52 protein-coding genes and 1 tRNA gene (2 of these 53 cut by a window edge) are annotated in these 55,336 nt (G+C 72.5%); 30 read left to right on the top strand and 23 right to left on the bottom strand.

Going from position 1 to position 55,336, the window contains the following annotated elements; all coding sequences use genetic code 11:
- The 5 genes in view from JJI54_RS13200 to JJI54_RS13180 are tightly spaced (at most 56 nt apart) and all read left to right on the top strand, a layout consistent with a single transcriptional unit that may run on beyond the window.
- Positions 1-99, top strand: the final stretch of a protein-coding gene (locus tag JJI54_RS13200) for a muconate/chloromuconate family cycloisomerase (RefSeq protein WP_203073449.1). 1,059 nt of this gene lie to the left of the window's left edge; 99 of the gene's 1,158 nt are visible here — the last part of the coding sequence; the start codon falls outside the window, past its left edge; it ends in the stop codon at positions 97-99.
- A gap of 13 nt (positions 100-112) precedes the next feature.
- Positions 113-391, top strand: a complete 279-nt coding sequence (catC, locus tag JJI54_RS13195; RefSeq protein WP_203073448.1) for a muconolactone Delta-isomerase — start codon at positions 113-115, stop codon at positions 389-391.
- 46 nt (positions 392-437) lie between these two features.
- Positions 438-1,781 carry an MFS transporter gene (locus JJI54_RS13190; protein WP_203073447.1) on the top strand — a complete coding sequence of 448 codons (1,344 nt, stop codon included), beginning with the start codon at positions 438-440 and terminating at the stop codon, positions 1,779-1,781.
- Positions 1,782-1,837: 56 nt separating this feature from the next.
- The gene (locus JJI54_RS13185; RefSeq protein WP_203073446.1) at positions 1,838-2,686 is read left to right on the top strand and encodes a BKACE family enzyme; all 849 of its coding nucleotides are present in this window, start codon (positions 1,838-1,840) and stop codon (positions 2,684-2,686) included.
- Complete coding sequence (locus tag JJI54_RS13180) at positions 2,686-3,642, top strand: tripartite tricarboxylate transporter substrate-binding protein (RefSeq protein ID WP_203073445.1); 957 nt, start codon at positions 2,686-2,688, stop codon at positions 3,640-3,642. The genes JJI54_RS13185 and JJI54_RS13180 overlap by 1 nt, the downstream gene beginning before the upstream one ends.
- A gap of 45 nt (positions 3,643-3,687) precedes the next feature.
- Here the strand turns inward: JJI54_RS13180 and JJI54_RS13175 are convergent, their stop codons facing one another.
- Both JJI54_RS13175 and JJI54_RS13170 read right to left on the bottom strand, forming a co-directional pair.
- Positions 3,688-4,365: a GntR family transcriptional regulator gene (locus JJI54_RS13175; RefSeq protein WP_203073444.1), complete on the bottom strand. Its 678-nt coding sequence runs from the start codon at positions 4,363-4,365 to the stop codon at positions 3,688-3,690.
- A complete protein-coding gene (locus JJI54_RS13170) occupies positions 4,365-5,084 on the bottom strand; it encodes a GntR family transcriptional regulator (protein ID WP_226381694.1) in 720 nt (239 codons plus the stop codon). The genes JJI54_RS13175 and JJI54_RS13170 overlap by 1 nt, the downstream gene beginning before the upstream one ends.
- A 177-nt stretch (positions 5,085-5,261) precedes the next feature.
- On the opposite strand from JJI54_RS13170, the gene dctP reads away from it, so the two are divergent.
- The 6 genes from dctP to JJI54_RS13140 are packed head-to-tail and all read left to right on the top strand — an operon-like array spanning position 5,262 to position 11,008.
- Positions 5,262-6,251 carry a TRAP transporter substrate-binding protein DctP gene (dctP, locus tag JJI54_RS13165; protein ID WP_203073443.1) on the top strand — a complete coding sequence of 330 codons (990 nt, stop codon included), beginning with the start codon at positions 5,262-5,264 and terminating at the stop codon, positions 6,249-6,251.
- Positions 6,252-6,258: 7 nt separating this feature from the next.
- Positions 6,259-6,732, top strand: a complete 474-nt coding sequence (locus JJI54_RS13160; RefSeq protein ID WP_203073442.1) for a TRAP transporter small permease — start codon at positions 6,259-6,261, stop codon at positions 6,730-6,732.
- Between the two features lie 2 nt (positions 6,733-6,734).
- Entirely contained in the window at positions 6,735-8,030 is a 1,296-nt protein-coding gene (locus tag JJI54_RS13155) for a TRAP transporter large permease (protein WP_203073441.1), read from the top strand.
- Between the two features lie 5 nt (positions 8,031-8,035).
- Positions 8,036-8,482, top strand: a complete 447-nt coding sequence (locus JJI54_RS13150) for a type II 3-dehydroquinate dehydratase (RefSeq protein ID WP_203073440.1) — start codon at positions 8,036-8,038, stop codon at positions 8,480-8,482.
- Between the two features lie 16 nt (positions 8,483-8,498).
- Positions 8,499-9,575 (top strand): alpha/beta hydrolase, encoded by a 1,077-nt coding sequence (locus tag JJI54_RS13145; RefSeq protein WP_203073439.1) that lies wholly within the window; start codon positions 8,499-8,501, stop codon positions 9,573-9,575.
- A complete protein-coding gene (locus tag JJI54_RS13140) occupies positions 9,572-11,008 on the top strand; it encodes an alpha/beta hydrolase domain-containing protein (RefSeq protein ID WP_203073438.1) in 1,437 nt (478 codons plus the stop codon). Before JJI54_RS13145 ends, JJI54_RS13140 begins: the two co-directional genes overlap by 4 nt.
- Positions 11,009-11,060: 52 nt before the next feature.
- Here the strand turns inward: JJI54_RS13140 and JJI54_RS13135 are convergent, their stop codons facing one another.
- Complete coding sequence (locus JJI54_RS13135; RefSeq protein WP_203073437.1) at positions 11,061-12,032, bottom strand: LysR family transcriptional regulator; 972 nt, start codon at positions 12,030-12,032, stop codon at positions 11,061-11,063.
- Positions 12,033-12,100: 68 nt separating this feature from the next.
- On the opposite strand from JJI54_RS13135, the gene JJI54_RS13130 reads away from it, so the two are divergent.
- Positions 12,101-13,675 (top strand): ABC transporter substrate-binding protein, encoded by a 1,575-nt coding sequence (locus JJI54_RS13130; protein ID WP_203073436.1) that lies wholly within the window; start codon positions 12,101-12,103, stop codon positions 13,673-13,675.
- Positions 13,672-14,721 (top strand): serine hydrolase domain-containing protein, encoded by a 1,050-nt coding sequence (locus tag JJI54_RS13125; RefSeq protein WP_203073435.1) that lies wholly within the window; start codon positions 13,672-13,674, stop codon positions 14,719-14,721. The genes JJI54_RS13130 and JJI54_RS13125 overlap by 4 nt, the downstream gene beginning before the upstream one ends.
- A 154-nt stretch (positions 14,722-14,875) precedes the next feature.
- Here the strand turns inward: JJI54_RS13125 and JJI54_RS13120 are convergent.
- The 7 genes from JJI54_RS13120 to JJI54_RS13090 form a co-directional block, all read right to left on the bottom strand.
- Positions 14,876-14,952, bottom strand: a tRNA-Met gene (locus JJI54_RS13120).
- A 45-nt stretch (positions 14,953-14,997) separates the two neighbouring features.
- Positions 14,998-16,107, bottom strand: coding sequence for a tRNA 2-thiouridine(34) synthase MnmA (gene mnmA, locus JJI54_RS13115; RefSeq protein WP_203073434.1), 1,110 nt, complete (start codon positions 16,105-16,107; stop codon positions 14,998-15,000).
- Positions 16,107-16,817, bottom strand: coding sequence for a TenA family protein (locus tag JJI54_RS13110; protein WP_203073433.1), 711 nt, complete (start codon positions 16,815-16,817; stop codon positions 16,107-16,109). The genes mnmA and JJI54_RS13110 overlap by 1 nt, the downstream gene beginning before the upstream one ends.
- A 15-nt stretch (positions 16,818-16,832) precedes the next feature.
- Entirely contained in the window at positions 16,833-17,162 is a 330-nt protein-coding gene (locus JJI54_RS13105) for a ferredoxin family 2Fe-2S iron-sulfur cluster binding protein (RefSeq protein ID WP_203073432.1), read from the bottom strand.
- 9 nt (positions 17,163-17,171) lie between these two features.
- On the bottom strand, positions 17,172-18,413 hold the full coding sequence (locus JJI54_RS13100; RefSeq protein ID WP_203073431.1) for a cysteine desulfurase family protein: 1,242 nt from the start codon (positions 18,411-18,413) through the stop codon (positions 17,172-17,174).
- An 8-nt stretch (positions 18,414-18,421) separates the two neighbouring features.
- The gene (locus JJI54_RS13095) at positions 18,422-19,510 is read right to left on the bottom strand and encodes a cysteine desulfurase family protein (RefSeq protein ID WP_203073430.1); all 1,089 of its coding nucleotides are present in this window, start codon (positions 19,508-19,510) and stop codon (positions 18,422-18,424) included.
- A complete protein-coding gene (locus JJI54_RS13090; protein WP_203073429.1) occupies positions 19,494-20,081 on the bottom strand; it encodes an Rrf2 family transcriptional regulator in 588 nt (195 codons plus the stop codon). The genes JJI54_RS13095 and JJI54_RS13090 overlap by 17 nt, the downstream gene beginning before the upstream one ends.
- Positions 20,082-20,608: 527 nt before the next feature.
- Between JJI54_RS13090 and JJI54_RS13085 the strand changes: the two genes are divergently transcribed.
- A complete protein-coding gene (locus tag JJI54_RS13085) occupies positions 20,609-21,277 on the top strand; it encodes an alpha/beta hydrolase (RefSeq protein ID WP_164696495.1) in 669 nt (222 codons plus the stop codon).
- A gap of 67 nt (positions 21,278-21,344) precedes the next feature.
- On the opposite strand, the gene JJI54_RS13080 is transcribed toward JJI54_RS13085, so the two are convergent.
- Positions 21,345-22,301, bottom strand: coding sequence for a Bug family tripartite tricarboxylate transporter substrate binding protein (locus JJI54_RS13080; RefSeq protein ID WP_203073428.1), 957 nt, complete (start codon positions 22,299-22,301; stop codon positions 21,345-21,347).
- A 100-nt stretch (positions 22,302-22,401) separates the two neighbouring features.
- Entirely contained in the window at positions 22,402-23,496 is a 1,095-nt protein-coding gene (locus tag JJI54_RS13075) for an anhydro-N-acetylmuramic acid kinase (RefSeq protein ID WP_203073490.1), read from the bottom strand.
- Positions 23,497-23,561: 65 nt separating this feature from the next.
- On the opposite strand from JJI54_RS13075, the gene tyrS reads away from it, so the two are divergent.
- From tyrS to JJI54_RS13055, 4 genes are all read left to right on the top strand, one after another.
- Positions 23,562-24,803 (top strand): tyrosine--tRNA ligase, encoded by a 1,242-nt coding sequence (gene tyrS, locus JJI54_RS13070; RefSeq protein ID WP_203073427.1) that lies wholly within the window; start codon positions 23,562-23,564, stop codon positions 24,801-24,803.
- 465 nt (positions 24,804-25,268) lie between these two features.
- Positions 25,269-26,978: a DUF6311 domain-containing protein gene (locus JJI54_RS13065; RefSeq protein ID WP_203073426.1), complete on the top strand. Its 1,710-nt coding sequence runs from the start codon at positions 25,269-25,271 to the stop codon at positions 26,976-26,978.
- A 14-nt stretch (positions 26,979-26,992) separates the two neighbouring features.
- A complete protein-coding gene (locus JJI54_RS13060) occupies positions 26,993-27,709 on the top strand; it encodes an AzlC family ABC transporter permease (protein ID WP_203073425.1) in 717 nt (238 codons plus the stop codon).
- The gene (locus JJI54_RS13055) at positions 27,699-28,001 is read left to right on the top strand and encodes an AzlD domain-containing protein (protein WP_203073424.1); all 303 of its coding nucleotides are present in this window, start codon (positions 27,699-27,701) and stop codon (positions 27,999-28,001) included. The genes JJI54_RS13060 and JJI54_RS13055 overlap by 11 nt, the downstream gene beginning before the upstream one ends.
- Positions 28,002-28,116: 115 nt before the next feature.
- Here JJI54_RS13055 and JJI54_RS13050 read toward each other — a convergent pair whose 3' ends face one another.
- Entirely contained in the window at positions 28,117-31,317 is a 3,201-nt protein-coding gene (locus JJI54_RS13050) for an AsmA-like C-terminal region-containing protein (protein WP_203073423.1), read from the bottom strand.
- Between the two features lie 17 nt (positions 31,318-31,334).
- Here JJI54_RS13050 and JJI54_RS13045 point away from each other — a divergent pair, with 17 nt between their 5' ends.
- The 5 genes from JJI54_RS13045 to JJI54_RS13025 all read left to right on the top strand — a co-directional run bounded on the left by JJI54_RS13045 (position 31,335) and on the right by JJI54_RS13025 (position 37,727).
- Complete coding sequence (locus JJI54_RS13045) at positions 31,335-34,373, top strand: bifunctional [glutamine synthetase] adenylyltransferase/[glutamine synthetase]-adenylyl-L-tyrosine phosphorylase (RefSeq protein ID WP_226381693.1); 3,039 nt, start codon at positions 31,335-31,337, stop codon at positions 34,371-34,373.
- A gap of 12 nt (positions 34,374-34,385) precedes the next feature.
- On the top strand, positions 34,386-34,862 hold the full coding sequence (bcp, locus tag JJI54_RS13040) for a thioredoxin-dependent thiol peroxidase (protein ID WP_203073422.1): 477 nt from the start codon (positions 34,386-34,388) through the stop codon (positions 34,860-34,862).
- On the top strand, positions 34,862-35,971 hold the full coding sequence (locus JJI54_RS13035; protein ID WP_203073421.1) for an SAM-dependent methyltransferase: 1,110 nt from the start codon (positions 34,862-34,864) through the stop codon (positions 35,969-35,971). Before bcp ends, JJI54_RS13035 begins: the two co-directional genes overlap by 1 nt.
- Before the next feature lie 127 nt (positions 35,972-36,098).
- Positions 36,099-37,313, top strand: a complete 1,215-nt coding sequence (locus tag JJI54_RS13030) for an MFS transporter (protein ID WP_203073420.1) — start codon at positions 36,099-36,101, stop codon at positions 37,311-37,313.
- A gap of 210 nt (positions 37,314-37,523) precedes the next feature.
- The gene (locus tag JJI54_RS13025) at positions 37,524-37,727 is read left to right on the top strand and encodes a hypothetical protein (RefSeq protein WP_203073419.1); all 204 of its coding nucleotides are present in this window, start codon (positions 37,524-37,526) and stop codon (positions 37,725-37,727) included.
- A gap of 6 nt (positions 37,728-37,733) precedes the next feature.
- Here the strand turns inward: JJI54_RS13025 and JJI54_RS13020 are convergent, their stop codons facing one another.
- Positions 37,734-39,080: an ATP-binding protein gene (locus tag JJI54_RS13020; protein ID WP_318987497.1), complete on the bottom strand. Its 1,347-nt coding sequence runs from the start codon at positions 39,078-39,080 to the stop codon at positions 37,734-37,736.
- A 2-nt stretch (positions 39,081-39,082) separates the two neighbouring features.
- Positions 39,083-39,811 (bottom strand): response regulator, encoded by a 729-nt coding sequence (locus tag JJI54_RS13015; RefSeq protein WP_203073418.1) that lies wholly within the window; start codon positions 39,809-39,811, stop codon positions 39,083-39,085.
- Positions 39,812-40,063: 252 nt separating this feature from the next.
- Between JJI54_RS13015 and JJI54_RS13010 the strand changes: the two genes are divergently transcribed.
- From JJI54_RS13010 to JJI54_RS12990, 5 genes are all read left to right on the top strand, one after another.
- Entirely contained in the window at positions 40,064-40,774 is a 711-nt protein-coding gene (locus JJI54_RS13010) for a DNA-3-methyladenine glycosylase family protein (protein WP_203073417.1), read from the top strand.
- On the top strand, positions 40,771-41,934 hold the full coding sequence (locus tag JJI54_RS13005) for an aminotransferase (RefSeq protein ID WP_203073416.1): 1,164 nt from the start codon (positions 40,771-40,773) through the stop codon (positions 41,932-41,934). The genes JJI54_RS13010 and JJI54_RS13005 overlap by 4 nt, the downstream gene beginning before the upstream one ends.
- An 11-nt stretch (positions 41,935-41,945) precedes the next feature.
- Positions 41,946-42,683 carry a DsbA family oxidoreductase gene (locus tag JJI54_RS13000; RefSeq protein ID WP_203073415.1) on the top strand — a complete coding sequence of 246 codons (738 nt, stop codon included), beginning with the start codon at positions 41,946-41,948 and terminating at the stop codon, positions 42,681-42,683.
- An 86-nt stretch (positions 42,684-42,769) separates the two neighbouring features.
- The gene (locus tag JJI54_RS12995; protein ID WP_203073414.1) at positions 42,770-43,327 is read left to right on the top strand and encodes a LemA family protein; all 558 of its coding nucleotides are present in this window, start codon (positions 42,770-42,772) and stop codon (positions 43,325-43,327) included.
- A 4-nt stretch (positions 43,328-43,331) separates the two neighbouring features.
- A complete protein-coding gene (locus JJI54_RS12990) occupies positions 43,332-44,654 on the top strand; it encodes a M48 family metallopeptidase (protein ID WP_203073413.1) in 1,323 nt (440 codons plus the stop codon).
- 6 nt (positions 44,655-44,660) lie between these two features.
- On the opposite strand, the gene JJI54_RS32710 is transcribed toward JJI54_RS12990, so the two are convergent.
- Positions 44,661-45,299, bottom strand: coding sequence for an aspartate/glutamate racemase family protein (locus JJI54_RS32710; RefSeq protein ID WP_203073412.1), 639 nt, complete (start codon positions 45,297-45,299; stop codon positions 44,661-44,663).
- 5 nt (positions 45,300-45,304) lie between these two features.
- Positions 45,305-45,751: a hypothetical protein gene (locus JJI54_RS12980; RefSeq protein WP_203073411.1), complete on the bottom strand. Its 447-nt coding sequence runs from the start codon at positions 45,749-45,751 to the stop codon at positions 45,305-45,307.
- Positions 45,752-45,962: 211 nt separating this feature from the next.
- Between JJI54_RS12980 and JJI54_RS12975 the strand changes: the two genes are divergently transcribed.
- Positions 45,963-46,691, top strand: coding sequence for a hypothetical protein (locus tag JJI54_RS12975; RefSeq protein WP_203073410.1), 729 nt, complete (start codon positions 45,963-45,965; stop codon positions 46,689-46,691).
- 65 nt (positions 46,692-46,756) lie between these two features.
- Here JJI54_RS12975 and JJI54_RS12970 read toward each other — a convergent pair whose 3' ends face one another.
- Genes JJI54_RS12970 through JJI54_RS12945 form a run of 6 tightly spaced genes read right to left on the bottom strand, consistent with a single transcriptional unit; the run spans position 46,757 to position 54,219 of the window.
- On the bottom strand, positions 46,757-48,628 hold the full coding sequence (locus JJI54_RS12970; protein WP_203073409.1) for a methyltransferase domain-containing protein: 1,872 nt from the start codon (positions 48,626-48,628) through the stop codon (positions 46,757-46,759).
- 60 nt (positions 48,629-48,688) lie between these two features.
- Positions 48,689-49,735 carry an ABC transporter ATP-binding protein gene (locus JJI54_RS12965; RefSeq protein WP_203073408.1) on the bottom strand — a complete coding sequence of 349 codons (1,047 nt, stop codon included), beginning with the start codon at positions 49,733-49,735 and terminating at the stop codon, positions 48,689-48,691.
- Entirely contained in the window at positions 49,732-50,715 is a 984-nt protein-coding gene (locus JJI54_RS12960) for an ABC transporter ATP-binding protein (protein WP_203073407.1), read from the bottom strand. The genes JJI54_RS12965 and JJI54_RS12960 overlap by 4 nt, the downstream gene beginning before the upstream one ends.
- A complete protein-coding gene (locus JJI54_RS12955) occupies positions 50,712-51,635 on the bottom strand; it encodes an ABC transporter permease (RefSeq protein WP_203073406.1) in 924 nt (307 codons plus the stop codon). The genes JJI54_RS12960 and JJI54_RS12955 overlap by 4 nt, the downstream gene beginning before the upstream one ends.
- Before the next feature lies 1 nt (position 51,636).
- Positions 51,637-52,608 carry an ABC transporter permease gene (locus JJI54_RS12950; protein WP_203073405.1) on the bottom strand — a complete coding sequence of 324 codons (972 nt, stop codon included), beginning with the start codon at positions 52,606-52,608 and terminating at the stop codon, positions 51,637-51,639.
- Between the two features lie 12 nt (positions 52,609-52,620).
- Complete coding sequence (locus JJI54_RS12945) at positions 52,621-54,219, bottom strand: ABC transporter substrate-binding protein (protein WP_203073404.1); 1,599 nt, start codon at positions 54,217-54,219, stop codon at positions 52,621-52,623.
- A gap of 102 nt (positions 54,220-54,321) precedes the next feature.
- Between JJI54_RS12945 and JJI54_RS12940 the strand changes: the two genes are divergently transcribed.
- Positions 54,322-55,336, top strand: the 5' portion of a protein-coding gene (locus JJI54_RS12940; protein ID WP_203073403.1) for an ABC transporter substrate-binding protein. It continues 569 nt past the right edge of the window; 1,015 of the gene's 1,584 nt are visible here — the first part of the coding sequence; the start codon lies at positions 54,322-54,324; its stop codon lies beyond the right edge, outside the window.

Raw genomic sequence — 55,336 nt, 5'->3', positions numbered from 1 at the left:
CCGCTGCGCTTCGAGGATTGCCGCGTGCACCTGCCGGCCGGCCCCGGCCTCGGCGTCACGCTCGACCACGACAAGCTCCGCCACTACGCGCGCGGCTGAGGGAGACACGCCGATGCTCTACCACGTCCGCATGGACGTCCACGTCCCCCGCGACATGGGCGCCGCCGAGTTCGATGCGCTGAAGGCCGCGGAGAAGACGCGGGCGGAGGCGCTGCAGCGCGAGGGCAAGTGGCGCCACCTGTGGCGCATCGCCGGCGCCTACGCGAACTACAGCGTCTTCGACGTGACCGGCCATGACGAGCTGCACGCGATCCTGTCCTCGCTGCCGCTCTTCCCCTTCATGGACATCAGCGTGACGCCGCTCGCCCGCCACCCCTCGGCGATCGACTGACCCCCGCCGCCTTCACCGACAACGACAACAGGAGAGGAACTTCAGGATGACAGCCACCCGCATGACGGACGTCCAGGACGTCATCGACGCCAATCCCCTATCGGCCTTCCAGAAGCGCGTCATCGCGCTGTGCTTCCTGGTGGTCGCGATCGATGGCTTCGACACCGCCGCCATCGGCTTCATCGCCCCCGCGCTGCGCGCGCAATGGGGCGTGACGCCGGCGCAGCTCGCGCCGCTCTTCGGCGCCGGGCTCTTCGGGCTGATGGTCGGCGCCTTCGTCTTCGGCCCGCTGGCGGACCGATGGGGCCGCAAGCCCGTCCTCGTCGCCACCACGGTCTTCTTCGGCCTGGCCACCCTCGCCTCCGCCTTCGCCACCTCGGTCGAGATGCTGACGGTGCTGCGCTTCGTGACGGGCATCGGGCTTGGCGGCGCCATGCCGGCGGCCATCACCCTCACCTCCGAATTCTGCCCGGCGCGGAAGCGGTCCTCGCTCGTCACGCTGATGTTCTGCGGCTTCACCATCGGCTCCGCCGCCGCGGGGCTCGCGGCGTCCCACATCGTGGGCGCCTTCGGCTGGCAGGGGCTGCTGGTGCTGGGCGGCGTGCTGCCGCTGGTGCTGGTGCCCGTGCTGGCGGCGGTGCTGCCGGAATCCCCGCGCTACCTGGCGCTGCGCCAGGCCCCGGCCGCGCGCATCGCGGCCATCATGCAGCCCATCGCGCCGGCCACCGACCTGTCGGGCCTGCGCTTCAGCAGCGCCGTCCGTCCCCGCGGCCTGCCCATCGCGCAGTTCTTCCGCGGCGGGCTCGCCACCGGCACGCTGCTGATCTGGACGACCTTCTTCATGAGCCTGCTGGTCTTCTACCTGCTGTCCAGCTGGCTGCCGCTGCTGATCACCACGGCGGGCTTCTCCCTGGCCAATGCCTCGCTCATGGCGGCCACGCTCGCCACGGGCGGCACCATCGGCGCGGTGCTGATCGGGCGGCTGATGGACCGCTTCAACCCGCACCGCGTCCTGGGCTTCGCCTACCTGCTCGCCGGGGCCTTCGTGATGCTGCTGGGCAGCGCGACCGCCCTGCCCTGGCTGCTGGTCTTCGCCATCTTCGGCGCGGGCTTCGGCGTCGCCGGCGCGCAGGTCGGGGTGAATGCGCTGGCCGCCGCCTACTACCCGACCGCGGCGCGGGCCACGGGCGTCAGCTGGGCCAATGCGGTGGGCCGCATCGGCTCCGTGCTCGGCTCCATGGTCGGCGGCTTCCTGCTTTCGCTGGGCTGGGACCTCGCCACGGTCTTCACCGTCGCCGCGCTGCCGGCCTTCCTCGCGGCGCTCGCCATGTTCGCAAAGGGCGTGACGCGCCAGCCGATGCCGGCCATCGTGCCGGTCGCGGCGGAATAGAACAGCCACGGGGCGCGCGGGCTGGTCCCGCGCCCCCGGCACACAGGGAGGATACCATGGCGGACCCCGTCATCATCGCCGTCGCCATCACCGGATCCGTGCCCCGCAGGAAGGACAACCCGGCCCTGCCGGTGACCGTCGCGGAGCAGATCGAAAGCACCCACGCCGCCTATGAGGCCGGCGCCACCCTGGTGCATGTCCATGTCCGCAACGAGGACGAGACGCCCAGCAGCGATCCCGCGAAATTCGCCGCCTTCCAGGACGGCATCAGGCGGCACTGCCCCGACATCATCATCCAGTTCTCGACCGGCGGCCGCGGCCGGGCGCTGGAAGCCCGCGGCGCGATGCTGCATCTGCGGCCGGACATGGCGAGCCTCGCCACCGGCAGCGTCAACTTCCCCACCATCGTCTACGAGAATCCGCCGGACTTCGTCCGCACGCTGGCCACCACCATGCGCGACCTGCGGATCAAGCCGGAGATCGAGGTCTTCGACCTGGCCATGCTGACCAATACCGCCGACCTGGTCAGGGAGGGCCTGATCCTGGCGCCGCCGCATGTGCAGTTCGTCTTCGGCGTGAAGCACGCGCTGCCGCCGCGGGAGGATATCCTGGATTTCGAACTCTCCCTGCTGCGCACGCTGATCCCGGGCGCGACCTGGACCGCGGCCGGCATCGGGCGGGACCAGTTCACGGTCGCACGCTGGGCCCTGGCGCGCGGCGGCCATGTGCGCACGGGGCTCGAGGACAATATCCGGCTGGACCGGCACACCCTCGCCCCCTCCAACGCCGCGCTGGTGCGCCGCACGGCGGAGCTGGCGGCGGAGGCCGGGCGCCCCGTGGCGGATGCCGCCACCGCGCGCCGCATCCTGGGCCTGCCCTCGGTCGCGCTGCGGAGCGCCGCGTGATGCGCCGCCGTTCCCTGCTGGCGCTGGCCGGCGCGCTGCCGCTGCCGGCCCTCGCGCAGCCCCGCCCCTGGCCGGACCGGCCGCTCCGCCTCATCGTGCCCTTCCCGCCGGGGGGCGCGATCGATGCCATGGCGCGCATCCTCGCGGGCCCGATGGCGGAAGCGCTGGGCCAGCCCGTGGTGGTGGAGAACCGCCCCGGCGCGGGCGGCACCACCGGCACCGGCACGGCCGCGCAGGTGACGGACGGGCATGCGCTGCTCATGGTCTCCCTCGCCCATGCGGTGAACCCCGCGCTCTATCCCCGCCTGCCCTATGCGGAGGCCGATCTGGTGCCGGTCGGCCCCGTCGCGGTGGTGCCGAACATCCTGGTCGTGCAGGCCTCACGCCCCTGGCGCAGCGTGGCGGATCTGGTGGCGGAAGCGCGGCGCCGGCCCGGCGCGCTGACCTACGCCTCCGCCGGCAGCGGCACCTCCATCCATCTGGCGGGCGCGCTGTTCGCGGATCTCGCGGGGCTGGCGCTGGACCATGTGCCCTATCGCGGCTCCGCCCCCGCGGTGACGGACCTGGTGGCCGGGCGCGTCGATGCGATGTTCGACAGCATCACCTCCGCCGCGCCGCACATCGCCTCCGGCCGCCTGGTGGCGCTGGCGGTCACGACATCGCGGCGCATCACCGCCTTTCCCGATCTGCCGACGATGGCGGAAGCCGGCGTGCCCGGCTTCGCGGTGGATCCCTGGTTCGCCATGCTGGCGCCGCGCGCCCTGCCCCCGCCGGCGCGTGCGCCCCTCTCGGCGCTGCTGGCACGCCTCCTGGCCGAACCCGCCATCGCGGATCGCCTGGCCCGCATCGGCGCGGAGCCGATGGCAGGCGATGCCGGCACGCTGGCGGGCCTGCTGGCGGAGGAGACGGCGCGCTGGGCGGTCTTCATCCGCCGCGCCGGCATCCAGCCGGAATGACGGGCCTGCCGGCGTGATCCCCCGCGCCGGCGGCCCCGCCCCTGCTCAGCCGCCCGGCACGGTCCCCGCCGCCAGCGCATGCTCGACGCCGCCCAGGATGTGCACCTCCAGCACCGATCGCGCCGCCGCGGCGTCACGCTCCAGCGCGGCGTTGCGCAGCGCCGCGTGCTCGGCGGAGGCGACGGCCCCGCGGAACCCCAGCGCCACGTTCTGGTATCGCTGGTAGCGGTCGAAGGTGGCGGCATGGGTCGCCATCAGCGCCCGCGACCCGCAGGCGGAGATCAGCGTCTGGTGGAACCGCGCATCGGCGTGGCGCCAGGTCTCCAGCGCCCCCGCATCGCCGGCGCGCAGCTTCTCCTCCATCAGCGCCAGCTTGTGATAGGCGGCCACCACGCGCGCTTCCCAATCCAGGTCGCCGGCGCGGAAGGACTGCTCCAGCGCATGCCCCTCCAGCAGCAGGCGCAGCGCCGCCAGCTCCCGCAGCTCCTTCGTCGAGAAGGGGGCCACTTCGAAGCCGCGCTGCCCTTCGGCGACGACGATGCGCTCCGCGACCAGGCGGCTCAGCGTCTCGCGCAGCGTGCCGATGCCGGTGTCATAGGCATCGCGCAGCGCATCCAGCTTCAGCTTCTGGCCCGGCGCCAGCACGCCGCGCAGGATATCGGCGCGGATCGCGCGATAGGCGCGCTCCCCGGCGGTTTCCGCGCTGTCGGAAGGCCCGGGCATCACGCGCCTCCCGCCGCCGGCACGCGCCTCGGCGCGGTCGCGAAGGGCGCCAGGGCGCGGCTCTGCGCCACATGCTCCACGCAGCCGGCGATATGCGCCTCCAGCACGCGGCAGGCGCCGGCGGCGTCCCGCGCCAGCGCGCAGTGCAGCAGCGCCGCATGCTGGTCCGCCGCCACCGCGCCGCGGAACACCACGGCCACCATCTGGTAGCGCAGGTAGCGGTCATAGGCCGCGGCATAGGCCTCCAGCAGCACGGCGGAGCCGCAGGCATCGATCAGCGCCTGGTGGAATTCCCGGTCGTAGCGCTTCCACAGCGCCGCATCCGCGGGATCCCCCGCCAGCAGGCGCCGCTCCAGCACCTGCAGCCGGTGATGCGCGCCGACGACGGCGCCTTCCCAATCGAGGTCGCCCGCGGCGAAGGACAGGCCGATGGCGTGCTTCTCCAGCAGCAGGCGCAGATCGGCGATCTCGGCGAAATCCGCCGGCGAGACGGGCGCCACGGTGAAGCCGCGCTGCCCTTCCGCCACCACCAGCCCCTCGCTCGCCAGGCGGTTCAGCGCCTCCCGCAGCGTGCCGACGCCGACGCGGTAGATCGCCCGCAGGCTGTCCAGGCCGAGCTTGCGGCCGGGCGCCAGGCGTCCGAGCACGATGTCGCCGCGCAGCTGCTGGTAAGCCGCCTCGCCGCCCTGCTCCAGCCCGGGTGCTGCCCCGCTGCCCAACCCATCCTCCCTGCCGGCAGCCCCACTATCGGCCAGCGCCGCGCCCGCCGCAATATCGGGTATTTCCTCGAATCTCCGATGAAATGACGAATATGCCTTGATCGGCCCATTCGCCGCCATTAGCGTCGTGCCGTGAAAGCCGCCCAACGGCTCGTCGTCCAGGGAAGGAAAACGACCATGACCTCGTTCATCGGGCGCCGCTCGCTGCTCGCCGCCTCCGCCGCGCTCGCGACGGCGCCGATCCTCGGGGCCCAGGCGCAGCAGCGGCGGCGCATCCGCTTCACCGCCGTCTTCTCCGACCAGGACATCCGCGCCGATGCCATGAAGGGCTTCCAGCGCGACCTCGCCTCCGATTTCGACGTCGAGCTGCACCTGAACGCGACGCTGTTCCGCCAGGGGACGGAGCTGGTCGCGATCCAGCGCGGCAATGTGGAGATGGCGAACCTGGCGCCGCAGGATTTCTCCCGCCAGATCCCCACCTGGTCCGTCATGGCCTCCGCCTACCTGTTCCGCGACGCCGACCACATGACCAAGGTCTTCGCCGGCCCGATCGGCGAGGAGTTCAAGCGCATGGCGCGGGAACAGCTGAACGTCCATGTGCTGGGCCCGCTCTATTTCGGCACGCGCCACGTCAACCTGAAGCCGCGCACCCGCATCGCGACCCCGGCCGACATGCGCGGCATCAAGCTGCGCATGCCGCCCGGCGAGACCTGGCAGTTCCTGGGGGAGGCGCTGGGCGCCAACCCGACGCCGGTCGCCTTCGCGGAGCTCTACACGGCGCTGCAATCCGGCACCGTCGATGGCCAGGACAACCCACTGCCGACCAGCCGCACCATGCGCTTCCATGAGGTGACGACGCAGTTCGTGCTGACCAGCCACCTGGTCGCCTATGACCTGCTCTCGGTCTCGTCCCGGGTGTGGGATGGCATGACGGCGGCGCAGCGCACGGCCATGCAGGCCGCCGCCGACAAGGCCATCGCGGAAAGCACCAGCCGCCACCTGGCGCAGGAGCGGGAGATGCTGGACTTCTTCCGCGCCCAGGGGCTGGAAGTCTATGCGCCCAACGTCGATGCCTTCCGGGCGGAGGCGCAGCGCCGCTACCTCGCCTCCACCCAGTCGCAGGGCTGGCCCGCGGGAATCCTCGACCGCATCAACGCCGTCCGCTGAGGCGGCGATGATCGGCTGGCTCGGCCGCCGCGCGGAGGATGTGCTCTCCGCGCTGCTGGCGGCGATGTTCGTCGCCTTCATCCTCCAGATCGTGACGCGCTACGTCTTCAACGCGCCGCTGAGCTGGACGGCCGAGTTCTCCACCCTCTGCTGGGTCTGGGGCATCCTCTGGGGCGCCGGCCTGGTGCTGCGGGATGAGGAGGAGATCCGCTTCGACGTCCTCTACGGCGCCATGTCGCCCGGCGTGAAGCGCGTGGCGGATGCCATCACCGGCAGCGCCGTCGTCGCCATCTTCACCTGGTCGCTGCCCGCGATGGCGGACTACGTCGCCTTCATGAAGGTGGAGAAGACCGCCTATCTGGGGCTGCGCTTCGACTACGTCTATTCGGTCTACCTGGTCTTCGCCGTGGCGCAGATCGTGCGCCACGCGCTGATCGTCTGGCGGTCCGTCACCGGCCGCGGCCTGGCGCGGGGGGCGTGACGATGCTCTCCCCCCTCATGCTCATGCTGGTCACGCTGCTCGGCCTCTCCTGCCTCGGCCTGCCGATCGGGGTCGCGATGATCTCCGCCGCCATCGTCTATCTCGGTGCCTCCGGGCAGGACATGTCGATCGCGGCGGAGCAGGTGCTGAACGGGCTGAACGGCAGCTACGTGCTGCTGGCCGTGCCGCTCTTCATCTTCTCGGCCGGGCTGATGAATGCCGGCAGCCTGACGGACCGGCTGCTGCGCTTCTGCGACCTGCTGGTGGGCCGCTTCCGCGGCGGGCTTGGCCACGTCAACATCGTGCAGAGCGTGATCTTCGCCGGCATGTCGGGCTCCGCCGTCGCCGATGCCGCGGGCAGCGGCAAGGTGCAGATCGACATGATGACGAAGGGCGGCGTCTATCCGCCCAGCTACGCCGCCGCCATCACCGCCGTCACCGCCGTGATCGGGCCGATCATCCCGCCCTCCATCCCGATGGTGCTCTATGCGCTCGTGGCCGATGCCTCCATCGGCTACCTGTTCCTGGGCGGCGTGATCCCGGGCCTTCTGATGGCGCTCGCGCAGATGGGCATCAACAGCTGGATGGCGCATCGCAACAACTGGCCGATCGCGGAGAAGGTGCCCCTGCGCGAAGTGCCGCGCCTGACGGTGGAAGCGCTGCCCGCGCTGCTGATGCCCGTCATCCTGCTGGGCGGCATCTATGGCGGCGTGATGACGCCGACCGAGGCCGCGGCCGTCGCCGCCGCCTATGCCTGGCTGATCGCCGCCGTCTTCTACCGCAGCCTGACGCTCCGCCAGACCTGGTCCGCCGTGGTGGACAGCGCGCGGTCCACCGCCGCGATCGGCATGCTGATCGCCGGCGCGCTGGCGCTGAACTTCGTCATCACCAGCGAGAACGTGCCCAACACCGTGCGCGCCATCCTGGCCGGCTGGGACCTCTCCCAATGGCAGTTCCTGCTGCTGGTGAACATCATCCTGCTGGTGCTGGGCTGCCTGATGGAAGGCAGCACCATCCTGCTGATCGTCGTGCCCGTGCTGGTGCCGGCGGCCAAGGCGCTGGGCGTGGACATGGTGCATTTCGGCGTCATGGTCGTCGTCAACATCATGATCGGCCTGGTGACGCCGCCCTACGGCCTGCTGCTGTTCATCGTGGCCAAGCTGTCCAACCAGCCGCTGATGGCGGTGGTGCGCGATACGCTGCCCTTCCTGCTGGCGATGATCGCCGCCCTGCTGGCCATCACCTATTTCCCCGAACTCGTGCTCTGGCTGCCACGGCAGCTCGGCTACCAAGGCTGAAGGCGATGACACGAACCCTGCATGTGCTGAACGGTCCCAACCTGGACCGGCTGGGGAAGCGCGAACCGGAGATCTACGGCCGCACGACGCTGGCGGAGGTCGAGGCGATGTGCCGCGCGGCCGCCGGCGCGGATGCGGTGGTGTTCCGCCAGACCAACTGGGAAGGACAGATGGTGGAGTGGATCCACGACGCCATTGACAGCGACGCGGCGGGCCTCGTCATCAACCCCGCCGGGCTCAGCTTCCGCTCCATCCCGCTGGTCGATGCGCTGCGGATGTTCCCGCGCCCGATCCTGGAGCTGCACATCTCCAACATCCATCGCCGCGACGCGCTGCACCAGCATTCGCTGGTCTCCGGCGTCGCCACCGCGGTGATCGCGGGCCTCGGCGCGCGCGGCTACGCCACCGCGATCCGCGCCTTGCAGGACTTGCTGGACGACGTCGCCAGCTGAGGGGGAGGAAGGGTCCATGAGGTTCGGGAAGGCATTGGCGGGCCTGGCGCTCGGCCTGCTGCTGTCGGGCGGTGCGCGGGCGGAGACGCCCGGCGAACGCGTGGCCGGCCAGGCGGTGGTGAACTACCGCATCTTCGGGGACGTGCACGAACCCTGGCCGGAACGGCGCCACACCTTCACGGGCGGCGTCACGGGGCTGGCCGACATCACCTATTCGACCATCGCGGGCTACCGCCCGATGAAGCTCGACCTCTATCTGCCGCCGCCGGGCGGCGCGCCGCGGCCGCTCATCATCTACATCCATGGCGGCGGCTGGATGGGCGGCGGCCCGCGCCTCTCCGCCGCCTTCGCCAATTGGCCGGAAGTCCTGGCCTCCATCGCGGCGGAGGGCTTCGTCGTCGCCTCCGTCGCCTATCGCTTCGCGGGGGAGGAACCCTTCCCCGCCGCGATCCATGACGTGAAGACCGCGATCCGCTTCCTGCGCGCCCATGCGCATCGCTGGGGGATCGACCGGGAGAGGGTCGGCCTCTGGGGCGCCTCCTCCGGCGGGCAGCTCGCCGCGCTGGCGGGCACGAGCTGCGGCGTGGAGGCCCTGGCACCGCCCGTGGTGGCGCCGCGGATGAACGCCAATGTCGAACAGCCGATCAGCCCGCCCGCCGGCCTGCTGCAGCAATCCGACTGCGCGCAGGCCGTCGCCGCCTGGTACGGCATCTTCGACTTCGCGACGCTGCGCCGCCCACCCGCCGGCACCGCGAACCACCGGGAGCATCCCTACCTCAACTGCGGCACCGCCACCTGCACGGAGGATCGCCTGAACGCGCCGAGCCCCGCGCATTACGCGGATCGCGCCGACCCGCCCTTCCTGCTGATCCATGGCGATGCGGACCGCACGGTGCCGGTGGCGCAGTCGCAGGAATTCCACCAGCGCCTGCGCGCGGCCGGCGTGCCGGTGGAACTCGTGATCCTGCCGGGCATCGACCACAGTTTCATCGGCGCCAGCCATGACGCGACGCGCGACACCAGCCGCGCGATGCTGGCGCGCACCCTCGACTTCTTCGCCACCACCATCGGCGCCGGGCGGGCCGCCCGATGATCCGCGCGCTGCTCGCCGCCGCCATCGCCCTCGGCATCGCGGCGCCGCCGGCCGAGGCGATCGAGAACCCGACGGTCACCGGGCCCATCCCCGCCAGCGTCGCGCCGGGTGACGCCGCCCGCGACTATCCCTTCCTCGCCACCATCCTCTTCCCGCCAGGGTCCGGCTATGTGGAGGAGGAGTTCTTCGTGGACGGCCGCGCCAGCCGCTACAGCACGGCCTGCCCCGCCACGCTCTGCGCCGCCTCGGCCTCCGACACGCCGGCGGAGGTGGTGAGCCGCGACCATCCCTACCGCATCCGCCTGGTCGTGCGCCGGCCTGCCGACCCGGCGCGGTTCAATGGCCGCGTCATCGTCGAATGGCAGAACGTCACCAACAACTGGGAACTCGACGTGCAGTGGTACCGCGCGTCGGAGTACTTCATCCGCGAAGGCTATGCCTGGGTCGGCGTCGGGCCGCAGCGCGCCGGCGTGCATGGCACGCCCAACGGCCTGCGCGCCTGGAGCCCCCGCCGCTACGGCACGCTCGACGTCACGGCGGGCGGCACCATCACCGATGACAGCCTGAAATGGGACATCTTCAGCCAGGCCGGGCAGGCCATCGCGCAGCCGCGCGGCGTGGATCCGCTGGGCGGGCTGCCGGGGGCGCGCACGCTGATCGCCACGGGGGATTCGCAATCCTCCGTCAACCTCGCCACCTACGCCAACGCCGTGCACCCGCGCGACCCGATCTACGCCGCCTTCGTCCTCGGCGGCCCGATCGACATCCCGATCCGCGACGATGTGCGCCAGCCCGTCCTCAAGATCATCAGCGAATGGGACCTGCTGCGCTCGGAAGCACGGCTGCGGCGGCCCGACACGGATCGCTACGTGGCGTGGGAGATCGCCGGTTCGTCCCACAGCGACTACCACAACTTCGTCGTCAACAGCCCCGTCCGCCTGCGCGATGTCGGCGTGCGCGGCATCACGCCCGATACGGCCAATTGCATCGACCCCGCGCGCAGCCGCGTGCGGCTGCACCTCGTCACCCATGCGGCCTATCACTGGACGGCGCGCTGGCTGCAGGGCGAACGCCCGCCCGCCATGCCCGCGCCGATGGCGGTCGATCTCTCCCGCGATCCGCCCGTGGCGCTGCGTGACGAGCATGGCATCGCGCGTGGCGGCATCCGCCTGGCCGATGCGGAAGTGCCGGTCGCGCTCAACACCGGCTGGAATGCCGGCGGCGTTGCCCCGGTGCCGGACGGCGCCTGCCGCCAGGCCGGCACGCATGTGCCGTTCGACCTCGTGACGCTGCGCCGCCTCTACCCCTCGCGCGACGCCTATCTGCAGCGGGTGCGGGAGGTGACGGAGCAGAACCGCCGCGGCGGCTTCCTGCTGCCCGCCGATGCCGAAAGGCTCATCGCCACCGCCGCGGAGGGCCTGCCGGATTGGTGAGGACAAGGCAGGCCCCCGCCCGGGCGGCCTGCCCCTTTCCTCGCCGCGGCTCCTACCCGCGCAGTACCGTCTCCACGATCATGCCGCGCAGCCACGCCAGCCCCTGGTCGCCATCCCCCGCATTGAGCCACGCCATGTCGAGGTGATGAAGCCGCTCCGGCAGGGGCGAGGGCAGGACATGCAGGCCGAGCGCCTCCGCGAAGGGCGCCACGGCGCCCAGCGGCAGCGTGGTCACTAGGTCCGTCCGCGCCACCAGATGCAGCGCGGCCATGAAATGCGGCACCGTCACCGCGATCCGCCGCGTCAGCCCCTGCGCCTCCAGCACCTTCTCGACCCAGCTCCGGCGCTCGGGGAAGGAGGAGACGCGGACATGTCGGAGCCCGGTATAGGCGCCGATGTCGAAGGGCCGCGCCGCCGGCCACGCCGCCCGCGCCAGGGCACAGACATGGGGATCCTCGCGCAGCTTCTGCCGGCGGCAGCGCGGCGGCAGGTCGTCGATCTGGCCGAGCGCCAGCTCGATCCGCCCCTCATCCAGCAGCCGCGGCAGCAGCGGGCCATCCTGGTTCTGGCCGCGCGGCAGGTGGATCACCTCCAGCGCGGCCTGCGGCGCCTGGCCGGCAAGCGCCTGCACCATGCGCGGCAGCAGCGTCGCCGACACATAGTCGTTCATGCCGATCCGGAAGCGCCGGGTGCTCGAGCCCGGCTGGAAGGGCTCCGCGGGCACCGCCACCCGCTCCAGCGCCGACAGGGCCGCGGAAGCGGCCAGGCACAGCTCGGTGCCGCGCGGCGTCGGCACCAGCACGCCGGGCCCGCGCACGAACAGCTCATCCGCGAAGGCCAGGCGCAGGCGCTGCAGGGCATGGCTCATCGCGGGCTGGGACAGGCCGATCATGCGGCCCGCCGCGGTGATGCCGCGGCACTGCCACAGCGCGTGCAGCGCCTTCAGCAGATTGAGGTCGAGCGACAGCAGCGACCGGATGGGCGCGGGGGCATTCGTCTGGTGCATGTCGAGGATGAGTACCATCGATTTGACGGATTACCGACCGCCGGAAACAGTCACCCCACCGCTGACGACCGCAGGAGGGCCGCGCCATGGGAGTTGCTGGAAGACGGGCCCTGCGCCTGGCCGGGTTCATGGCGCTCGCCGCCGCGCCGCTGCAGGCGCAGACGCTGACCATCGGCATGGCCGGCGCCATCACCTCGGCCGACCCGCATTTCCACAACGCCTCCCCCAACAACAGCATCGCCATGCAGGTCTTCGACCGGCTGGTGGAACGCGCGGCGGGCGGCGCGCTAGCGCCGGGCCTCGCCGAATCCTGGCGGCCGGTCTCCGACACCGCATGGGAATTCCGCCTGCGCCCGGGCGTGACCTGGCATGACGGCACGCCGCTGACGGCGGACGACATCGCCTTCAGCGTCACGCGCGCGCGCAACGTGCCGAACAGCCCCAGCGGCTTCGGCGGCTTCCTCCGCGCCATCGCCAGCGTCTCCGGCGTGGATGCCACGACGCTGCGGATCGAGACGCGCGGCCCCGCCCCCGGCCTGCCGGGAGACCTGGTGAATGTCGCCATCATCTCCCGCCATGCCGGGGAAGGGGCATCGACGGCGGACTACAATGCCGGCCGCGCCGCCATCGGCACGGGCGCCTTCCGCCTGCGCGCCTTCCGCGCCGGCGACCGGGTGGAGCTGGAGCGCAACCCCGCCTGGTGGGGCGCCGCCATGCCCTGGGAAGCCGCGAGCTACCGCATGATGCCGAACCCCGCGGGCCGCACCGCGGCGCTGCTCTCCGGCGACGTGGACATGATCGAGATGCCGGCGGCGTCCGACCTGCCGCGCCTGCGGGGCACGGCCGGCATCACCGTCGTCAGCGCGCCCGGGCTGCGCGTCATCTACCTGGCGCCGGAACATGGCACGGCCACGCCGGCGCCCTTCGTCACCGCGGCGGATGGCGGCGCGCTGCCCGCCAACCCGCTGGCGCGGCGGGAGGTGCGGCAGGCGCTGTCCCTCGCCATCAACCGCGCCGGCCTGGCGCAGCGCGTGCTGGAAGGCACCGCGGTCGCCACCACGCAGATCCTGCCGCCCGGCACCTTCTCCGCCCTGCCGTCGATAGTGGCCGGGGATGCCGAACCGGACCGCGCCCGCGCCCTGCTGGCCTCGGCCGGCTATCCCAGCGGCTTCCGCCTGACGCTGCATGTGCCGACGGATCGCTACCCCGGCGCCCCCGCCGTCGCGCAGGCGGTCGCGCAGATGTGGACGCGCATCGGCGTGCGCACCAGCGTCGTCTCCATGCCCTGGACCGCCTATGCCGCGCAGCGCGGGAATTTCGCGATGCATGTGGTCGGGCTGGGCAACGCCACCTTCGATGCGACCTCGATGCTCGTGAACGTGCTCGGCACGCCCGACCCGGCGCGCAACATCGGCGGCGGCAACACCTCCTCCTACACCAACCCCGCCATGGATGCGCTGGTGGAGCGCGCGGCCGGCACCTTCGACGATGCGGCGCGGGAGGCGATGCTGCGGGAGGCCACGCGCCTCGCGATGGAGGATGGCGCGATCATCCCCCTCTACCACCAGACCAACAGCTGGGCGCTGCGCCGCGGCCTGGCCTATGAGCCGCGGCTCGATGAACGGACGCTGGCCAAGGATGTCGGGCGGACCGCGCCATGACGCCGCTGCGGCAGGACGACAGCGCCACGACCGAGCCATCGGGCGCGTGGGAGGATGGCGATGCGCGGGCCGCGGGCTTCGACCCCGGCGCGCTCGACCGTTTCACCGGCCGGCTGCGCCTGCTCACCACGACCTCCTTCATGGTCGTCTCGCAGGGCCGGGTGATCCACCGCTACGGCGAAGTGTCGGAAGCCAGCTACCTCGCCTCCACGCGCAAGAGCATCCTGTCCCTGCTCTACGGCCCGCATGTCGCCGCTGGCCGCATCGACCTGGACATGACGCTGGACCAGCTCGGCATCGATGACGTGCAGGGCCTGTGGCCGGCGGAGAAGCGGGCGAGGATCCGCGACATCCTGACCAGCCGGTCGGGCGTCTACTACCCCGCCGGCAGCCCGGGCGGCGACGATGCCGGCACGCCGCCGCGCGGTTCGCAGGCGCCCGGCACGCGCTTCCACTACAACAACTGGGACTTCAACGTCGCCGGCGCCATCTTCGAACAGCTGACCGGCATCACGGTGCATGACGCGCTGCGCGACCAGCTGGCCGTGCCGCTGGGCTTCGAGGATTTCGACCGCGGCCGCCAGCGCATGCTGGGCTATCCCGACCGCTCCCGCTTCCTCGCCTACCACATGTTCCTCTCGGGGCGGGACATGGCGCGCGTCGGGCTGCTGGTGATGCGCGGCGGGCGCTGGAACGGGCGGCAGCTCGTGCCCGAATCCTGGGTGCGGGAAAGCCTCGCGCCGCATGTCCCGCCGGCGGCGATGCAGGGCCAGTTCGCGGGCCGCGGCCTCGGCTACGGCTACTACTGGTGGCTGCCGATGCACAGCGGCGCACCGGAATGGGAAGGCGCCTTCCTCGCTTCCGGCCACTACGGGCAGTTCATCCTGGGCCTGCCGAAGCTCGACCTGCTGATGGTGCATCGCCGCGCCATCACCGACGACCGCGCCATGCGCCGCAATGCCGGCGTCGACCTCGGCGACCTGCCCTCCGTCTCCAGCACCCAGATGGTGGCGCTGGGTCAGGCGGTCCTCGACTGCCGCCGCTGAGGGGCGGCGCGTTCCCGCGCCGCGACGGCTGACCGATTCCAGGGGCGCCGGCCCTATCCGCGCCGCACGGCGCCCGCGCCCCATCGACACGGGAACCCCGACCCATCCAGGCGCATGATCATGAAAACCCACGCCGTGGCGGGCCAGGAACCTGTGGTAGCGGCGAGCGGACTTGAACCGCTGACCCCGGCATTATGAGTGCCGTGCTCTAACCAGCTGAGCTACGCCGCCCCAGGCGTCGCGGGCACCCGGAGGGCGCCGCCGATGGCGCGCGAGTTACGCCGCCGCCCCTTCGCTGTCAATCGCGCCCGTGGTCGTGGCGGTGGCGCGCAGGAACCCGCCGCCCAGGACGCGGTCGCCGTCATAGACCACGCAGGCCTGGCCGGGGGCGGCGATGTTGGGCTCCTCCAGCGTCACGCGCAGCAGCCCTTCCGCGGCGTTCCAGCGCATCACGCCGGGCCGCGGCGCCTCCCGCCCGCGCAGCTTCACCTGGACCGCCACGGGGCCCTCCGGCGGCGTGCTGAGCCAGTTCACCTCGCCCGCCACCACCTCCGCCTGCGGCAGCGCCGCGCGGGGGCCGACGACGACGCGGCGGCGCGGTGCATCGATGGCGGCGACGTAGAGCCGCTCCGCCGTGCCGCCCACGCCGATGCCGCGCCCCTGCCCCACCGTGAAGCGCCCGATGCCGTCATGCCGCCCCAGCACGCGGCCGGAGAGATCGACGATCTCCCCCGCCTCCGCCGTCTCCGGCCGCAGCTTCGCCACCAGGCGGTCGTAGCGGCCTTCCGGCACGAAGCAGATGTCCTGGCTGTCCGGCTTCTGCGCCACCGCCAGGCCCAGCCGCTCCGCCACCGCGCGCACCGCCGCCTTGTCCGGCATGTCGCCCAGCGGGAAGCGCGCGAAATCCAGCTGGTCCCGCGTCGTGGCGAACAGGAAGTAGGACTGGTCCCGCGCGGGATCGACGGCGCGGTGCAGTTCCGCCCCATCGGGGCCTTCCACGCGGCGGGCGTAGTGGCCGGTGGCCATCGCCTCGCAGCCCAGGTCCCGGGCCATCTCGACCAGGTCCTGGAACTTCACGGTCTGGTTGCAGCGCACGCAGGGGATCGGCGTCTCGCCGCGGGCATAGGTGGCGGCGAAATCGGCGATGACGGCGGCGCGGAACCGCGCCTCCCGGTCCAGCACATAATGCGGGATATCGAGCGCATCGGCCACGCGCCGCGCGTCATGGATATCCTGCCCCGCGCAGCAGGCGCCCTTCTTCTGCACGGCGGCGCCGTGGTCATAGAGCTGGAGCGTGGCGCCGATGACCTCGTGCCCGGCTTCCTTCATCAGCGCGGCGACCACGCTGCTGTCCACGCCCCCGGACATGGCGACCAGGATGCGCATCAGGCCGCGTCCAGCCCCTGCTGCCAGAAGCGCGCTTCCAGCCGCGCCGCTTCGGCGAAGGTGGCGGAGAGCGTCCGGAAGCGCGCCGCGCCGCCATGGCTTTCGCCCAGCGCATCGATCCGCGCCGCCGCCGCCCGCGCCATCGCCTGGTAGGCAGGCGATCCATAGCTGTCGATCCAGGACTGGTAGGGATTTCCGTCAGTCCGCCGGTTCGGGTCGGCCAGGATGCGGAGTGCGACCTCGGCATAGCCGACGGTGCAGGGGGCCAGCGCCACTTCCAGGTCCAGGATGTCGCCCGCCAGGCCGCGATCGATCACGTAGCGGGTGTAGCTGACCGTCTCGGCGCTTTCGGGCGTCGCCCGCACCACCGCCTCCGGGATGCCCCACTCCGCGCAATAGGCCAGGTGCAGCGAGGTCTCGGCCAGGATGGCGCTGATGGAGGCGGTCTTCTCCCGCATCGCCTCGATGCTCTCCGCCTTGAAGACGGCCAGCGCCTTGGCGCGCGCGAAATGGATCAGGAACAGGTAGTCCTGGATCAGGTAGGTGCGGAAGGCCGCCAGCGGCAGCGTGCCGTCCGACAGGCCCCGCACGAAGGGGTGCCAGGTATAGGCCACCCATTCCTGCGCGCAGCCGTCGCGAAGGCGGCGGTACAGCCCGCCCTCCGCGCCGAAGTCGCTCTCCCCAGCGGGGATCCACGCCGGGGTTGCCATGGGATGCCCCCGCCCTCAGCCGCCGGCGTTGCGCGTGCCGGCGGGCAGCTTCACCACCAGCCCGTCCAGCGCATCGGTCATGATGATCTGGCAGCCGAGCCGGCTCGTCTCCTGCAGGTCGAAGGCGAGGTCGAGCATATCCTCCTCATCCTCCGTCGCCTCGGTCAGCTTGCCGTACCAGGACCCGTCCACGATGACGTGGCAGGTGGAGCAGGCGAGGCTGCCCTCGCAGGCGCCCTCGATGTCCACGCCGTGCTTGTGCGCGATCTCCAGCACCGACAGGCCGAGGGGGGCGTCCACCTCCTTCCTGTTCCCGTCGCGCTCGATGAAGGTCATCTTCGGCATGTCAGGCCCTTATTCCGCCGCGCTCGCCGGGCGGGATGTCCGCCCGGCCGCCAGCTTGTCCGGTGATTCGGTTGCTTCGATCGATTGCATGGCCCGTTGCCAGGCGCCGGCCAGCGCCCTTGCCGCAAGGTCCACATCCGCGGGCGACGTAAAGCGACCGATGCCGATGCGCAAGGTGGAACGCGCCCGCGCCTCCCCGAGCCCCAGCGCTTTCAGCACGTAGGAGGGCTCGACCTCCGCCGAGGAACAGGCGGAGCCGGTGGAGACGCAGACCTCCGGCGCCGCCGCCATGATCGCCTGGGCGGTGACGCCGCCGGGAAAGCTGAGGGAGAGGTTGCCCGCCACCCGGCGCTCCATCGTCCCGTTCACCGCCACCCCCGGCACCGCGGCGGAAAGCGCGGCCAGGAAACGGTCCCGCTGCCCCGCGATCCGCCCGGAATCCAGCGCGCCTTCCAGCGTCGCGATCCGGCAGGCCTCGCCCAGCCCCACGATCAGCGGCGCCGGCAGGGTGCCGGACCGCAGCCCCCTCTCCTGCCCGCCGCCGGAGAACAGCGGCGCGAGCCGCACCCGCGGCCGCCGCCGGACATAGAGCGCCCCGATCCCCTTGGGCCCATAGACCTTGTGGCCGGACAGGCTGACCAGGTCGGCGCGGATCGCCTGCACATCGATCGGCACGCGCCCCGCCGCCTGCGCCGCATCGGTGTGGAACAGCGCGCCGTGGCGCTTCACGACCTCCCCGATCGCGGCCAGGTCCTGCGCCACGCCGATCTCGTTGTTCACCGCCATGACGGAGACGAGCAGCGTCGGCGCCCCCGCCAGCGCGCGGTCCAGCAGGGCCGGGTCCAGCAGCCCGTCCGGCCCGACCGGCAGCAGCACCGGCTCGAACCCCTCCGCCGCCAGGTCCTTCACGCTCTCCAGGACGCATTTGTGTTCGGTGGCCACGGTGACGATGCGCAGCCGCTCCGTCCCCTGCCCCTTCGCGAAGCGCGCCGCCCCCTTGATGGCCAGGTTGTTCGCCTCCGTCGCGCCGGAGGTGAACAGGATTTCGGATGGTTCCGCCCCGATCAGCGCCGCGACATGGCCGCGCGCTTCCTCCACCGCCGCTTCCGCCGCCAGCCCCATCGCATGCTCGACGGAGCCCGGATTGGCGAAATTCTCCTCCCACCACGGCCGCATCGCCGCCAGCACGCGCGGATCGACCGGCGTGGTGGCGTGGTTGTCGAGGTAGATGGGACGGTTGGGGCGGGTCATGGCGCCCCCTATGTGGCGCCTGCCATCGCCTTGCGCGAGAGCCTGTCACGCATGGCCGCCCACGCCGCCAGGAAACGCTCCGCCGTGTCCGCCGCCGCATCCCAGGGCAGGGAGACGCGGATCGCCGAGCCCGCCGCCTCCCCCAGCCCCATCGCCGCCAGCACATGGCTGGCGCGCACCTTGCCGGAGGAACAGGCGGACCCGGCCGAGACCTGCACCCCGGCCAGGTCCAGCGCGATCACCTGCGTCTCCGCCGGGATGCCCGGCAGCACCAGGCTGGTGGTATTGGGCAGCCGGGGCGCGCCGGCGCCCGCCACCATGGCGCCCGCCCCCGCCTCGATCGCGTCCCGCAGCGCCGCCAGCCGCGCGGCCGCGGCGGGGTCCGCGGCCGCCGCCGCCGCGCCCAGGCCGGCGATGGCGGGCAGCGCCTCCGTCCCCCCGCGCCGGCCGCGTTCCTGCCCGCCGCCCGCGATCAGCGCCGGCAGGTCGATCCCCGGGCGCAGCAGCAGCGCCCCCGCCCCCTTGGGCCCGCCCAGCTTGTGGCCGGAGATGGCGAGGCTGTCGGCCTCCCCGATCGCCAGCGCCACGCGCCCGGCCGCCTGCACGCCATCCACATGCAGCATGGCCCCATGCGCCCTGCACAGCGCCGCGGCCTGGCCCAGCGGGTGCAGCACCCCCGTCTCGTTGTTCGCGGCCATCAGGCAGACCAGCGCGGGCGGCCCGCCGGCCAGGGCGGCCCCCAGCGCCGCCAGGTCCAGCGTCCCGTCCGCCAGCACCGGCAGGGCCGTGGCCCCCGGCGCCGCGGCCAGCACGGCCGGGTGTTCCGTGGCGCCCGCCAGCACGCGCCGCCCGCGTCCCAGCGCCGCGATGGCCAGCGCATTGGCCTCCGTCCCCCCGCTGGTGAAGACGACCTCCGCCGGGCTGCCGCCGAAGCGCGCCGCCACCTGCTCCCGAGCCGTCTCCAGCACCCGCCGCGCCGCCCGCCCCGCGCCATGGACCGAGGACGGGTTGCCCACCAGGTCCAGCGCGCGGATCACCGCCGCCCGGGCCTCGGGCCGCAGCGGCTCCGTCGCATTGGCATCAAGATAGAGGGCCATGCTCGCCCAGGGACGCGTCCAGGGCCACCGGGCCGGCCGGGGGCGGCGCGATGGCCCGGCCCAGCACCTTGCCGCCGATCACATCCGCCAGCGTCACCGCTTCCAGGAACAGCCGGATCTGGTCGCCCAGCTCCGCCCACAGATCATGCGTCAGGCAGCGCTGGCCCGCGAGGCAGCCCGGCCCCCCATCGTCGCAGCGCGTCGCATGGATCGGCTCGTCCACCGCCTCCACGATATCGGCGATGGAGATCGCGCCGGCGCCCCGCGCCAGCCGGTAGCCGCCGCCCGGCCCGCGGGTGGAGACGACGAGCCCCGCGCGCCGCAGCGGCCCGAAGAGCTGCTCGAGATAGGCGAGCGAGAGGTGCTGGGCATTGGCGATCTCCGCCAGGCTCACCTGGCCGCGCGGCGCCTTGCCCTCCGCCCCCTTCGGCTCGGGCGCCTTGCCCTCCGCCCCCTTGGGCTCGGGCGCCTTGGGCTCGACCCCCTTGGGCTCGGCCGGGGCCGAGTCGTCGCGCGCCGCCAGTTCGACCATGGCCATGACGGCGTAGCGGCCCCGGGTGGAGAGTCTCATCGGGCGCTCCCGCCCGGCGTGTGCCCTTGCGTCACAAATCCCCCACGGGGCGAGTGATGGTATCCACTGTCCGTAACGTGAGCCTGATTGGGCCGCCCCAGCGGCAGGAACATGCGGGCCATGCCATGAATCCGATATGAAACCTGCCCGCGCCTCACCTATATTGCGGTCACCCTGGGGCTCGGGAGCCCGCCCTGGGGTGCCCTCGGGCGCGGGCCTGCCGCGTCCACCAGAGCCAAGACCGGAGCCGGATGACCGCGACGACCCGTCGCCATCACGAGGCTATTGTTCCCGACCAGCGCCGTCAACAAACGGGGTTGGGGCCCAGAAGGGGCGGGAATGCCGAACGATCAGGTCTGGCCCTGGATCGTGTCCGAGGCGCGTCGCGGCGGCGGCGCGGGTGGTTCCCCAAACGGCCAGGTGGCGGGCGCGGAGCGCAGCCCCGCCCCCGGTCATGGTGCGCGAAGGCCGGGTTGGGCTGAGGCCCGGCCATTCGTGGACCCAACACGGACTGGATCGAAGGAACGATGCCCGAAGTCATGTTCGCCGGCCCCGACGGCCGGCTTGAGGGTCGTTATCACCATGCGAAGCAGGCCCATGCGCCGGTCGCGCTGATCCTGCACCCGCATCCGCTCCATGGCGGGACCATGAACAACCGGATCGTTCATGCCCTGTACCAGCGCTTCCAGGCGATGGGGTTCTCCACCCTTCGCTTCAACTTCCGCGGCGTCGGCCGCAGCCAGGGCCGCTACGATGGCGGGATCGGGGAGATCTCGGACGCCGCGGCGGCGCTCGACTTCCTCCAGGCCGTCAACCCGAACGCCTCCTCCCTCTGGGTCGCGGGCTATTCCTTCGGCTCCTATGTCGGCATGCAGCTGCTGATGCGCCGGCCGGAAATGGGCGGCTTCGTCAGCGTCTCCGCCCCCGCCAGCCACTACGATTTCGGCTTCCTCGCCCCCTGTCCCTGCAACGGCCTGATGCTGCACGGGGCGGATGACGAGCTCGTGCCCGAAAGCTCCGTGCGCAAGCTTGTGGACAAGCTGAATACCCAGAAGGGCATCCGCATCGACTACCGCGTGATGCCGGGCGCCGGCCACATCTTCACCCCGCCCCAGGCCGAACAGGTGGCCGATGCGGCGGAAGACCATGTGATGGGCGTGCTGAACCGCGGCCGCATGGCGCTCGCGGCCGACTGACCGCCCCGCCCCTCCACGGCGTCCCGAACGGCGCGCGGCACCCCCGCGCGCCGTTTCGCGGGGGGGCCTAGTCAAGCCGCACCCCCGCATCCCGGATCACCCCGCCCCAGCGCGCATCCTCCGCCGCGATGACGGCGGCCAGCGCCGCGCCCGCCTCGCCCGGGATCTCGGCGCCCAGCGCCGCGAAGCGCGCCACCAGGGCGGGATCGGCCAGCGCGGCCCGCGCCAGCGCCACCAGCCGCTCCGCCTGCGGCGCCGGCAGCCCGGCCGGCGCCCCCAGCGCCAGCCAGGATTCGGCCACGAAGCCCGGAACGGTCTCGGCCACCGCGGGCAGCCCGGGCGCGAGCGGCGTGCGCGCGGCGGCCGTCACCGCCAGGGCGCGGGCGCGCCCGGCCTCCACCTGCGGCAGCGCCGCCGGCAGGGGCGCCACCATCAGCTGCACGCGCCCCGCCGCCAGGTCCCGCAGCGCATCGGGGTCGCCGCGGTAATGCACCATCTCGCCAGGCACCCCGATGGCCCGCAGCAGCATCTCCGCCGCCAGGTGCGGGATGGTGCCCGCCCCAGGCGTCGCCACCAGCGCCGGGCGGCCCAGCCCGCGCAGCCAGGGGCCGAGTTCCGCCAGCCCCGCCACCGGCGCCTCCCGCGGCACCAGCACCACGCCGGGGAAGCGGGCGAAGCGCAGCAGTGGCGCGAAATCCCGCGCGGGGTCGAAGGGCAGTTCCGGGTAGAGGTGCCGGTTGATGGCGAGCGTCGCGCCCAGCAGCGTGCCGATGGTGCCGCCATCCGGCGCGGCGCGGGCCAGCGCGGCGGCGGCCAGGTTGCCGGTGGCGCCGGGCCGGTTCTCCACGATCACGGCCTGGCCGAGCCCCGCCGCCAGCCGTTCCGCCAGCAGCCGCGTCAGCAGGTCCGGCGCCGCGCCGGCGGGCATGCCGATCAGCAGCCGCACGGGCCGGTCCTGCGCCAGGGCGGGGATGGGCAGGAAGGGCGCCAGCAGCAGCGCGCGGCGGGGGATCGGGCAGGTCATGGCATGGATTTCTCCACGACCCGGCCCTCAGCGCAAATGAGAGACGATCCTCCCCCGGACTCCGCGCATCGAACGGAAATCTTGCCCCGGGCGGCGCCGCCTACAGCAGCGAACCCACCAGCCGCCCGCCGGGCAGCGGCTGCGGCGCGCCGGTGGTGCCCGGGAAGGTCAGCGGCAGCCCGCGCCAGACCCGCGCCGCCAGCACGCCGAAGGCCTGCGCCTCCAGCGCATCGCCATTCCAGCCCGCCACCTCCACCGCCCGCACCGGCTCCGCCAGCGCGGCGTTGAGGGCACGCATCATCGCCGGGTTGCGCCGGCCGCCGCCGGCCACCAGCCATTGCACCGGCGGCTCCGGGAAGTGCCTCGCCGCGGCCGCCACGCAGACCGCGGCGAAGGCCACCAGCGTCGCCGCCCCGTCGGAGGGCGAGAGCGCGCCCGCCCCGGCCTCCCGCAGCGCGCGGTCGAAATCGAGCCGGTCCAGCGATTTCGGCGGCGGAGCCAGCAGCCAGGGATGGTCCAGCATATGGGCCATGACGCCGCCATCCACCTGCCCGGCCAGCGCCAGCTTGCCGTCGCGGTCGAAGGCCTCCCCGGTATGCAGCCGCAGCCAGTCGTCCAGCGGGCCATTGGCGGGGCCGGTGTCGAAGGCCACCAGCGTGCCATCCGCGCCGATCCAGGTGACGTTCGCGACCCCGCCCAGGTTCAGCACCGCCAGCGGCTTCGGCAGGTCCCGCGCCATGGCGGCATGCACCACCGGCACCAGCGGCGCCCCCTGCCCGCCCGCCGCCACATCGGCGCTGCGGAAATCATGGGCGACGGTCATCCCCGTCTCCCGCGCCAGGCGCTGGGCATCGCCCACCTGCCAGGTGAAGCCGGCGGCATTGCTGCCGGGGCGGGCGGGGCGGTGCAGGATGGTCTGGCCATGGAAGCCGATCACATCCGCGGGCCAGCCGATGGCGCGCACCGCCTCCACATGCCGGTCCGTCAGCCGGGCCACGCAATCCAGCAGGAAGGGATCCTCGGGCGACATCGCGGGCGCCCGGTCCAGCAGCTGGCGCAGGTCGCGGCGCAGCGCGGGGTCATAGGGCAGCGTCAGCACCGGGCCCAGCCGCCCGATCGCCTCCCCATCCGTTTCCACCCAGGCGGCATCCACCCCGTCGAGGGACGTCCCGCTCATCAGCCCTATGGTTCGCAGCATCCCCCCAACGTGCTACGCCGCGCGCCGCCGGGAAAGACCCGGGCAGCCGATGACGGACCCCCATGAGCACCACCAGCGACTTCCTGCGGATCGCCAAGGAACGCGGCTACATCCACCAGACCTCGGACGAGGCGGAGCTGGATGCCGCGCTGAACAAGGGGGGGCTGACGGCCTATATCGGCTATGACTGCACGGCGGACAGCCTGCATGTCGGGCACCTGATGCCGACCATGCTGCTGCGCCTGCTGCAGAAGACCGGCGGCAGGCCCATCGCGCTGATCGGCGGCGGCACCACCAAGGTGGGCGACCCCTCCGGCAAGGACGATGCCCGGCAGCTGCTGACGGACGAGGTGATCGAGGCCAACAAGACCGGCATCCGCCGGACCTTCGAGGCGCTGCTCGATTTCAACGCCGGCGCGCTGATGCTCGACAATGCCGAATGGCTGGACGGGCTGCGCTACATCCCCTTCCTGCGCGACATCGGCCGCCACTTCAGCGTGAACCGCATGCTGACCATGGACAGCGTGCGGCTGCGCCTCGAACGCGAGCAGCCGTTGAGCTTCCTCGAATTCAACTACATGCTCCTCCAGTCCTACGATTTTCTCGAATTGCACCGCCGTCATGGGGCCGTCCTGCAGATGGGCGGGTCGGACCAGTGGGGCAACATCATCATGGGGGCGGAGCTGATCCGCCGCGTGGCCGGCGGCCACGCCCATGTGCTGACCACGCCGCTGCTGACCACGGCGTCGGGCGCCAAGATGGGCAAGACGGCCTCCGGCGCCGTCTGGCTGAACCCCGACCGCCTCTCCCCCTACGATTACTGGCAGTACTGGCGGAACACGGAGGATGCGGATGTCGGCCGCTTCCTCGCCCTCTTCACCGAACTCCCGATGGAGGAGGTCCGGCGCCTCGGCGCGCTGGCCGGCGCCGAGATCAACGAGGCGAAGAAGATCCTGGCGACGGAGGCCACCGCCATCCTGCATGGCCGCGCCGCCGCCGAGGCGGCCGCCGAGACCGCCCGCCGCGCCTTCGAACAGGGCGAGGCGGCGGAGACGCTGCCGAGCCTGGCCGCCACCCTGCCCGCCGGCATCATCGACCTGCTGGCGGAGGCGAAGCTCGTCGCCAGCAAGGGCGAGGCGCGGCGGCTGATGGCGCAGGGCGGCGTGCGGCTGAACGACGCGCCGGTCAGCGACGTGGCCGCGGTGGTGACGGAAGCGGATCTGCGGGACGGCGCGGCGAAGCTCTCGCTCGGCCGCAAGAAGCACCTGCTGGTGCGGCCGGCGGGGGGCGCCCAGCGGTCCTGAGCCTGTTCAGGTCGGGCGGGATCGCCCGACGACCCGGACCATGCGTGAAAACAAAGGCCTGGACCGGTTTCAGTGTCGCGGCCGCGGCTGAAACCGGTCCGGCGGCCCCGGCCGGTCTCCCGCGCTTTCCACGGCCTGGTGACGATCCAAGGCGTCTTTAGCCGATTTAGCCGATTATGCCGTTTTAGCGCTTTTAGTGACGATTCCGGGCCCTTCCCGCGGGGTCCGTGGCGCGCCGGGGAAGCCCCCTGCCTCCCCCGGGCCGCCAGGCGAGGCCTGCTTGGCGCGGCGATATAGGATCATAGACCTATTTCGCGCCGCAAAGCCAGCGCGATCCTGCCGCCTTGCCGCCTCAACTGCGCGTCATGCTGCGTTGCAGCGTCGATCCTGTTGAAACCCGACCCCCGCCTCCCGTTCTTCAACCGGGCCGCGCATCCCGCCGGCCGCCCGAAGGATGCAAGCCGCATGTCCCGCGCCGCGCTGCCCGCGCTGCCCCTGTCCAGCGCGACCGGCCTCGCCCTGCCGCGCTGGTGGGGTGGCGTCGCGGCGCTGGGCATCGGCCTGGTCGTCATCGCCGCGCTCTACGGCCCCGGCATCCTGGCGCCCTGGCGCACGGGGTGGATGCTGGAAGGCCGCATCGGCCCCGACCCCGTGCAGTACTGGCTGGGCTGGACCTATTTCAGCCGCGCCCCCTGGTCCTGGCCCCCCGGGCTCAACCCGGATTGGGGAATGGAGATCGGCTCCTCCATCTTCTACGCGGATTCGATCCCGCTGCTGGCCTTCGCCTTCAAGGCGCTGCGGCCGCTGGTGGAGGTGCCGCAATACTGGGGCCTGTGGATCTACGCCTGCGGCGCGCTCCAGGCCTTCATGGCCTGGCGGATCATCGGCCTCTTCACCACGGACCCGCTGGCCCGGCTGGCCGGCGCCGCGCTCTTCGTCGTGCAGCCGCTGCTGCTGAACCGGCTGGGCGGGCATTTCGCGCTTGGCGGCCAGTTCCTGCTGCTGATGGCGCTGGCCCTCTGCCTGACGCAGGGCAGCGCCGCCCGGCGCCTGGCCGGCTGGGGCGCGCTGGTCGGCGCGGCATCGCTCATCCACGCCTATCTGCTGCCGATGGTGGCCGGGCTCTGGGCCACCGACGCGCTGGCCCGCGCGCTGCGGGCGGATCGCCGCCCGGCCTGGCTGGCGGCGGAGGTCGCGCTGGTGCCCGCCCTCGGCCTGGCGGGGCTGTGGCTGGCCGGCTTCTTCCTGCTGGAGGACGGGCTCGGCGGCACCTGGGGCGGCTTCGGCCAGATGCAGCTCGACCTGCTGGCCCCCTTCGACCCCTCGGCCTGGGGCCGCTTCCTGCCGGAACTGCCGCGGGCGGACCATCTGGAGGCGCAGGATTCCTACCTCGGCCTCGGCGTGCTGCTGCTGCTGGCGGCGGGGCTGGTCGCCTTCCTGGCGCGGCCGGGGCTCCGGCCGGGCTTGCCGATGCTGGCGGGACTCGGCGTCTTCATGGCCCTCGCCATCACCCACCGCGTCTCGATCGGCGGGTGGGTGACGGAGGTGCTGGCCCTGCCCGAGGACGCGGTCAGCCTTGCCGATGCGCTGCGCGCTTCCGTCCGCTTCTTCTGGCCGGTCGCCTATGCCGCCATGGCGGGGGCCATCGCGGCGCTGGTGCATGCGCTGGGCGGGCGCCGCGCGGGGCTGGTGCTGGCGGCGCTGGTGGCGGTGCAGCTGGCGGATCTCGGCCCGGGCTTCGCGCGGCTGCAGGGCTTCTTCCGCCCCACGGCCGCGACCGTGCCGCTGCGGCTCGCCGACCCCTTCTGGATGCAGGCGACCGCGCGGTATGAGCGCATCCGCCTGGCACCCACCGGCATGCAGGCCCGGCATTGGGAGGAGGTGGCCGTGCTGGCCGCCACGCGCGGCCTGCCCACCGATGCCGTCTATCTCGCGCGGCTCGACCCCGCGCGGGTGGCGGCGCTGAATGCCGAGACCCTGGCCCGCCTGGCGACCGGGCGGCATGAGCCCGGCAGCCTCTATGTGCTGGGGGACGAGGCCGCGCTGGCCGCGGCGCGGGCGGGGCTGGACCCGGCGCGGGACCTGCTGCGCCAGGCCGATGGCGCCTGGGTGCTGGCCCCGGGCTGGCACCAGCCCCTGATCGCGGGCCAGCCCGGCACGCCCCTGATGCCCTGACGCCCGGAGGCGAGATGCCCGAGCCGCCGCCGCCCGCCCGCTTCGCCACAGCCCGTTTCACCGCTGGCGGCGTGGCGCGCGGCGCGGTGCTCGCCTGGCCGCTGCTGCTCAGCACGGGGGCGGGCGGGCTCGCCATGGGCGCGGCCTGCCGCCAGGCCGGCATGTCCCTGCCGCTGGCCACGCTGTTCAGTGCCGGCGTCTATTCCGGCACGGCGCAGGCGCTGGCGCTGCAGCTCTGGTCCGCCGTGCCGCCGTTGCTGGCCATCCTGCTGGCGGCGGGGGCGGTGAACCTCCGCTACCTCGTCATGGGGGCGCGGCTCGCCACGCTCTATCCGGGCCTGCCCTGGCGCAGGATGCTGCCGGGGCTTGCGATCTATGGCGACGCCACCTGGCTGATCGCGGCCGGGGAGGCCGAGCGCGGCCGGCCCGACGCCGGCATCCTGTTCGGCGCCAGCGCGGTGACGGTGGTGGGCTGGGTGGGCGGCACCATCATCGGCTTCGGCGCCGCCTTCTCATTGGCCGGTGCCTGGGCGGCGGCGGCGGCCTTCATCCCGCTGGGCTTCATCGTCGCCTATATCCCGGACCAGTGGCGCGGCCGGGGGACGGCGCTGCCCTGGGCGGCCTCCGCCGCCGTGGCGCTGCTGGCCCTGCCCTTCCTGGCGGCGCATTGGGCGATGCTGGCCGGCGGCGCGGCGGGCACGGCGGTGGCGGTGCTGCGCGATGACGGGTGATGCCTGGCCCTGGATCGTGGTGCTGGCGCTGGCGGCGCTGACCTTTTCCATGCGGGTCGGCGGCTGGCTGGCGGCGCGGGCGCTGGGGGTTTCGCCGCTGATGGACCGGGTGCTGCGGGCGGCGCCGGGGAACCTCTTCATCGCGGTGGCGGCGGTGGCGGTGGCGAAGGGCGGCGCGCCGATCGCCGCGGGCAGTATCGCGACGGTGCTGGCCATGCAGCTGACCGCCCGGGAATGGATCGCGCTGCCGGTCGGTGCCGCCGTGGCGGCCGCCGTCGCCGCCTTCGCCTGATCCCCCCTGGCGACGGTCCAGGCCGGTTCGGCCCTGGCCGGGGGGTGCGGGGGGACGGAGTTCCCCCGCGAGTCCCTGATGGGCATGGGGCAACAGCGTTCCCCCACGTCCTGCCCTACGGCGGCGCCTGCCCGATCCCGAACAGCCCCCGCAGGAATCCCGGCGTCAGCGCCGCCAGCGGGTTCACGCTCACCTGCGGGTCATCCACCGGCCCCGAGACCCGGAAGGTCGCCGCGAACAGCCCGCCCCCCGTTTCCGGGGAGAAGAGGCGCCCCAGGATCGGGATGTTCCCGAGCAGCGAGTTGAAGATGTAGGCCGGCACGATCGTGCCCTCCATCGCCAGGCGCTGCTGCCGGCGGTACAGCGTGCCCTTGGCCGTCAGGCCGAGCGAGGCGGAGAAGGCCCGCGCTTCCGCCAGCGTCAGTTCCTCCGGCGTCAGGGTGAAGGGCGCGACGAGGCGGGAGAAGCCGAGCCCCGGCCCCGACAGCGCCTCCACCAGCCCATAGAAGGTCAGGGCCTGCAGCAGCTTGGCGAAGCCCGGCGCGTTGCGCACCGCGAAGTCGCTCATCTCCGCGGTGCCGGACATCGGCGCGCCGGGGCGGTTATGGGCGTAGGTGGCGTTCACCGTCAGCCGCCCGCCCTCGAGGTGCCGCAGCACGTCGAAGCTGCCGAGCAGCGCGCCCGCATCCTCCGCCGTCACCCGCACGGCGCGGCCGGCGCCGGCGGCGGCGATCGTCACCTCGAAGGGCCCGCGCGGCCCGGCGCGGCCGGCGACGCGGCCTTCCCGCACCACGCCGAGCCCATCGACCAGCACCCGCGCCTCCATGGCGCCGAGTTCGCGCCCCGGGCCGAGCAGCGTGCGGTCGAAGCGCGCATCGACCGCCCAGGTGGTGCCGGGCGGCGCCGGGGGGGCGGCCTGGGGCGCGGCGGCGGGCGTGTCCTCCGCCATGGTGCGCCGCAGGTCCAGCACCGGGCCGCGCAGCAGCAGGGACCAGGGGCCGCCGTCCCGCGCGGGCGGCCTCGCCTCCCCCGCGAAGCGGCTCTGCTCCACCGCGGCCTCGTTGATCGTCACGCGTTCCAGCCGGGCGCCGCGGGCGAAGGCGGCGTTGCCGCGCATCAGCAGGGCCGGGGCTTCCAGCCGGAAGGTCTCCACCGCCTCCAGGTTCTCCCCGTTGAGCCGCAGCACACCCTCCGCCGCGCTGGGCTGGCCGGGCGCCTTGGTCCAGGAAAGCGGCGCGACCTCCATCCGCGCCTCGCGCAGGTCGGCGCGGATGGTGGCGCGGCCCTGGCCGCTGCGGCGGCGCTCCGTCCGCACCTCCAGCCCCACCGGGCCGGTCGCCAGTTCATCGAGCGGCAGGCCCAGCGCGGCGATGGTGGCGGCATCCGTGCGGGCGGAGACGCTTTCGCGCATCACCACCTGGGTGGCCGGGCCGGCGCGGAAATCCATCTCCACGCCGAGGCGGGCATTGATGCCGCCCAGCGTGCCGGTGCCGGTGACGCGCAGCCCCTCCGTATCCACGGTCAGCTCCGCCTGGCCGCGTTCCAGCGGGCGGCCGAACAGCACGTCGCTGATCCGCACGTCCCGCAGCCGGGTGCGCGCGCCGATGCGCAGCGCCTCCACCGGCAGGTCGGCCAGCAGGGGGAAGGCCACGGTCAGGCGGCCATCGAAGCTGCCGGTCGGGTCCTTCACCGGGAAGGGGCGGCGGTCGAACAGCTTCAGCCGCGGATGCTGGATGACGGCGACCGCCTGCGGGATGGGGCCGGCCAGGTCGAAGCTCATCTCCGCGCGGTCCTGGCCCTCTGGCGGGAAGATGAAGCGCACCAGCCCCTCCCGCACCGTCACCGCGGCCTGGCCGGCGGCGGGCGGGGTCTGCCGGCCGCCGCCGACCTTCAGCGCGATCTCGTCGAGCCCGAAGGTCACGGTGCCGCTGGCGCCGGTCGCGGGCGGGATGGGGCGCAGCCAGTGGACGGTGGCGTCCACGACATCCAGCGTGCCGGACAGGGCGGTGACGCGCAGCCGGGCGAGGTCCGCGCTGGCCTCCACCTCCGCCCGCCACTGGCCATTGCGCGCGGTGCCGGCGGTGACGTTCTCCAGGATCCAGTCCCGTTCATGGCCGACGCCGAGGCCGCGCGGCCAGTAGCGCGGCAGGTCGGCCACCGCGACCTGGTCCAGCGCCAGGCTGGCGGCGCCGCGCCAGCCCTCGCCGCTGCGCGCCGCCTCCGCGCTGGCGGTCAGCGTCGGCGCGCCGGGGCCGCCGGCCAGGCGCAGGGTCGCGCGGGGGATCGACAGCGCGGCGGGCGAACCCTCCAGCGCCAGGTCGAGCCCGGCCAGCGGCAGCACCCGGCCCCCGCCGAGGTCGAGCCGCCCGGTCCCGGCGCCGAGCGTCGCCTGCATGTGGCGGATCCCGCCCTGGGCATCGAGCCGCCCCGCCACCTCGATCCGCGTCGCGGCATCGAGCTGCGCCAGCGGCGCCAGCGGCCGCGCCGCGGCGGCGAGGAGCGCTGGCTGCACCTCCGGGATCGCGAGCCGGAAGCTCAGCTCGGCCGGGCTGCCGGCGGCCTCCGCGGTGATAGTCAGCGGCACCCGCGCCTGGCCGAGCAGCAGCGTCGCGGCGCCATGGCCGGCGACGCCGCCGGCGGAAAGGCGCCGGATCTCCAGCGTCGCGTGGTCCAGCACCCAGGTCGCGCCGAGTGCCTCGTCCTCCACCACGATGCGGCCATCGGCGATGCGAAGGCGGGACAGGGCGCCCATCGGCGTCGCCTCCGACGGCGCGCCCATCATCTCCGCCACCAGCGCATCGAGGCGGGAGGCCGCGCCACTGGCGCCTCCCGCGGCGGCATCGGCGGCGGGCGGGGCCTCCGCCGCCTGGGTGCCGAGCAGGACCGCGACCTCCCCCGAGGCACCGCGGCGCAGGCGGAGCGCGGGGCGCTGCAGTTCCAGCGTATGCGGCGCCAATTCGCCCCGCAGCAGCCAGGCGGCCGAGAGCGTCATGGCGGCATCGGGCAGTTCCGCCCGCAGGCTGCCATCCGCGGCCCGCAGCCGGACGCCCGCCAGGCGCAGCCGCACCGGCATCAGGTCGCCGTCGCGCCAGCCCTCCCACCCGATCTCGACGCGCCCGACCTCCAGCCGCGCCTCCGCATGGCCCTCATTGGCGCGGTCCTCGATCAGGCTGGCCAGGAAGGGCAGCGCGATCGGCCCGGCGGAAAGCCGCCAGGCGGCCAGGCCCGCCAGCACCAGCAGCAGCACGGCCACGCCGCAGAGGCGGTGCAGCCACCAATGCGCCTCCCGCGCCACTTGACCCGCGGCCGCCCTCATCGCTTCCTTCCCCGGGCATGCCGAAATCCCGGATACCGGCGAGCCCCCTCGCCGCCGAAGCCGCCGCCTGGTCGCCCCCCGCCACGCCGCTGGCGCTGCGGCCGCATGATGGGGAGGGCGCGGCCATGCTGGCCGGGCGCTTCGCGGAAAAGGGGGCGGCGGAGCGTGCCTTTGGCGCCACCGCGCAGGGGGCGGCGCTGCTGGCGGCGCTGGGCGGGCACAGCCCCTACCTGGCCGACCTGGCGCTGCGGGAATCGGCCACGCTGCTGCGCCTGATGGAACGCGGGCCGGACGCCACCTTCGCGCTCGCCCTGGATCCGCTCAGCCGGGCGGACCCGGCGGCGACGCGCCCGGGCGTCGCCTCCCTGCTCCGGCAGGCCAAGCGGCAGGCGGCGCTGATCGCGGCGGTGGCGGACCTGCTCGGCCTCTGGCCGCTCGACCGCGTCACCGGCGCGCTGTCCGACCTCGCGGATGCCTGCACCGACTATGCCTGCGCGCATCTGCTGCGGGAGGCGCAGGCGCGGGGCGACCTGAAGCTGGCGGGCGGCGCGGCACGGCATGACCCGCGCGCGACAGGCAAGGGGTCCGGCCTGGTCGTGCTGGGCATGGGCAAGCTCGGTGGGCGCGAGCTGAACTACTCCTCGGATATCGACCTCATGGTGCTCTACGACCCGGAGGCCGCAGCCTACGATGCCGACCGGGCCGGCGCCATCTATGTGCGCCTGGCGCGGGACCTGGTCCGGCTGCTGGAGGAGCGGACGGAGCATGGCTACGTCTTCCGCACCGACCTCCGCCTGCGCCCCGACCCGGCGGCGACGCCGCTGGCCGTCAGCCTGCCGGCCGCCATCGTCTATTACGAGAGCATGGGCCAGAACTGGGAACGCGCCGCCATGATCAAGGCGCGCCCGGTCGCGGGTGACCGCGCACTCGGCGAGCATTTCCTGCGGGAGATCCGTCCCTTCGTCTGGCGCCGGCACCTGGATTTCGCGGCGGTCGCGGACATCCATTCCATCAAGCGCCAGATCCACGCCCATAAGGGCCACAAGGGCGCGCATGCCAGCGTGCAGGTGGCGGGGCATGACGTGAAGCTCGGCCGCGGCGGCATAAGGGAGATCGAGTTCACCACCCAGGTGCTGCAGCTGATCTGGGGCGGGCGGGACCCCGGGCTGCGGGACCCCACCACGCTCGGCGCGCTTGCCGCCCTGGCCGCGGCCGGCAAGATCGACCGCCGCGCGGCCGCGGACCTCGCCGATGCCTACGGATTCCTGCGCACGGTGGAGCACCGGCTGCAGATGGTGGCGGACCGCCAGACGCACAGGCTGCCGGAGGATGAGGCCGGGCTCGCCCTCATCGCCTCCTTCATGGGCTTCGACGGCGCGGCCAGCTTCGCCGCCGCCCTGGTCGGCCACCTGACGAAGGTCGAGCGCCGCTATGCCGGGCTGTTCGAGGAAGCGCCCGACCTCTCGGCCGGGGAAGGGGCGGGGGGCGACCTGGTCTTCACCGGGGTGGAGGATGATCCGGGCACGCTGGAGACGCTGCGCGGCCTCGGCTTCCAGAATCCCTCCGCCATCGCGGGCGTGGTGCGGGGCTGGCACCATGGCCGCACGCGGGCCACGCGCAGCGAAAGGGCGCGGGAATTGCTGACCGCGCTGATGCCCGCGCTGCTGACCGCCTTCGGCCGCCAGCCGCAGCCGGACGCGGCGCTGCTGCGGCTGGATGCCGCGCTGGGGCGGCTGCCCGCCGGCGTGCAGGTGCTGAGCCTGCTGGCGCGCAACCCGGCATTGCTGGACCGGCTCGCCTTCGTGCTGGGGGCGGCGCCGCAACTGGCGGATCATTTCAGTCGCAACGCGGCCGCGCTGGACGGGTTGCTGGCCGGCGTGGGCGGCGTGTTCAGCCCCTCGGGCAACACCGCCGGCGCGGACCCCACCGCCACCCTGCCCGCCCTGGTGAAGGATGCCCGCTTCCTGGAGGAAGCGCTGGAAGCCGCCCGCCGCCTGGTGACGGAACGGAAGTTCGAGATCGATGCGGCGGCGCTGGAAGGCCGGATCGACGTGGATGAGGCCGGCACGGCGCGCAGCGCGCTGGCGGATGCCGCCATCGGCGGGCTGCTGCCCCGCATCGCGCAGGATTTCGCCAGGCGCCACGGCAAGGTGGCGGGCGGCAACCTCGGCGTCGTGGCGCTCGGCAAGCTCGGCGGGCGGGACATGCTGCCGGGATCGGACCTCGACCTCATCCTGGTCTATGACCATGCGGAGGAGGCGACGGAGAGCACCGGCGGGCAGAAGACGCTGGCCGCCAGCCAGTATTTCGGGCGGCTCGCCAACCAGGTCGTCGGCGCGCTGACGGCGCCGGGGGCGGAAGGGCGGCTCTACGAGGTCGATATGCGGCTCCGCCCCTCCGGCTCGAAGGGCCCGGTCGCCGTCTCGCTGCCCGCCTTCGAACGCTACCACGCCGAAAGCGCCTGGACCTGGGAACGCATGGCGCTGACGCGGGCGCGCTTCGTGGCCGGCGCGCCGGGGCTGAAGCGGCGGGTGGAAGCCGCGATCCGCCAGGCGCAGATCCGCCCCGCCGATGCACGCCAGGTGCTGGCGGATGCGACCGCCATGCGCGCCCGCCTGCTGCGGGACCTGCCGGGCGAGGGGCCGTGGGACGTGAAGCACCGCGCCGGCGGGCTGATCGAGGTGGAGTTCATCGCCCAGGCCCTGCAGGTGGCCCATGCCGCGCGGCTGCCGGCCATCCTCTCCCCCACCACCCGCCTGGCGCTGGCCGCCCTGGCCCGCGCGAAGGTCCTGCCGGCGGCGGAGGCCGAGGCGCTGGTCGCGGCGGAACGGCTGTGGCGTGCCATCACCGCCCATCTCCGCCTGACCGTCGGCCAGTGGCGGGAGGAAGCGCTGCCCGAACCCGTGGCCGCCGCGCTGCTGCGGGCGCTGGCCACCCACCTGCCACAGCCGCCGGTTGACCAGCCGGCGCTTCGCGCACAGATGCGGGACGCCGCGGCGCGGGTGAGGGAGAGCTTCATCCGCCATGTCGGCGACCCGACCATCCCCCCCGCCTGAGAGAGAGCCGCCATGCCCGAGACGACCGGTCCCGCCGAGGGTGCCCCCGCCCCCGCCTTCACCCTGCCGGCCTCCGGCGGCCGCACCGTCAGCAGCCAGGACCTCTCGGGCAAGCCCTACCTGCTGTATTTCTACCCGAAGGCGGATACGCCCGGCTGCACCAAGCAGGCCTGCGGCATCCAGGAAGCGCTGCCGGCGCTGGGCAAGACCGGGCTGACGGTCATCGGCGTCTCGCCCGACCCGATGAAGCCGATCGAGAAGTTCGCCGCCAAGTACAACCTCACCTTCCCCCTCGCCTCCGACGAGGACCACAAGGTCGCGGAAGCCTTCGGGGTCTGGGTGGAGAAGTCGATGTATGGCAAGACCTACATGGGCATGGAGCGGTCGAGCTTCCTGGTCGGCGCGGATGGCAAGGTCGTCCGCGTCTGGCGCAAGGTGAAGCCGGAAGCGCATGCCGCGCAGGTCGTGGAAGCCGCGAAGGGATTGTGATGGCAGCGTCGGATCGGGAAGAAGGCGGGGCACGCGCGGCGAGGGAGGAGTTCCGCGCGGGGAACGACACCGCGCGCGAGGCCGCCGCCTGGGCGATCCGCCTGTTCTGCGGCCGGGAGCCGGCGGATGAGGAGGAGATCAGCCTCCATAGCGGGCACCACACCATCGATGGCCTGCGCCGCGCCTTCGCGGAAACCTGGGAATTCCGCCAGTTCCTGGACAGCTTCGATGGCAGCCGCCGCCGCTTCGGCATGCCGGGCTTCCTGCTGCGCCCGCCCCGCGCCGACATCGCCTGGAAGTTCGAACAGCCGACGCTGGATGAGCCGGTGAGCCAGTTCTGCACCGGCAGCCAGTTCAAGGAACCCGTCTTCGCCGAGATCGCGGAGGCGCTGTCCGTCCACGCCCATCCGCACCGGCGGACCTGGGAGATGGCCTACATCACCTCCGTCCTCGCCTCCCACGGCATGATCGGGCTCGGCCGGCGGGCGATCGGCTTCGGCTGCGGGCGCGAACGCATCCCCTCCCTCCTCGCCTCCCGCGGGGTGGAGGTGCTGGCGACGGACGAGCCGCCGGGCGATTCCGCCAGCCAGGCGCGGTGGCGCGCCGCGAACCAGCATGCCAGCGGGCTCGGCGACCTGTTCCACAACCAGATCGTCCACCTCGATGATTTCGAGCGCCTGGTGGAATTCGGCGCGGTGGACATGAACGACATCCCGGCCAGCCTGGACGGGCAGTTCGACTGCTGCTGGTCGATGGCGGCCATCCCGCATCTCGGCTCCATCGACCGCGGCATGGCCTTCGTGGAGGCCAGCCTGCGCAGCGTGAAGCCCGGCGGCTTCGCCGTGCACACGCTGGACGTGAACCTGAGCTCCAACGGCGACACGCTGGAGAACGGCCCCCATACGCTGGCGCGGCGGCGGGACCTGGAGGCGCTCTGCGCCCACCTGGCCGCGCAGGGCCACCAGGTGCTGCCGCTGAACCTGCACACTGGCTACGACGCGATGGATGAGGTGGTGGACCTGCCCCCGCACGGCCTGCCGCACATCAAGCTCTACGTCGATCGCTTCATCGCCACCTCCTTCGGCATCGCCATCCGCAAGGGCGGCTGAACGCCGCGCGCCCTGCGTGGGGCGCATGCCGCAATGCGGCAGGCTGGGGCCTGGCGCGGGCTTCCATGATTGAGAAGCCCCGCCCGGGGTGTGACACTCGGCGCGCATTGTCAGGACACCCCGACCCATGACCACGCGGCCCGCCATCTCCGCCGGCCTGCTGATGACCTGTGCCGTGCTCTGCGCGGCCCTCGCGATGGGGCTGCGCAACTCCTTCGGCCTCTTCCTGGCGCCGATGACGGAACAGAACCTCTGGACCGCCTCCGGCTTCTCCTTCGCCATCGCGCTGCAGGTGCTGATGAACGGCATCAGCCAGCCCATCTGCGGCCAGCTCGCGGACCGCTTCGGCGGCCGCGCGGTGGTGATCGGGGGGTCGCTGCTCTATGCCGGCGGCATCCTCGGCATGGCGCTCGCCACCCATCTCGGCGTCTTCACGGTCTTCGCCGGCGTCATCATGGGCGTCGCCGTCTCCGCCGCCGGGATGCCGGTGGTGATCTCCACCCTCACGCGCCTGCTGCCAGAAAGCCAGCGAGGCCGCGCCGCAGGCCTCGGCACCGCCGGCTCCTCCTTCGGCCAGTTCCTCGTCGTGCCCATGGCGGGGCTCGGCATCGCCACGCTCGGCTGGCAGGCGACGATGATCGGCATGGCCGCGGTGGCGCTGCTGATGATCCCGCTCTCCCTCGTCCTGGCGGAGCCGCCGCGCACCAAGGTCGTCACCGCCAGCGAGGAAAGCGCCACCGATGCGCTGAAGCGCGCCTTCCGCACGCCGAGCTTCTGGTTCCTCTTCTTCGGCTTCTTCGTCTGCGGGCTGCACATCTCCTTCCTCACCACCCACCTGCCCGGCTTCGTGCATACCTGCGGCCTGCCCGTCGCGGTCGGCGCCGGGGCGATCAGCCTGATCGGGCTGTTCAACATCGTGGGCTCGCTCGGCGCCGGCGAACTCACGCAGCGCTGGAAGCGGCGGGAGCTGCTGGTGCTGATCTACGCGTCCCGCGGCGTGCTGATGGCGGCCTTCATGATGGTGGAGAAGACGACGACCACGGTGCTGATCTTCTCCGCCTTCATGGGCGTGCTCTACCTCTCCACCGTGCCGCCCACCATCGCGCTGGTGGCGCGCAACTTCGGCACGCGCTGGCTGGCCACCATCTTCGGCCTGGTCTTCCTCGGCCACCAGATCGGCGGCTTCACCGGCGCCTGGCTCGGCGGCGTGGTGCTGGACCGCACCGGCAACTACGACGCCATGTGGTGGGCCGGGGTCGCGGCCTCCGCCTTCGCGGCCCTGATCCACCTGCCGGTGAAGGACCCGCCGCCGCAGGCGGTCGCCAAGCCCGCCGCCGCGTGACGCCGGGCGCCGCCTGAAGAAAGGGGGGCCGCCCCGCGCCGGGGCGCGCCCCGGAATGATTCGGCGCGACTCGCACGGATGGGTGAGGATGCGGCGCCACGGCGCGGCCGGTTCGGCCGCGCAGGGACCCGTGCCGGGCCTGGGTGCGTTGGAGAACAGAACCTCAACATCAGGCTTGCGGTCATGTTCCCTTTATGTTCACATCACCCCATGAGCACCATCGCCCTCGACCCCCGCCTCCCGGCCGGCGCCGTCCCGGCCGATCTCCGCATCCCCCTGCCGCCCCGCGGCCGGCGCCTCGCGCGCCCCGCGGTGCGGGAGCCCGCCTGGCGGGAGGCGATGCGCTGGTCGCTGATCGGCCTGACCGCCAGCATGGCGGCGGGCGAGATCGCCCTGATGCTCTTCGGGCCCTGAGCGGCCTTACACCGGCAGGGTCGCCAGCGCCTGCAGCCCGCCCGCGGGGCGGTTCCTGAGCACCACATCCCCGCCATGCGCCCGCAGGATGTTGCGCGCGATGGGCAGGCCGAGCCCGGTGCCGCCGGTCTCCCGGTTCCGGCTCGTCTCCAGGCGCCGGAAGGGCTGGAAGACGTTCTCCAGCTCCGATTCCGGCACGCCCGGCCCCTCATCCTCCACCGTGATGCGCACCAGCCCGGTCGCGGGCGGCACCAGCGTCAGCCGCGCGGCGCCGCCATAGGCGACGGCATTGCCCACCAGGTTCGCCAGCGCCCGCTTCAGCGCCCCCGGACGGGCCATGACGGTCAGGTGTTCCGGGCCCTCATAGGTGATGGAGTCCGCGAAATCCGGCCGCGCATCCGCCGTCTCGTCCAGCACGGTGCGGCAGAGCGAGGCCAGGTCCACGGGGACGGAGGGCTCGCCCGTCGATTCGTCCCGCGCGAAGGCGAGGGTGGCGGCGATCATCGCCTCCATCTCATCGAGGTCCGCCAGCATCTTCCGCCGCTGCTCGTCATCGTCCAGGAACTCGGCCCGCAGCTTCAGGCGCGTGATCGGCGTCTTCAGGTCATGCCCGATGGCGGCCAGCATCTGGGTGCGGTCGCCGACATAGCGGCGGATGCGCTCCGCCATGGTGTTGAAGGCCTTGGCCGCGGTCGCGACCTCCGATGGCCCGTCCTCCGGCAGCGGCGGGGCGTTCACGTCCCGGCCCAGGCGGTTCGCGGCCTCCGCCAGGGACCGCACCGGCCGCGTCAGGCGGCGCACGGCCCAGATGGTCAGCAGCGCCGCCGTCAGCGTCATCAGAACGAAGGCGAAGAGGAAATGCTCGGAATGCCAGGGCCGCGGCGGCGGGAATTCCAGCCGCAGGTTCAGCCAGCCCTGGTCGGGGAAGCGGAAGCTCACCGTCAGCAGGTCCGGCCGCGGGTCGAAGGAGACCAGCACATCCCGCGGGCGGAGCCGCGGCGGCGCGCCCATCAGCGCCTCGATCCGGAACATGCGGATCAGCGGCGGCGGCGGCGGCGGGAAGCCGGGGCGGGCCAGCGCCTCGGCGTCATAGGTGGCGCGCAGCCCGGGCGGCATCTCCAGATCCGCCAGCATGCCGGCGCGGCGGTCGGGCTGCAGCTGCAGCAGGCTGCGCCAGACGCTGAAGACGCGCTGGGAGATCTCCCTGCCCTGCTGCAGGCGCTGCAGGTCCACGCGGTCCAGCGCATGGATGGTGAGCCCCGCCACCTGCACCACCACCAGGCCGAATATCAGCACCACGGCGGTGCGCCCGGCCAGGCTGCGCGGCCAGACCCAGCGGAGCCAGCGGAACACGCTCAGCCACGCTCCACGGTCGAGGCCAGCACATAGCCGCCGCCGCGCACGGTCTTGATGACCTGCGGGTTGCGCCCGTCATCCTCCAGCTTGCGGCGGAGGCGGGAGACCGCGACATCGATCGCGCGGTCGAAGGGCCCGGCCTGGCGGCCGCGCAGCAGGTCCATCAGCATGTCGCGCGTCAGCACGCGGTTCGGGCGCTCCACCAGCACCATCAGCAATTCGTATTCGCCGCCGGTCAGCGGCACCTCCACCCCCTGCGGGTTCAGCAGGCGGCGCCGCGCGGGCTCCAGCACCCAGCCGGAGAAGCGGATCACCTTGGCCGGCGGCTCCTGCGAGGGCCCCGTGCTGCTATCCGCCGTCGCGCGGCGCAGCACGGCGCGGATGCGGGCCAGCAATTCGCGCGGGTTGAAGGGCTTGGCCACATAGTCGTCGGCGCCGAGTTCCAGGCCGACGATGCGGTCCGTCTCCTCCCCCATCGCCGTCAGCATCACGATCGGCACCTCCGACTGCGTGCGCAGCCAGCGTGCCAGGTCCAGGCCCGATTCGCCCGGCATCATCAGGTCAAGCACCACCAGGTGGTAGCGGCCGAGCGGCCAGAGCTTCCGCGCCTCCCGCGCATCGCGCGCGGCGGTGACGCGAAGCGACTGCTTCTCCAGGAACTTGGTCAGAAGCTCGCGGATCTCGCGGTCGTCATCGACGACCAGGATGTGCGGGGCGGTGGCGTCCATGCCGTGTAACATAGCGCAGCCCGCCGCCGGCCGAAGGGCGATCCGCGCGCGGATGTTGCGGCATGTGACAGGCGCGGCGGGCGCAACGAAGCGTTGCACTTCATGACCTTCCGGCCCCTCCGCCGGTAACCTGCGCATGGTCATATGCGAAGCACGGGGCGCCACCCCCTTCGCCGCGGCTTTCCCCCATCATCCCGCCGCGGCGGCGATCCCCCTCGCCCCCAGGGGTGGCGTCGTGTAGTGGCGGCGGGGATGGTCTCCTCCCTCCCATCCCCGCCGCCCTTCTTCCCCCATCCGCCGGACTGGGCGCGGGAAGGGCTTGCCGCCCTCGCGGTGATCGACCCCGACATGGGCCGCATCGAGCGGACGGCCGGCCCCCTGCCCTGGCGGTCCCGCCCCGCCGGTTTCGCCGGATTGCTGCGCACCATCTGCGGGCAGCAGATCTCCAACCAGGCGGCCGGCGCCATCTGGGGGCGGCTTTCCGCCATCCCCGGCGCGCTGGACCCCGCCGGGCTGCTGGCGCTGGACGATGCGACGCTCTGCGGCGTGGCCGGCCTGTCCCGCCCCAAGGCCGCGCATGCGCGTTCGCTGGCCACCGCCATTCGGGACGGCACGCTGCGGATCGATGCGCTCGGCACGATGGGGGATGAGGAGGCGGTGGCCCATCTCTCGGCCGTGCGCGGCCTCGGCCGCTGGACGGCGGAGGTGCATCTGCTCTTCGCCCATGACCGGCGCGACATCTTCCCGAGTGGCGACATCGCGCTGGCCGCCAGCGTGGTGCATCTGAAGGGGCTGGATGAACGCCCGAAGCCCAGGGCGCTGGCCGAATACGCCCGGCGCTGGCAGCCCTGGCGGGGGCTGGCCGCGCGGCTGCTCTGGCACCATTGGCGCCAGGTCACGGGAAGGCCGCTGATCGAGGACGGCTTGCCGCTCGCCCCGCCCGGCGTCACCGTCCCCCCATGAGCCTCTCCGCCCGCATCCGCGCCGTTTCCGCCCCGCCCATCCCCGCCGCCCGCGCCTGGGCCGCCCGCTATGCCGGCCAGGCGGGCCCGGCGCTCGACCTGACCCAGGCCGTGCCGGGCTACCCGCCGCCGCCCGAATTGCTGGCGAAGCTGGGCGAGGCCGCCGCCAGCCCGGCCTGCGCGGGCTACGGCCCCATCGCCGGCGACGGGGCGCTGCGCGACGCGCTGGCGGACGACATGGCCCGCTTCTACGGCGCGCCCATCCAGGGCCGCGACGTCGCCATCACCGCCGGCTGCAACCTGGCCTTCGCCATGACCATGGCCGTGCTGGCGGCGGAGGGCGAGGGCGTGCTGCTGCCCACCCCCTGGTATTTCAACCACGAGATGGCGCTGACCATGCAGGGCGTGCGCGCCGTGCCCCTGCCGACGCGGGCGGAGGACGGCTTCGTGCCGAACCCCGCCATGGCGGAACTCATCATGCAGGCCGCGACCATCAAGGCCGTGGTGCTCGTCAGCCCCAACAACCCGACCGGCGCCGTCTATCCGCCGGAGGTCATCCAGGCCTTCGCCGATCTCTGCCGCCGCCGCGGCGCCATGCTGGTGCTGGACGAGACCTACCGGGACTTCCTCCGCCCCGACCAGTCGCCGCCCCATTCCCTGTTCCAGGACCCGGGCTGGGGCGACGTGCTGGTGCATCTCTACAGCTTCTCGAAATCCTACTGCATCCCGGGCCACCGCCTGGGCGCCATCGCCAGCGGCCCGGCCTTCCGGGCGGAGCTCGACAAGGCGCTCGACACCTTCCAGATCTGCCCGCCCCGGCCGGCACAGACGGCGCTCACCTGGGCCATCCCCGCGCTGCGGGACTGGCGGGATGGCAACCGCGCGCTGATGGCGGACCGCGCGCGGGCCTTCCGCGATGGCGTGTCGCAACTGCCGGGCTGGCGGCTCGATGCCATCGGCACCTATTTCGCCTATCTCCGCCTGCCGGAAGGCGCGCCGGATGCCCTGGCCTCCGCGGAAAAGCTGGCGGCGGAACAGGGGCTGATGGGCCTGCCCGGCCCCTTCTTCGGACCGGGGCAGGATCGCCATATCCGCCTGGCCTTCGCCAATGCGGGGCTGGAGGTGCTGGCCCAGGTGCCAGGCCGCCTCGCCAACCTCTAGGAGCCACCGCCATGGATGACAGCAACGCCGAGTTCTGCACCGCCGATGGCTGCGGCCCCGCCGCCGCCGCGCCCCAGCCGGTCGCGCCCGTCGCCGCGCCGTCCGGCACCATCGACGTCATCTCCGACGCCATCTGCCCCTGGTGCTGGATCGGCAAGCGCAACCTGGAAGCCGCGCTGGCGGAGCTGCGCGACCAGGGCCTGCACTTCGTCGTCCGCTGGCGGCCCTACCAGCTCAACCCCGACATGCCGGCGGAGGGCGTGGACCGCGCCGCCTATCGCGAACGCAAGTTCGGTTCGCTGGAGCGCAGCCGCCAGATGGATGCCCGCCTGGTGGAAGCGGGGAAGGCCGTGGGCCTCGATTTCCGCTTCGACCGCATGATCCGCACCCCCAACACCGTCGCCGCCCATCGCGTGATCCGCGCCGCGGAAGCCGCCGGCCGCCAGGACGCGGTGGTGGAGGCGCTGTTCCGCGCCTATTTCCACGAGGGCCGGGACATCGGCGACCATGCCGTGCTGGCCGCGGTCGCGGCGGAAGCCGGCCTCGATGGCGCCGCCGCCATGCTGGCGACCGATGAGGGCGTGCAGGAGGTGCTGGCCGAGGACATGGCCGCCCGGCGCGCGGGCCTGGATGGCGTGCCGAGCTTCCTCATGGACCGGCACCTGCTGTTCAGCGGCGCCATGCCCGGCCCCAGCATGGCCGATGCCTTCCGCCGGGCCCATGCCATCCTGTCAGCCCGCGCCGCGTGAAACGCGGCGACACGGACCCAAGGGCCGCGTGAATTCCTTGGCAAACCATCGCGCGCTAGGCTCCCGCCGCATTGGGGAGCCGCGCGATGGAATGGGTCATTCTCGGGATCGTCGTCCTGCTGCTGCTGTGGCTGGTGATGGTCTACAACCGCCTGGTGGCGCTGCGTCAGTCGACCGGCCAGGCCTGGGCGGATATCGAGGTCCAGCTCAAGCAGCGCCATGACCTGATCCCCAATCTGGTGGAGACGGTGAAGGGCTATGCCGCGCATGAACGCGGCACGCTGGATGCCGTGGTGCAGGCGCGCAACGCCGCCGTCACCGCCCAGGGGCCGGAAGCGGCCTCCGCCGCGGAGGGCCAGCTCTCCGGCGCGCTCGGCCGGCTCTTCGCCCTGTCGGAAGCCTATCCCGACCTCAAGGCCAACCAGAACTTCCTGTCCCTGCAGGGGGAGCTGTCGGCGGTGGAGGGCAAGATCGCCGCCGCGCGGCGCTTCTTCAACAGCGCGGTGGCGGAGTTCAACAGCGCCATCCAGTCCATCCCCGCCGTCTTCTTCGCGGGCAGCCTGGGCTTCACCCCGCGCGGCTTCTTCGAGCTGGCGGAGAATGAGCGCGCGGCCGTCAACACGGCGCCGCAGGTGAAGTTCTAGCCCCGTGCAGGCAACCGGCCTTCGCACCCATGGATGGAACACCGCGCTGCGGTCCATCCTGCTGCTGGCCGGCTTCCCCTTCCTGCTGGTCGCGATGGGCTATGCCATCGCGCTGTTCCTGGTGGCCTGGGACGCCCCCTCCATCGCCAAGGGCCTGGCGCAGGCCTGGCGGCTGCTGCCCGTCATCATCCCGCTGGCCCTCGTGGTGGCCGCGCTCTGGTTCCTCATCGCCTGGCGCGCCAATCTCCGCATCCTGGAGATCGCGTCCGGCGCGAAGCGCGTCGCCGACCCGCGCGACGAGCCCCGCCTCTGGCGCCTGGCGGAGGAACTCTGCATCGCCCGCGGCATGACGCTGCCGCGGCTGTCCGTCATCGAAAGCCCCGCCCGCAACGCCTTCGCCGCGGGGCTGACGCCCGACCGCTCCATGGTCGCGGTCACGCGCGGGCTGATGGATTCGCTGGATGACCGGGAATTGTCGGCCGTGCTGGCGCATGAACTCGCGCATATCCGCAACGGCGATGCCAGGCTCGGCGTCATCGCCACAGTCTTCTGCGGCGTCATCACCCTCGTCACCGATGGCGTCTGGAACATCCTGAAGGCGATGCGCCATGTCCGGCTCGGCAGCGGCCGGTCTTCCTCCTCCTCGTCCTCGTCCTCGTCCTCCTCCTCCAGCCGCGGCAACAGCGGCGGCGCCGGCGTCGTCGTGGTGCTCATCCTCATCGCCATCGTCATCGCGGTGATGGCGCATGTGCTGGCCATCGTGCTGCGCATGGCGCTGTCGCGGAACCGCGAATACCTGGCCGATGCCGGCGCGGTGGAGATGACGCAGGACGCCGATGCCATGATCAGCGCGCTCCGCAAGGTCGCGCAGCGCCCGCAACTCCCCGACGTCGCCGAACAGGTCCGCGCCCTGTTCCTGCATGACCGGGCGCTCAGCCGCAATGTCGGCTGGTTCGCCACCCATCCGCCGATCGAACGGCGGATCGAGGCGCTGGTCCGCTACGCCGGCGGCCATGACCCGGGGCCGCTGCCGGAGATCGCGGAAGATCCCCCGCCGGCGGAGGACAGCCCGGACCCCGACGCCACCCTCGCCCCCTGGAAGCCGGAACACGCCCCCGCCTTCGCCGGCGATGCCTCCCCCTGGACGGCGCCGGCGGAAGCCGCGCTGCCGCCGCGCTCCGGCCAGCAGGAAAGGCTGGACGCCATGGCCGCCTTCGCCCGCACGCTCGACCCCGAGGTCATGAAGAACCAGACGAAGCGGGAGGAAGCGCGGCGCGAGGGCCGCAACCCGGACGAGGCCGCGCCGCCGCCGCCCCGCCGCCCCTGAACCCGGTCAGGCCGTCGCCAGCATCGCCTGCTTCAGCTTGCGCACCGCGCTCCCGGGCGTCGTCACCACCGGCCGCCCCGTGGCCTGCGCCACCAGCCCCGCCGCGCGGGCCAGGCTGAACTGCCCCAGCAGCACCACGTCGCAACCGGCCAGCGCGCGGGACGCCTCCGCCGCCAGGCGGTCATGCGTCGCCAGGTCCCCGGCATCCAGCGCCGCCAGCGCGCCCGGCGCGAGGCATGTCACCAGCTCCACCCCCGGCGGGAATTCCGGCGGCATGGAAGCGAGCGTGCCCGCGAAGGTCGCCAGCAGCCCGATCCGGCGGCCATGCCCGACCGCCTCCTCGATCGCCGCCTCGTTCGGCTTCAGCACCGGCAGGGCCGGATGCGCCGCGGCCACCGCATCGATGCAGGGCCCGAAGGCGGAACAGGAGAACAGGATGCCCTGCGCCCCCGTCCCCACGGCATAGCGGCCGAGCGTCAGGAAGCGCTCCGTCATCGCCGGCGTCAGCGCCCCATCCCGCGCCAGGTCGGCCGAGAGGCTGTCATCCAGCAGGTTCATCAGCGTCGCCTCGGGCCAGAATTCCCGGAAGGCGGCCTCGATCGGCGGCGGCGAATGCCGCAGCGCATGGATCAGCGCGATGCGCATGCGCCTCAATTCCCCACGCAGCGCAGCAGGGGAGAGGGGAATTCCGCGCAATTCGGGAAGACGATCTCGTTCGGCCCGCGCCGTTCCACCCGCAGCGTGTTCGGCCCGCCGGGGCAGCCGAAGCCGATATCCGGCGGCAGCCGCGCGCCGAGTGGCCCGGATTGCGGCGCCACCGGCACCAGCCGGAATTCGAGGACATCCGGCGCCGTCGCCACCGTCTCGATCAGCCGCTGGCGGTAGGGCACCTCGAACACCGAGGCGCGCATGACCACGTCGCGCGTGAAGATGACGCTGGGCTGGCCGGTGCAGCGCGGGCCGCTCGTCTCCCCGGGCGGGAAGACGCCGCCGGTCCAGGACCCGAAGACCCAGGCATGCGGCGGATCGCCCTGCTGCGCATCGGCGCTGGTCCCCAGCGCCAAGGCCATCCCCACCACCAGCATCCAGCGTCGCATGCCCCGCCCCCCGCTTGTCCCGCCCATGATAACGCGCGCGGCCGGCAGGGCACACCCCCGGGGACAAGCCCGGGCGGGCGCGCCGGGAACCGGGCCCGGGCGGCGGCGATGAAGGCGCGGCCGCCACGGTGCCGCCGCAGCCCCGCCACCCTGGAAAGGTCTTGTCGCAAGCCCGCCGGCACCGGAACATGGGGGCAGGAAGGAGCGCCGAATGTCCGTATCCGATGGGTCCCCCCTGTTTCGCCGCCTGCTGGTCCTGCGACTGGCGAGCCTGGGCGGTGCCGCGGCGCTGCCGGGGGCGGCGGCCGCGCAGGGCGCCAAATCCGGCGGCGGCGGCAGCCCCGGCTCCGGCAAGGGCGGCGGCGCCAGCCCCCCGCCCGCCCGCTCCGGCCTGACCGACAGCGACCCGAGCGACGAACCCGGCAATGGCCGCGGCGGCAGCCGCCCCCAGGCCGGCCCCTCCGACAGCGACCCGAGCGACCCGCCCGGCCAGGGCCGCGGCGGCAACCGGCCCCAGGCCGGCCCCTCCGACAGCGATCCGAGCGACCCGCCGGGCCGCGGCCGCGGCGGCAACCGGCCGAATACCGGCACCTCCGACAGCGACCCCAGCGACCCGCCCGGCCAGGGCCGCGGCGGCAGCCGCCAGGGCACCACGGGCGTGACGGATAGCGACCCGAACGACCCGCCCAATGGCGGCCGCCAGCCGCGCACGGGGGTGACGGACAGCGACCCCTCCGACGCCGTCAATGGCGGCCGCGGCGGCAGCCGCCCCGGCACCAAGGGCGCCACCGGCCCGACCGACACGGACCCGAACGACCCGCCGGGACGCGGGCGGGGCGGCAGCCGGCCGCCGGCCAGCGGCGTGTCGGACAGCGATCCCTCGGACCCGCCGGGGCGCGGGCGCGGCACGGCGCGGGAGCCGGCGCAGAAGCGGACCTGAGGGGCAGTCGGGGAAGGCGCTGGCCTTCCCCGGGCGCCATCCGCCGGGGGAAAGGCCCCGGTCGGCTATACCCAGATGCGGGCGAGGCGGCGCGCTTCCTCCAGCGCGGCCTCCGGTCCCTCCTGCGCCAGTTCCGACAGGCCCGTCGCCATCCGCTCCCGGAACTCCGCCGGCCAGTTGCAGTCGGGGATGTCACCCTCGAAGCCGCGCCGCGCATCCAGCTTGAAGGGCCAGAGCGAGGGGTCGGCGAAGGCATCCGCCGGGCGTTCCAGCACGCGCGCCGCCTTCGGCACGAAGGCCACCACGTTGAAGCCATGCGTCACGAAATGGCCGCGCGTCAGGTCGAAGCCCGCGGCCAGCAGCGCATACATCAGCGCGCCCAGGTTCCAGCCCGGATTGACCTTCCCCGCCGTGATGCGGGACCGCGGCGGCGGCGCCACCACCGCCAGCCATCCGTCATCCGCCAGGTGCCGCCGGCAGCGGTCCAGGAACAGGCCGGGATTGCGCTCGTTCTGCAGCACATGGGACGCCCAGATGCCATCGAAGGGCGCCTCCGGCTCATACTGCGCGTAGGGCAGGTTCAGCGCCCGCATGCCGCGCGGCTCCAGGATCGGCGCCAGGCGCTCGGGCCAGAAGCGGCCCTCGACCAGCGCCTCCACCTGCTTGCCGAGCAGCGCCATCGCCAGCGTCGATCCGCCGCGATAGCCGCCGAGGTCGAGCACCCGCGGCCCCGACAGCGCGGCGAAGACCTTGAGGATGTCGAGCGTCTCCCGCCCCGTGCGGAAGCCCGGGATCAGCACGGCATCGACGGGATCGACCGCCGCCACGGCCGGGGCGGCGGGCGGCCTCGCGGCTTCCGGCGCCTCCTCGGCCTCGGCCGACTCCTCCGGCTCCGCCCCCTCCGGCGCCCCATGCGTGGCGGTGCCGGCGGACAGGATGGCGGCGCCCTCGGCGGTCGTCTCGGTCAGGCCGAGTTCCTGCCACAGCCCGGTGACGACGTATTTGACCGAGGGCGGCACCTCCCTCACCTTCCGGTCGATCCCCAGCCAATGGACATGCGGCAGGTCCATCTGCGCCATCACGCGGCGCAGCAGGCGATCGGCATTGTCCGACCGGCGCGGGGCGAGTTCGGTGGCGATCACCGGGGCATAGAGGTCGTAGAGGCTGCCGAGCCCCTGCGCCACCAGCCAGGCATGGTAGAGCGCGAAGTCGCTGAACTCGGTCCGCGTCTCGAACAGCGTGGCCAGGTCCTCGCCCCGCCGCTCCAGCTCCTCCAGCAAGGACAGGACCTGCGCCGTCAGCAGCGGATAGGGGGACAGCACATTGGCCACATGGTCCGGCCAGGCCTCCTCCGCCACGCCGAAATAGGCGAGGGCAGCCTCCGACGCCGCCCAGCGCGGCCGCGCCGGCACGATCAGCCGGCCCTCCGCCGTGCGGTAGATCGCCTTGCCGGCGGGCCGCACCAGGTGGTTCTTGCTCTCGATGGCGATGGTCACCGGCGCTTCCGCCAGGCGGCACGCCGCCAGCTTCAGCGCCTGCTGGCGGCGCCAGCCGCGGCGCGCCCCGGCCATGGCGGGCAGCAGCGCATCCGCCCGGACCAGCTGCACCTTCTCCGCCAGCGCGCCGTAGAGCGGCCTGATCTCCGCCTCGAAGCGCTGGCCGAAGGTGGCCGGGTCATTGTCGTAGTTGACGACGATGATGCGGCCGATGTCGTCCGGCTCATGGAAGCGGGCGAAGCCGCGGGCCTGGACGCGCAGCATCGGCAGGTCGGCGATGAAGCTGACCACGACATAGTCGATCGGGCCCGCCGCCTCGCCGCCCTCGTCCGGCGGCGCCTCCTCCAGCGGGGCGCCATCCAGCGGGATCTCGTCCGGAAGGTTCTCTTCCGGCAGGGGGGCGTCGCCGCCGGGGGGGAGGATATCGGCAGGGGTGCTCATGCACCCTTGATCCCCCAACCGCCCCCCCTCGCGCAAGCGCCCCGGCGCGGGGCGCCGCCGTCAGGCCGCGTCGTTCAGGTGGCAGGCGCTGCGGTGCAGGGCATCCACCGTCTTCAGCTTCGGCACCTCCACCTTGCAGCGGTCGAAGGCGAGCGGGCAGCGCGGGTGGAAGTGGCAGCCGGAGGGCGGGTTGAGCGGGGACGGAATCTCCCCCTTCACCGTCGCGAAGGCGCGCTTGCGGTTGCCGATGCGCGGCACGCTGTCCAGCAGGCTGCGGGTATAGGGGTGGTTGGCCGCGGTGAAGACGCGCTCGGTCGGCGCCTCCTCCACGACCCGGCCGAGATACATGATCACGACGCGGTCGCTGAGATGCTCCACCACGCCGAGGTCGTGCGAGATGAAGAGGTAGGTGAGGTCGAGCTCCCGCCGCAGCCGCATGAACAGGTTCAGGATCTGCGCCTGGATGGAGACGTCGAGCGCCGCCACCGCCTCGTCGCAGACGATGAATTCCGGCTGCACGGCGAGCGCGCGGGCGATGCCGATGCGCTGCCGCTGGCCGCCCGAGAACTGGTGCGGGTAGCGGCGCTTGAAGGCGGGGTCGAGCCCGGCGCGGCGCATCTGTTCATCGACATACTCGTCGAAGCCGCCGCGCTTGATCAGGCCATGGACCTGCGGCGCCTCCCCCACGATGTCCGCCACCTTCATGCGCGGATTGAGGCTGGCATAGGGGTCCTGGAAGATCATCTGCCGGCGCAGCTTCGCCGTGCGTTCGGCATCGCCATGCAGGCCGGCGACATCCTGGCCCTTCCAGAGGACCTGGCCATCGGATTGCGGCAGGATGCCCGCCACGATGCGCCCCAGCGTCGATTTGCCGCAGCCGGATTCGCCGACCAGGCCCACCACCTCGCCCTTGCGGACGCGGAGGTCCACCTGGTCCACCGCATGCACCACCTCCTCCCGCACATCGGCGCCGAGCCGGCGGGCGAGCTTGGCCGCGATGTCGAGCTTCTTGGCGAAGCGGCGGGAGACGCCCTTCAGCTCGATCATCGGCACTTCGGTGTCGGTGAAGGTCCGGGTGGCGTAGATCTGCTCGTCGGTCGCGCTCATGCCGCGGCGGCCTCCTCGCGATGCGGGTGGTGGCAGCGGGCGAAGCGGGCGGGCAGCCACTCCGTCAGCTCGGGCCGCTGCGCGCAATCCGCCTGGGCGCGCGGGCAGCGGGCGCGGAAGGCGCAGCCTTCGGGCAGGTTGAGGAGCGAGGGCGTCATGCCCGGAATCTGGCGCAGCGGCTCGCCCCGCTTGTTGCGCGACGGCACGCTGCCGATCAGCCCATGGGTGTAGGGATGCAGCGGCTTGTCCAGCACCTCCCCCACATCGCCGTATTCGACGACCTTGCCCGCGTACATCACCGCGATGTCGTCGGCCAGGCCCGCGACCACGGAGAGGTCATGCGTGATCCAGATCATCGCCGTGCCGGTGGTGGCGCAGAGCTTCTGCACCTCCGCCAGGATCTGCCCCTGGATGGTGACGTCGAGCGCGGTGGTCGGCTCATCCGCCACGATCAGGTCGGGCCGGTGCAGCAGCGCGATGGCGATGGCCACGCGCTGGCGCATGCCGCCGGAGAACTGGTGCGGGTAGGATTTCAGCCGCTCCTCCGGGGAGGGGATGCCGACCATGCCGAGCGCGTCGCGCGCGCGGCGCCGCGCCTCCTCCTCCGGCACCTTCTCATGCGCCAGCACCGTCTCGATCATCTGCGTGTCGATGCGCAGGACCGGGTTCAGCGTCATCATCGGGTCCTGGAAGATCATGGCGATGCGGTTGCCGCGGAGGTGCCGCATCTCCTCCTCCGACACCGTCGCCAGGTCCTTCCCCTGGAACAGGATGCTGCCGGAGACGATGCGCCCCGGCGCATCCACCAGCCCCATGATGGAGAAGCCCGTCACGGTCTTCCCCGATCCCGATTCGCCGACCAGCCCCAGCACCTGCCCGCGCCGGACGGTGAAGGAGACGTCGTCCACCGCCTTCACCACGCCCGCGCGGGTGAAGAAATGCGTGCAGAGGTTCCGGACCTCGAGGGTAGCCGCGCTCACTTCTTCAGCCTCGGGTTCAGCACGTCGCGCAACTGGTCGCCGACCAGGTTGATGGAGACGATGGTGATCAGCAGCGCGATGCCCGGATAGAAGCTGATCCAGTACTTGCCGCTGAGCATGTATTCGTAGCCATTCGCGATCAGCAGGCCGAGCGAGGGCTCCGTGATGGGCACGCCGAGGCCGAGGAAGGAAAGCGTGGCTTCGAGCGCGATGGCGCGCGCGACCTGCATGGTGCCGATGACGATCAGCGGCGGCAGGCAGTTCGGCAGCAGGTGGCCGAACAGGATGCGGCGCTTGGGCAGCGCCAGGCATTCCGCGGCCTCGATGTATTCGCGCCGGCGCTCCACCAGCGCCGTGCCGCGCACCGTGCGGGCGTAATAGGCCCATTCGACGACGACGATCGCGATGACGACGTTGGTGATCGACTTGCCGAGGAAGGCCAGGATCATCAGCGCGACGAGGATGGAGGGGAAGGAGAGCTGGAGATCGACGATGCGCATGATGGCGCTGTCGGTCTTGCCGCCGGCATAGGCCGCGAGCAGGCCGAGCGAGGCGCCGACCATGCAGGCGATGAAGGCGGAGCCGGCGCCGACGGTGAGGGAGATGCGCAGCCCGTACATGATGCCGGACAGCATGTCCCGCCCCTGGTCGTCCGTGCCGAGCCAGAAGGTCAGGTCGCCATCGCCGGATTTGGACCCGGGCTCCAGCCGCCCATCCATGATGTCCAGCACCGCCAGGTCATAGGGGTTCTGGGGCGAGATCCAGGGCGCCAGGATCGCGACCAGCGCGATGATGGTGAAGACCACCAGCCCCAGCATCGCCAGCTTCGATTCCGCGAATTCGGAGACGAAGCGCTGGAAGGGGGTCTCGACCTTGTCCTTCGCCGGGACGACCGGCGGTGTTCCGACAACGGCACTCATGTCACTTGCCCTCCAGCCGGACGCGCGGATCGAGCACCGAATAGGTGAGGTCCACGATCAGGTTGATGGTGATGAACATCAGCACGATGATCATGAGGTAGGCGACGATCACCGGCCGGTCGAGCACGTTGATGCTGTCGATGATCAGCTTGCCCATGCCGGGCCAGGCGAAGATCGATTCCGTCACGACGGAGAAGGCGATGGTGCTGCCGAATTCCAGCCCCGTGACGGTGACGACGGGGATCAGGATGTTCTTGAAGACGTGCACGAAGGTGACGCGGAAGGGGGAAAGCCCCTTGGCGCGCGCGAACTTCACGTAGTCCATCAGCATCGTCTCCCGCACGCCGGCGCGCGTCAGGCGGATGACGAGGCTGATCTTGAACAGCGCCAGGTTCAGCGCCGGCATCACCATGTGCGCCAGCCCGTCCAGCGTGAAGAAGGACCAGCGGGTGCCGAGGATGGTCACCGTCTCGCCCCGCCCGGTGGAGGGCAGCCAGCCCAGCTGCACGGCGAAGACCATGATGAGCATCAGCCCCACCCAGAAGGTGGGCAGGGAGAAGCCGAGGATCGAGCCCGCCATGATGGCCTTCGACCCCACGCTGTTCGGCCGCAGCCCGGCATAGAGGCCGAGCGGCAGGCCGATCAGGATGGCGCCGATGGTGGCGGCCAAGGCGAGCTCCAGCGTCGCCGGCATGCGCTGCATGATCAGCGTCAGCGCCGGTTCGTTGAACACGAAGCTGCGGCCGAGGTCCCCCTGCAGCGCCTTGCCCAGGAAGATCGCGTATTGCTGCCACAGCGGCAGGTCGAGGCCGAGCGCCTTGATGGCGCGCTCGCGCTCCATCTGGTCGGCATCCGGGCTGATCAGGATCTCGACCGGATCGCCGATGGCGAAGACGCCGATGAAGACGATCAGCGACATCGCGAGCACGACGCCGACGGCCTGGATCAGCCGGCGGAGGAGATAGACGCTCATGCCCCGCCCGCCCTAGCGGGCCGCGGCCGGGCGCACATCCTGCGCCCGGGTCAGCTCATCGACGCGCGCGGTATGCGTCAGCCCGCGGCGCATCGCCCAGATGTTGGTCTGGATGTGCAGCGGGATCACGGCCACATCCTCATGCGCCAGGCGCTGGGCGCGGATCAGCAGCTGCTCCCGCTTCGGCTCGTCCAGCTCGACCAGGGCCTGGCTCAGCAGGTCGTCCACCTCCGCGTTGGAATAGCGGCCGCGGTTGGAAGCGCCCCAGCCGCGCTCGCTGCTCACCGTCGCCATGATGTTGCGCAGCGGATGGCTGCCATCGGGGTTGGAGCCCCAGCCGATGAGGTGCGCGGAGTATTCGGCCCGCGCGGCGCGGTTGACGAAGATGGACCAGGTCTGCGCCTCCACCGTCGTGCGCACGCCGATGCGCGTCCACATCGCGCCGATCGCCTGGGCGATGCGGGCATCGTTGATGTAGCGGTCGTTCGGGCTGTTCAGCTGGATGCGGAAGCCGTTGGGGTAGCCCGCTTCCGCCAGCAGGCGGCGCGCGCCATCGGGGTCGAATGCGGGGGGCGGCACTTCCTGCACATAGCTGAAGGTGCCGGGCGGCAGGAACTGGCCGGACGGCGTCGCCGCCCCTTCCATGATGCGGCTCGTGATCGCGCCGCGGTCGATCGCCATGGACAGCGCGCGCCGCACCCGCACGTCCTTCAGCGGATTGCGGCCGAGCGGCCTGCCGTCATTGTCCGTGATGTAGGGCGAATTCTCGCCCGCCGCGCGCAGGTGATCCAGGCCGAGGAAGATCAGCCGCAGGCCCACCGTCTCCGACAGCGCCAGCCGCTGGTCGGCGCGCAGCCGCGCCAGGTCCGTCGTCGGCACCTGGTCGATGAAGTCGAGATCGCCCGAGAGCAGGGAGGCGGTGCGCGACGCGTCATTCGTGATCATGCGGTAGGAGACGCGCTGGAAGGCCGGCGCGGTGCCCCAGTAGGTCGCGTTGCGCTCGAACTCGATGCGGTCGCCGCTGCGGTGGGACTGCACGCGGAAGGGGCCGGTGCCGATCGCCATGGTGCCGGCGTTGAACTGCTCCGTCGTCGCATTCGCATGCGTCTCCGCATCCAGGATGCGGACATTCGTCATGTCGAGCGGCAGCAGCGGATAGGGCTGCGCGGTGTGGAAGCGGATCGTCAGCGGATCGACGATCTCCATCCTGACGATCGGCCTTGCATAGGCGGCATAGGAGGAGGGGCTGTTCGGCACGTTCGGCAGGCGCTGGATCGTGAAGACCACGTCCTCCGCCGTGAAGGGGTTGCCGTTGTGGAAGCGGACATTCGGCCGCAGCTTGAATTCCCAGGTCGTGGGCCCGACCGCCCGCCATTCGGTGGCCAGCGAGGGGATGTTGCGCGCCGCCGCGTCGGTCTCGATCAGCTTGTCGAAGATCATGTCGCTGACGGCATTGTTGGGCGACAGCTGGTGGTAATGCGGGTCGAGCGAGGTGACCGGCGAGCCGACGCCCATGGTCAGCGTCTGTGCCGCCGCGCCCCCGGATGCCGCCACCGCCAAGGCCAATGCCGAAACGCCCGCCATAGCGGCGGTCCGGATGCTGTCCCGCATCATCGTTCTCCCCGGTCCCAGACTGTCCGACTTCTGTAGCAGCGTGCCACAGGTGCGGCTAGGTTGAAGCCCTGTCACGTCAACCGGGAGAAAAATCAGCCCATGACGACCCTTCTGCCACGCCCGGCCGGGCTGGCGGCTGCCCTGCTGCTGCTGGGCTCCCTGCCCGCCGGCGCCCAGAACCTCACCATCGGGATCGGCGGGTCGCCGACCTCGCTCGACCCGCATTTCTACAACGCCTCCCCCAATATCAGCCTGACCATGCATCTGTTCGACCGGCTGGTGGAGCAGGATGCGCAGGCCCGCATCCAGCCCGCGCTGGCGGAAAGCTGGCGCGCGATTTCCGACACGACCTGGGAGTTCAAGCTGCGCCCCGGCGTGAAGTGGCATGACGGCCGCGCCTTCACCGCGGATGACGTGGTGTTCACCATCTCCCGCGCGCCCAACGTGCCGAACAGCCCGGGCGGCTTCGGCGGCTTCGTCCGCGCCATCACGCGGACCGAGGTGGTGGACCCCCTCACCATCCGCTTCCACACCGCGGCACCCCATCCGCTGCTGCCGACGGAACTCGCCTCCATCCAGATCATCTCCCGCCATGTCGGCGAAGGCGCCGCGACGGAGGACTACAACAGCGGCCGCGCCGCCATCGGCACCGGCCCCTACCGCATCGTCAGCTACCGCCCGGGCGACCGCACGGAATTCACCCGCAACCCCGACTACTGGCGCGGGCAGGAACCCTGGGCGCGCGTCTCCTACCGCTTCATCGCCAATGACGCGGCGCGCACCGCCGGCATCCTCGCCGGCGACCTCGACGTGATCGACCAGGTGCCGAGCTCCGACATCGCCCGGCTGCGGCAGAACCAGCGGGTCACGATCTCGGAGATCCAGGGCCTGCGCCTGATCTACCTGATGACCGACTTCTCCCGCACCGATGGCCCGCCGGTGCATGTCTCGGACAATGAAGGCCGGCCCCTGCCCCGCAACCCGATGCTGGACAGCCGCGTCCGCCGCGCGCTCTCGATCGCCATCGACCGGGAAGCGCTGTCGGAGCGCGTGATGGAAGGCACGGCGCGCCCCACCGGCCAGTGGCTGCCGCCCGGCTCCTACTCCTACAACC

This window comes from Falsiroseomonas ponticola (genome assembly GCF_016805305.1).
In the GTDB taxonomy this organism is placed as follows: domain Bacteria; phylum Pseudomonadota; class Alphaproteobacteria; order Acetobacterales; family Acetobacteraceae; genus Falsiroseomonas; species Falsiroseomonas ponticola.
The sequence above is the reverse complement of the archived record's forward strand: the minus strand, read 5'-3'. Positions and strand labels throughout refer to the sequence as shown.

Coding starts and splice junctions, on each gene's coding strand:
- JJI54_RS13025 (WP_203073419.1), top strand. CDS start 37,524: ATGAGCACCATCGCCCTCGACCCCCGCCTCCCGGCCGGCGCCGTCCCG.
- JJI54_RS12975 (WP_203073410.1), top strand. CDS start 45,963: ATGTCCGTATCCGATGGGTCCCCCCTGTTTCGCCGCCTGCTGGTCCTG.
- catC (WP_203073448.1), top strand. CDS start 113: ATGCTCTACCACGTCCGCATGGACGTCCACGTCCCCCGCGACATGGGC.
- JJI54_RS13095 (WP_203073430.1), bottom strand. CDS start 19,510: ATGGCCCTCTATCTTGATGCCAATGCGACGGAGCCGCTGCGGCCCGAG.
- JJI54_RS12950 (WP_203073405.1), bottom strand. CDS start 52,608: ATGAGCGTCTATCTCCTCCGCCGGCTGATCCAGGCCGTCGGCGTCGTG.
- JJI54_RS13155 (WP_203073441.1), top strand. CDS start 6,735: ATGCTCTCCCCCCTCATGCTCATGCTGGTCACGCTGCTCGGCCTCTCC.
- bcp (WP_203073422.1), top strand. CDS start 34,386: ATGCCCGAGACGACCGGTCCCGCCGAGGGTGCCCCCGCCCCCGCCTTC.
- JJI54_RS12980 (WP_203073411.1), bottom strand. CDS start 45,751: ATGCGACGCTGGATGCTGGTGGTGGGGATGGCCTTGGCGCTGGGGACC.
- JJI54_RS12955 (WP_203073406.1), bottom strand. CDS start 51,635: ATGAGTGCCGTTGTCGGAACACCGCCGGTCGTCCCGGCGAAGGACAAG.
- JJI54_RS13150 (WP_203073440.1), top strand. CDS start 8,036: ATGACACGAACCCTGCATGTGCTGAACGGTCCCAACCTGGACCGGCTG.
- JJI54_RS13080 (WP_203073428.1), bottom strand. CDS start 22,301: ATGACCTGCCCGATCCCCCGCCGCGCGCTGCTGCTGGCGCCCTTCCTG.
- JJI54_RS13110 (WP_203073433.1), bottom strand. CDS start 16,817: ATGGCAACCCCGGCGTGGATCCCCGCTGGGGAGAGCGACTTCGGCGCG.
- JJI54_RS12995 (WP_203073414.1), top strand. CDS start 42,770: ATGGAATGGGTCATTCTCGGGATCGTCGTCCTGCTGCTGCTGTGGCTG.
- JJI54_RS13175 (WP_203073444.1), bottom strand. CDS start 4,365: ATGCCCGGGCCTTCCGACAGCGCGGAAACCGCCGGGGAGCGCGCCTAT.
- JJI54_RS13100 (WP_203073431.1), bottom strand. CDS start 18,413: ATGACCCGCCCCAACCGTCCCATCTACCTCGACAACCACGCCACCACG.
- JJI54_RS13135 (WP_203073437.1), bottom strand. CDS start 12,032: ATGGTACTCATCCTCGACATGCACCAGACGAATGCCCCCGCGCCCATC.
- JJI54_RS13030 (WP_203073420.1), top strand. CDS start 36,099: ATGACCACGCGGCCCGCCATCTCCGCCGGCCTGCTGATGACCTGTGCC.
- JJI54_RS12970 (WP_203073409.1), bottom strand. CDS start 48,628: ATGAGCACCCCTGCCGATATCCTCCCCCCCGGCGGCGACGCCCCCCTG.
- JJI54_RS13005 (WP_203073416.1), top strand. CDS start 40,771: ATGAGCCTCTCCGCCCGCATCCGCGCCGTTTCCGCCCCGCCCATCCCC.
- JJI54_RS13065 (WP_203073426.1), top strand. CDS start 25,269: ATGTCCCGCGCCGCGCTGCCCGCGCTGCCCCTGTCCAGCGCGACCGGC.
- JJI54_RS13125 (WP_203073435.1), top strand. CDS start 13,672: ATGACGCCGCTGCGGCAGGACGACAGCGCCACGACCGAGCCATCGGGC.
- tyrS (WP_203073427.1), top strand. CDS start 23,562: ATGAGCACCACCAGCGACTTCCTGCGGATCGCCAAGGAACGCGGCTAC.
- JJI54_RS13130 (WP_203073436.1), top strand. CDS start 12,101: ATGGGAGTTGCTGGAAGACGGGCCCTGCGCCTGGCCGGGTTCATGGCG.
- JJI54_RS13085 (WP_164696495.1), top strand. CDS start 20,609: ATGCCCGAAGTCATGTTCGCCGGCCCCGACGGCCGGCTTGAGGGTCGT.
- mnmA (WP_203073434.1), bottom strand. CDS start 16,107: ATGCGCATCCTGGTCGCCATGTCCGGGGGCGTGGACAGCAGCGTGGTC.
- JJI54_RS13015 (WP_203073418.1), bottom strand. CDS start 39,811: ATGGACGCCACCGCCCCGCACATCCTGGTCGTCGATGACGACCGCGAG.
- JJI54_RS13090 (WP_203073429.1), bottom strand. CDS start 20,081: ATGAGACTCTCCACCCGGGGCCGCTACGCCGTCATGGCCATGGTCGAA.
- JJI54_RS13145 (WP_203073439.1), top strand. CDS start 8,499: ATGAGGTTCGGGAAGGCATTGGCGGGCCTGGCGCTCGGCCTGCTGCTG.
- JJI54_RS12945 (WP_203073404.1), bottom strand. CDS start 54,219: ATGCGGGACAGCATCCGGACCGCCGCTATGGCGGGCGTTTCGGCATTG.
- JJI54_RS13140 (WP_203073438.1), top strand. CDS start 9,572: ATGATCCGCGCGCTGCTCGCCGCCGCCATCGCCCTCGGCATCGCGGCG.
- JJI54_RS32710 (WP_203073412.1), bottom strand. CDS start 45,299: ATGCGCATCGCGCTGATCCATGCGCTGCGGCATTCGCCGCCGCCGATC.
- JJI54_RS13060 (WP_203073425.1), top strand. CDS start 26,993: ATGCCCGAGCCGCCGCCGCCCGCCCGCTTCGCCACAGCCCGTTTCACC.
- JJI54_RS13055 (WP_203073424.1), top strand. CDS start 27,699: ATGACGGGTGATGCCTGGCCCTGGATCGTGGTGCTGGCGCTGGCGGCG.
- JJI54_RS13035 (WP_203073421.1), top strand. CDS start 34,862: ATGGCAGCGTCGGATCGGGAAGAAGGCGGGGCACGCGCGGCGAGGGAG.
- JJI54_RS13180 (WP_203073445.1), top strand. CDS start 2,686: ATGCGCCGCCGTTCCCTGCTGGCGCTGGCCGGCGCGCTGCCGCTGCCG.
- JJI54_RS13010 (WP_203073417.1), top strand. CDS start 40,064: ATGGTCTCCTCCCTCCCATCCCCGCCGCCCTTCTTCCCCCATCCGCCG.
- JJI54_RS13160 (WP_203073442.1), top strand. CDS start 6,259: ATGATCGGCTGGCTCGGCCGCCGCGCGGAGGATGTGCTCTCCGCGCTG.
- JJI54_RS12965 (WP_203073408.1), bottom strand. CDS start 49,735: ATGAGCGCGACCGACGAGCAGATCTACGCCACCCGGACCTTCACCGAC.
- JJI54_RS13185 (WP_203073446.1), top strand. CDS start 1,838: ATGGCGGACCCCGTCATCATCGCCGTCGCCATCACCGGATCCGTGCCC.
- JJI54_RS13050 (WP_203073423.1), bottom strand. CDS start 31,317: ATGAGGGCGGCCGCGGGTCAAGTGGCGCGGGAGGCGCATTGGTGGCTG.
- JJI54_RS13045 (WP_226381693.1), top strand. CDS start 31,335: ATGCCGAAATCCCGGATACCGGCGAGCCCCCTCGCCGCCGAAGCCGCC.
- dctP (WP_203073443.1), top strand. CDS start 5,262: ATGACCTCGTTCATCGGGCGCCGCTCGCTGCTCGCCGCCTCCGCCGCG.
- JJI54_RS13190 (WP_203073447.1), top strand. CDS start 438: ATGACAGCCACCCGCATGACGGACGTCCAGGACGTCATCGACGCCAAT.
- JJI54_RS13105 (WP_203073432.1), bottom strand. CDS start 17,162: ATGCCGAAGATGACCTTCATCGAGCGCGACGGGAACAGGAAGGAGGTG.
- JJI54_RS13000 (WP_203073415.1), top strand. CDS start 41,946: ATGGATGACAGCAACGCCGAGTTCTGCACCGCCGATGGCTGCGGCCCC.